The following is a 57,671-nucleotide window of genomic DNA, read 5'->3' on the forward strand; positions in this document are numbered from 1 at the left end:
AGCCACTGATTCTGTAGTAGATTACATGCTCTCCATTGTCTTTGGTACACCAAGCAGGCTTAATCCTACGGTAACGGCCCGCTTTTACCTCTTGCCTATCTTGTGCTTTAAAGCAAAGAATAATCTCGATATGTTGAGATTGAGGGTGGGAGATAGAGTAATCAACGTGAAAATCTTTCAGGTCAAACTCATATAGATTCCCGTCTGTTGGTAGTGCAATGGATAGGGCATCAAGTAATGAAGACTTACCCCATGTATTCTCACCAATGAGCGTGGTGAGTTCATCAAAAGAGAGTGAAAGGCGTTTAATGCCTCTAAACCCGGAGATTTCGATGCGTTCTAGTCTCATCTCAATCCTCCTCGCAATTATTTGAATTATAGAGAATTATCTTGCTGTCTTTAAGCATATAGTAATTCTTAAATGTTGCTATAAGCTCAGTTCACAAATTTACGAGAGCCTGCATAGGAAGTGGATCGATGCGTTTATGAAATGTGAGTTCACCTATGCATGGTCACGGAAAAATGAAATGGAAATTCGCTGTTTCATAAAATTCATGATTCTGTCATGATCCACTCCTTATTATTATAAGGAATGAAAAGAGAGAAGATGAAAATGAATAAAAATCATAAGCCAGTAAGAATAAAACTGGCACACATCAATGACACTCATTCCTACTTTGAGCCAACGTCATTACAGCTAAAATTACAAATCAACAAAGAAGTTACGCTAGAGCCTTACGTGAGTGCAGGTGGTTTTTCTCGCATTGCCACTCGTGTTGAACAACTCCGCGATGATGCGCATCGCCAAGGGCACGGAATGTTATTTTTACATGCCGGTGATTGCTTCCAGGGCACTCTGTACTTTTCTTTATTTAAAGGCAAAGCCAATGCTGACCTGCTAAACGCGCTACAAATCGACGCGATGGCATTAGGCAACCATGAATTAGATATGGGTAATGAACCCGTAGCGCAGTTCTGTCAGCGTACCAATTTTCCATTACTTGCTGGTAACTGGGATCTGTCCAACGAATCAGTTTCTAAAACTCATCGAGTGAGTGATTGTGGCAATGTGCTGAGTTATCAGCATCAAACTCAAAGCGCGCAATATATGGTTAAAGAGTTTGATGGCGTACCAGTGGCCATTTTTGGTCTGTCGATCGATAAAATGAGTGATATTGCGAATCCCGATGTAGATACTCCTTTCGTGGCAGCGATTGATACAGCTAAAGCGACGGTCGAGCAAATTCACGCGGCTGGAATCAAAAACATCATATTGCTTAGCCATCTGGGTTACGAAGGTGACTTAGAACTCGCAGAACAGGTTGACGGCATTGGGATCATTGTTGGTGGCCATAGTCATCGTCTGCAAGGCGATTTCTCATCGATAGGCTTAGGTAAAGACGACCAATACGGGGTGAACGTTAACGGGACGTATGTGGTTCAAGCTGGTTTCCATGCACTGACGATTGGACACTGTGTACTCGAGTTTGATGAAGATGGCAGAGCGACGATGCTAAATGGTCAAAATGAGCTTTTACTTGGCCGTCGTATATTTTGGGATTCTTCACTCAACCAACAACTGGACCAGGGCGTATTTGAAACAGCGTGTGACTTTATTCATGGTCAGCCAAATGTTGTCGTGTGTAAAAAACACCCTGAGACGCAGGCGATTTTAACGGACAAGTACATACCACGCGTACGCGCACTTCAATCGCAGGTTATCGCGAATGTCGAAAATAAAAAACGCCACGTACGTATCCCTGATGAATTTGGCGGTAGCGAACTCGCTTCCGCGGTGGCGCATTCATTCTTGCACAGCTTAAATCAACGTGGACATGAAATTCAGTTCGCCATTCACAACGCTGGTGGCGTAAGAACGTCACTCAACCCGGGTAAACTTACGATTGCCGATGTTGCCGGACGTTTATTGCCATTTGCCGTTCCTATTGGTTTTTATAACGTGCAGGGAAGTGTGATTCGCCGAGCTTTAGAAGGCGCAATTAATAACGCGTTGAACAATGGTGTCAAAGGCACCGGATCTGGTAGTTATCCGTACACATACAACCTGAACTTTGAGTACAAAGCCCATCTTCCTAAAGGGAAACGCATTACCGTATTAGAGATCTTCAACGAGAATCGCTGGATCAACGTACAAGATGAGGTTTGGTATCGTGGTACCTCATCGGCATATACAATGAAAGGCAAAGAAGGTTACGAAGCCCTATTGGATATGGAAGGTGAGGGAAGTGTCAGCAATCTGTCTATGGCGGATTGTTTCATTGAACTGCTCACTGATGACCCTAACTGTTTGAACCAAAATCACAAATTCTATACTCAGCAGCGTAGTTAGTCATTTTAGGTACCCATCTTGCTTATCTTTCCATGATGAATGTGGTGAAGGTAAAACGGATGTGGAATAAAGACTGGAGTGATGTTGCGGTAGTTGTTGCTTGGGTTGCCGCTTGGTCATTACTAGCACATGTAATGCCTGTGATGGGATATTGAACTGAGCAAAAAATTAAAAAAAGGGAGCACTGTCGTGCTCCCTTTATTATGGGCATCAGATTCATTAATGTAATGCTTTGAATGTCATAAAGTATCTCTGTCTTATCGATAGCTATTCTTTGTTGGAAAATTAAAATGACAGGCGTATGATGGCCCCGTTTGGGGAGTAGTTAGCGCAAGTTTACTTATCGTCATCTCGTTAAGCGTATGCTTATCCGGTAAGTAAAGGTGTCATTGATTCATTTAATTTGGCACTTCAACGAGACCAACGCATTCAACAATTGGCAGACACAAAATTAATGTGGCTGTTGGTTTATATTGTATGCGGAAGGTCACCAAACCAGTGGTTCTTCCGCGTAGGAGGAATCATGTCTCTTATTGAAAATACCACCCAAGTTAGTCAATCGGTTCTGCTTCAAGAATCTCTCAATATGTATGCCGTTTTCGGGCTATTTACACTCGTTTTAGTCGCGCTTGATATTTACCAAACGCGCGGTGGCGTTGTGTCGATGAAAAAAGCCATTACTTGGAGCATCTTTTGGTTTTTGTTGGCCTTTGTGTTTGCGGGTTCTATCTATCTGTTCTGGGATTTTTATGCGCCTCATAGCCACTATACCAATACAAAAGCGGCAGTTTCGTTCCTTACCGGGTATCTGCTGGAGAAATCACTCAGTGTTGATAACCTGTTTGTTTTCGCAATCATTTTTGCTCAGTACAACGTGCCTGAATATTTACGACCGAGAGCATTGCTTTGGGGTGTGATTGGTGCTCTGTTACTTCGTGCCGTCATGATTGCTGTCGGGGCGCAGCTATTGGCTCAATATCACTGGGTATTGTACTTATTCGCGGCATTTCTGATTTGGACCGGTATTAAACTCGCGCAAGGGAGTGATGAAAACGAAGAGGTTAACCCGTATCCGGAGAAGTTTATCCGTAAACTCATTCCAGTAACTGATGGTTACCACAATAACCACATGATAGTGAAGCAGGCGGGTAAGTGGTTGGCGACACCGATGTTCATCGTCGTAGCGGTGATCGCTGTAATGGATGTGATGTTCGCATTGGACTCAATTCCCGCGATTTTTGCCGTCACACGTGAGCCCTTCTTGGTGCTTGCAGCGAACGTATTTGCGTTACTTGGGCTTCGCTCATTGTATTTTGTATTACAAGCAATGTTAGATAAGTTCGTTTACTTGAAGCCAGCTTTGTCTGTGATCATGATGTTTATTGGTGTGAAAATGCTTTTGGTTGGTACGGACTATGAAATACCGACGATTTGGTCTCTCACATTCCTAATCCTGGTGATGACCTCGGCCGTAGTCGCTTCGGTTTATAAGAACAAAGAAGATGCAGTTTCCAGAGTTAATATTACTAATCAAAAATATTGACGTGTTTGGTGTGTTAATTTGATATTGAATATTATTTGGTTAATAAAATGTTGCTAAATCGGGTTGAGATATGAGGTAACTTAAAGTTATTCAAGCATTATTGGGCTAATTTGAATAAATATTCGTCTGGCGAGTATTAGTATATTCAGTGTTTGTTATGGGTTTGTTTTATTAGAAAAAGTAATTCGAAAGGGTAGTTTTTGTCACTTTTTAAACTGAAACGATGTGACTATTATACACCCAACAAAACCTATTACTGCTTTAAAGAGAGGCAATCATGGCACAAGCAATGCAAATGACAAATGTAGCTTTACCAACCTCTATGGATAAGAAGACCTACTCGGTCAACTTCAAAGGATTGATTGCACACTTACTAGACATTCTTTTTGTAGATAACTCAACACCACGTGGTTACTACGCAGAAGATTTGTCAGCTCATATTCAGAAAGACATCGGTATGTATCGTTAATCTGAAGACAGTAATGAACAAAGCCAGCTTAATCGCTGGCTTTTTTGTATCTATTTCAGGGTCACCACGAGGCGGTATGACTAGCCACTCCATATAGTGAGCTGAAACAAAAACAGGGCTCCGACTGGAACCCTGTTTTTAGATAAAAGTAACGTCTATTACTTCTTACGACAGAACTCTGCGATCACATACATAGACTGACCACCGTTTGCCTTACCAGAAACCAATTTTGGATCGTCGCCAAGACTGATACCACGGATAACCGTACCTTGTTTGATTACCTGGTTTGTGCCTTTAACTGGTAGATCTTTAATAACTGTTACATCGTCACCTTTTTTAAGTTCAGTGCCGTTACAGTCAACCGTTTTATCATCAGTAGACATACCCTTCATGGCCCAGTTCATTTGCTCTTCTTCCATGTACATCATGTCAAGAGCATCTTGAGCCCAGCTTTCAGTGTTTAGGCGAGTCAGTTGGCGCCATGCAGTAACTTGTACTGCTGGCACTTGGCTCCACATGCTGTCATTTAGACAACGCCAGTGGTTAATGTCTTTAGGTTCTTCGATCTCGCTTAGACATTTGTCACAAACCATAATAGCGGTATCAACTGTTACGTTACCGTGTGGTGGAACAGCGTAAGCAGTTAATGGAGATTCAGAAGAACATAGTTCACATTTTGACTCGCAACGTGCAAGCAAAGTAGATTCGATAGACATAAGGACTCACCTTAGTAATGTTATTTTGTGGCGGTATTATCCACTTTATCCTGATAAATAAAAGGGTGTTAGGGAATTTAGGTTTGCTTTTTACAATATTGCAACTTGATTAATGTAAATATGTAAAACATTTGGTAATAAAATTGATGTCGGAATATAAAAGCTCATTGTAACTATAAACAGGCATGAATCTTTTTGCGCTCCTGCCATGCAAATGCCCCCAATAATTGAAGATCAACTATTGAGGGCATAACAATAAGACTTAGGGTTTCAGTCTTAGATTTTATATCTGATGTTTATTTCAGAACTGACGTGTTAGAAACACCAGTTAACACATTATCCATTAGGAAATCGGTGTTCTCGGTTTGCATTTCGATGTAGTGATCGAGGTCAGCCAAAGTACCACTTGGTGATGCAAACGTACTGTGTGTCGCTGTCGAGTTGAACTGAACGAAGCTCGCCGTTGCTGACACTGATGGGTCTGAACTATTAACCTTCTTTAAGCCTAGTTTCTTGGCCAGTGGTTCTGTACCTGCGAATAGTGCGTTGTTAACGCTATTCGGAACTACTGAATCACCCTCAGTTTGTGTCATAAAAAATGGTGTTGATAGCGTACCTGAAGACATCAAATCACTAGCGTTAGTGAATGGGTCAACAGTATCGAGCGTTGTCTGAGCAGCGTAGATGAACTGAGAGAAGTCAGAGCCTAGTTCGGTTAGCTGAGCTGCAGTGGCCAGACCTTCAAAGGTCTCATAACAGGCTTTTGCATCTAATTCGGTACATTGTGCATCAGCAAATGACATGTAGCCCGTTGAAGCAGCGTAAGCCAAATTATGCTTTATCTGAGGCCCGAAGTTTGCCGAGCCCAGTAGCAAGTTACCAATTTGACCACCTGAGTTCTGGATAGAAGCCGCGCTAAACGAATAGAGCGCATCTGCCGTTGGGCTACCTAGAGAATTATTGGCTGCTGCAACCGCAGATGTACCAACGATACCGCCTAGAGAATGACCCAACATCTTAACTTGCGAGCCAGCCATTGGGTTGAACCCCTGAAGAGGCCCAGTTGCTAAAAGACCACCTTGTGCCGATACGACCAAGCTTGCACGAAGGCCCAGAACGTCCAGTACACTTTGACGTAAATTGTCACGAGCTACCGCTAAGTTCGATAGGTTCAAATAAGCTAGAACGTTCGCATTCGCCGAGCGTTGTTCATCAAGGCTACGTGTGCCATGCATAGGCAAGTCGATAGCAATAACGGCTACGCCTGCTTTAACCATGTTGTAGGCAAACGCATAGGCTGTTTCTTTTGATGACGTGATACCGTGTTGATAGACAACAACGTCTGTTGCGACACCTGACTGCGGTGTGAATAGAAGAAACTCTACATCTTCAACAGACTTAACTGCAGGAACAGGAGAATAACGCGTAATAATACGTTCACTGTCTAATTGGCTACCGTCGCTCAGATACAGGGTAGAACCAACCAGCTTAAGCTGTTCCGTCGGATCACTTGCCAGCTTCGTTACATCCACAGGGTTCTCTGCGAAAACACCGGTAGAAAGCTGCTGAACCATATTCGCTTGTTCGTTTGGATCGGCGAGAGCAGCGCTAAGTTTTGCAAGGCTTGGCATTGCAGAAACCATTGGCTGCATGTTCCAATCGGCACCTTTCTCAAGGTAGTAAGGGAGTTTTACCGAGCCTTGAGTCACATTCACGCTAGCGCCAGAAGCGTTGTAGAGGCCTTTTATCGCTGTCTTAGCTGCGTCTAGGTCACTAACGTATTGATTGAAATCCTGGTCATTATCAAGAGCCGTTACAAAATCCTCGGTCGTATCAAACGTCATGGTATAAGCGGCCGCGAGATCAACGGAATTATCATTTGAATCTGCTTTATACACGTTATTCAGCGTGTTTGCGCCAGTAGCGAAGCCTGTTGCCGTAACGCCTTTCACTGCGGCCAGAGTATCACCCACAGATTGCGTGCTAAACCAAGATGAGTAGACAATATCATCAGGGCTAACACTTGCTAAGCCGAAAATACCTTCAACTGCCGTTGTCACTGCTTGAACAGAAGCTAAGTCACCGGTTTCGTACACGACTTCCTTGCTTTTGGCGATAGCGTAGTTCGAAGACGTACCGATCGGGTCGCCATTAACATCAGTTATGTCTTGCGTTACAGCAAAAATGTACTCGCTCGATTCGTCCAGCGCATCCATAAACTGGATATAGAGTGAATTACCATTGGTTTGGACAACATAATCTGTGCCGAGTGTCAGAACTTCTTCGATCGGATTGCTGGTGCCATCCCAATCAGTCAGGCGCGTATTGATTTTGATGACTTTTACACCCGACGTCACCATACCTGTAGCAAATCCATCACCGTCGAAGTTTAATACGATAGGCATTGATGTAGACCAACCATCCATAGTGTTCATCGAGGCTCTTGGATTGGTTAATGCATCATCGCCTTCGGTCGGCAGCCCTAAAGTGCCATCGGTCGAATCCATCAGTAGATAGGATGGGGCAGGAACCACTGCATTCGCACCTTGAAGGGTAAATTGAATTGATGTTTGGCGATCAAGTAATGCCTGAACAGCAGGTTCAAATCCTATTTGTTCCGAGGTGCCTCGACTGGCAGACTCGTCACCACAACCAGCAAGTAGGATGGCAGAACAAAGCAGAGATAATTTAAAAGTGTGTTTCATTGGTTTACTCCGTTAAACCTACTAGTTGAAGGTGTAATTCATTTGTACTGAACTGATGTAAGCCATACCGTCAGAATCGAATGTCAGCTCTTGGCCAGATGCGTTAGTTTCTTTGAAAGAACTGTCTTCACTCTGCACTAAAGTGAAACCAGCATCAAAAGACAGGTTGTCGTTCCACGCGTAAGTTAAACCCGCGCTATACCAGTAGCGATCCGTATCTGGGATGCTCAATGTTGGCTTACCAGCCTGCTCGTCGTATGCAACACCCGCACGGAATGTCCAGCTAGGATTCAGCGTGTAAGTAGCACCAACGGAATAACGGTTGTTATCATCGTATTTTTCTTGTTTGGAGAAACACACGCCGTTGTTACATTGGTCACTGGTCGCTCGTAGTTCAGTAAATTGACTCCAGTTGGTTAGCATCCAGCTGTAGTGAAACGCCCATTGGTCATTGACTTGATGAAAGCCCGATAGCTCAAAGATAGAAGGAAGCGTGATCTTTATACGTCCGTCGACTTTGGCTGCGGTTGCGATACCAGAGTCGTAACTACGGAATTCACCTTCTTCGAAATCAAGGTCAACTTGTGAACGGTAGCCGATACCAAAACGGTTGTTCTTATCCACTTCATACAGGGCTCCAAGGTTCCAACCCCAGGCAAACGTCTCATCTTCCATGCTGATCAATTTGTCAGACTTTTGGCTTCCTGGTCCAAACAATGGTGCTAGTGAACCTTTATGTCGTGTTAACTCAGCTTCGGCATAAACCAGACTCACGCCGCCAGCAACACTAAATGCATCATTGATACGATATGCAAGGTTTGGATTTATGCTGACCGACATTAGCGATGTATTACCTGCCAGATCGCCCGCAGAAATATCCGTTGGATACTCCGTTGCAACACCGTACGTTGTAAACATGCCGATGCCCCAAGCAAACTTATCGTTGATAGGACTGACATAGTAAGCAGCAGGAACTGCGGCCAAAGGTGCTATGTCATCAGAGTGTTCATCATAAAAAGTATCATAAATGTTTATTTCAGGATCAATCACGCTTATAGCGCCTGAAAACTGAGCTTGTTCGAAAAGTGTCATGGCTGCCGGGTTTCGTGCCAGAACACTGGCATTGTCTGCGACAGCGGCTTCGCCTGAAAATGCTCGACCAAGACCAGATGCTGAATGTTCAACAACCTGAAAACCCGCTGATTGGGCATTGCACGCAAACAATATCGAAATTGTAAGCAGAGAGCAGCGCTTCTTATTCATCCTTGACCCTCCTGGGGTGTCTTTAAGCTAGACCGTAGTCCTTTTAATTGTTGTGTAGTGATGAGGCCATTGTTTGTTATTAATTATGTTCACAATGTAAATACAATGTTAAACGTATGTTTAATTAATTGTCAAAGATTGAGATGAATTTGTTTTTTAAATTTGATGCATAGGTCAAACGTTGGTAGGTAAGCTTATGTATTGTCTTTGTATTTTTTATACAAATGGTTAGACCAGAATTATTTCGTAACACTAATGGATAAAAAGCGTTCAAAAGGCTGGCAATTAGGCTTTATGAAAGCCATATAACCTCTGATAAACTTGGTATTTTGAATTTTTAGGTCATTAGGCTAGAGCACGTTGGAATTACTACATATTGAATTTTTAGGCCGATCACTCAGATTGGAAGGATCAATGGCGGGCTGGCAGCAGTTGTATTGGGACAACACACTAGTCTCTCAGATTGATGCCAGTGAGAACGAGTCTGAGCGAAGCTCACATCAGTTTAAACTTATGGCTGGTGAAGAGGTATTGCAGTGTGAGCTAGATTGTGCAGTTCAGTGGCAGCCTTTCAGTTTGTCATATCACGTCAAAATGAATGACACTCTAGTGACTAGTGGTTCTCGAAATGAGAAAGATATTGAACGTCAGACACCACAAGTCGCCCCTCCAAGTGAAAAGCGCTTAAGCCTAATTGGTATCGTATCGTTAGGTATGAAAGCTTTAAAAAGTGCCAAAGTCATTAAAGTGGCATTAGCTTCCGCTAGTTTGGCCGCATACTCTTGGTTGTTCTCAATCGAGTTTGCCCTCGCACTGATTGCCTGCCTTGTGTTTCACGAATGGGGGCACATTAAAGCGATGAAGTACTTTGGTATGAAAACCAAAGGTATTTATCTGATTCCATTTCTGGGTGGGCTTGCGTTAAGTGATGAAAAAATCAACACTCGCTGGCAAGATGTGGTTATCTCCATCATGGGACCGTTTTTTGGTTTGGTATTGAGTATTGTTTTTACTCTTCTGTATTGGGTAACTGGTGAGATAACGTTTGCTGGTCTCGCCGTATTTAACGCATTGCTAAACCTATTCAATTTATTACCAATTTTGCCTTTAGACGGCGGGCATGTGCTGAAGAGCATAACCTTCTCCATGAATACCTGGGTTGGGTTAGCGGGCAGCGTAATCACCGCGATACTTGGTATCGTACTGAGTTACTCACTTGGTTTAACGCTACTTGGCTTTTTATTGATCATGGGGATGCTGGAAGTGGTCATGGAATGGCGAACCCGTCACCATAGTCATTTATTGCCACTAACACGTTATGGGCAATTGTTCTCTTTTGCCTGGTATGTCGTATCCGTTGGTGGTTTCGTGGCTATTATTTGGTATTTTGCGAGCCTGGGAGATAGCTTACTCAGTTTACCGATGCAGATTTTAGGCACTTAAACCCCTAACTCCGAATGTTAAAAAAGCTCCAAAATGGAGCTTTTTAAATTTCTTCACGCGTCGTTTTCTAAATGGGACTTAACCACACTTCGGCGCTTTAACGTTGTAATTAGGTAGCTTTCTTATTGTCGCTTGTAGCTCTTTAATACGCGTGCTGTGTGAAGGGTGAGTGGAGAAAAATTCAGGCGGCTGAGCACCACCAGATGCTGCACTCATATTTTTCCATAGATCGATGCTCTGGTTTGGATCGAAACCCGCTTTTGCCATGTAATCGAGGCCAACAATGTCGGCTTCGGATTCCTGAGTTCTTCCGTATGGTAAAATCACACCGTATTGGACTCCAGCACCTAATGCCGCCATCGTCATTTCTTGATATTGCTTATATTCTGAAGCGCCAATAACAACGTTAGCAAGCGACAGCCCCGTATTTGCTAACTGGCTTTGAGATAGGCGTTCATTACTGTGGTCTGCAAGAACGTGCGCGACTTCGTGACCAATGACCGTTGCCAGCTGATCCTGGTTTTTGGCAACTCCAAGCAAACCCGTATACACCCCAATTTTTCCGCCAGGCAGAGCAAAGGCGTTGACCTGTTTACTGTCAAATACGACAACTTCCCAGTTTTGGAACCCTGGTTGCGAGGGAATGACATCCGTTACGTGTTTAGCAACACATTGAACGTAAGCGTTAATCTTTTTATCTTTGCTGATTGGGATGTCTTTCTTCATTTGGTCGAAAGATTTCGCCCCGAGAGAGGACATCTCTTGATCAGAAAACATCAGAAGCTGATTACGACCAGTAGGAGATGCACTACAAGCTGTTAAACCTGCGACGGCCAAAAGAGCAGAAGCTTTAATCCATACCTTCATATTTGGTTCCACATATTTATTTCTATTTCGATCAACAGTATATACGTAATTATCGAGTATAAAAGAGCATCTTGCCGTTGTAGTTATGCCTTGAAGTAGAGACGTAATAGAGACTATGCTAGGCAATTCCTAATCCATAGTTACCAACACTTTAAAAATAAGAGCATAAAATGAGCATTTGGAAAAAGCCAATCAGTGTAGAGATACTTAATGCAACGTCAAAAAACACTATGATGGAGCATTTACAAATTGAATATACCGAATTCACCGACGACTCCATTAGTGCAACCATGCCAGTGTGTAGTATTACGCATCAACCGTTAGGGCTGCTGCATGGAGGCGCTTCTGTTGTACTAGCGGAAACGCTGGGTTCGGTTGCAGCCAACTTCTGTGTGGGTGAAGGAAGCTATTGTGTTGGCTTAGACATCAATGCCAACCATGTCAGAGCGATGCGCAGTGGATACGTTATCGGTACAGCAAAGCCATTGCATTTGGGCGTCTCAACTCAGGTTTGGCAGATCAATATTACCGATGAGCGTGATCGCTTAGTCTGTACCAGTCGTTTGACTATCGCTGTGAAACAGCAAAAATCGAAGTGAGTGTAGACTAAGATGGTCATTGAATTCTCACTGGGTAAAATCATCGCGACACAACGTGAAATCGTTATTAAGTTATCCGGCGCTTCCATGGTGACACTACAGGCTCAGACGGATGCCATTCAACTTCTCGGAAGAGGTGCAAACGTGGTGTTGTGCCATGGTGCGGAGTGTAAGTGGTCGTTCAAACTCGATAGCGAGGAGCAACTCATTCTGATTTCAAAAGAAATTGGTATAGATATTCAATAAATCACCCATCAAAATTTGCACTTTTTCATAAAAATGAGGAAACTTGGTTTATTGACATCTAAACAAGATTTTCCTCTTTATGAGTAGTCCGCGCCTACGTGTTCAGTTTGAAACACTATTTGAAAAATTCTCTGGAAACGATACAGAAGTTCAGCTTGAAGATATTACTGAAGCGCTCTTTTGTACGCGTCGTAATGCTCGCATTGTTCTCAATAAACTAGAAGAAGAGGGTTGGATTGAGTGGCACCCAGCCGCGGGTCGAGGAAAGCTCTCTAAGCTGGTATTCAAACGCAGTCGTAGCGATGTAAGTGAAAATCTGGCAAGACGCTATCTGGATGAAGGAAAAATTGGTCAGGCCTTGGAGGCGTTAGACAACGACGCAACCAGACTGACTCAGGTCATTCAAGGTTATTTAGGGCTTCAGCACCGCCAAGGTGAGCAGGTTATCCGTTTACCTTACTACCGTCCGCTAGCCATGCTTAATCCACAAAAACCAATGCGGCGCTCAGAACAACATATCGCAAGACAAGTTTTTAGTGGTCTGACTCGGCTGGATGAAAATGAACAGCTTAAACCCGACTTAGCTCATACTTGGGAGTCGTTAAGTGATACACACTGGCGTTTTTATTTACGCCGAGGAGTGCGATTCCACAACGGTGAACTTCTCACAACGGATTGTGTGTTAGAAAGCGTTCGTGCACTAAGTGGCTTAAACCTGTTTGCGCATATCTCGAAAGTCTCATCACCTTTGCCTTGGACGGTTGATATAGAGCTTGTACGTCCAGACCGTTACCTGCCTCTTGCATTAAGTGAATCTCACGCAAAAATTCTGTTACCTCAGGCACAACGTTCAGAAGGGTTTGATAGAAAACCGATAGGAACAGGTCCTTTTCAGGTCAAAGTGAACGATGATAAACGCCTTATTTTAACGGCGTTCGATGGATATTTCGGCTTAAGACCTTTATTGGATCAGGTCGAGGTGTGGGTAATTGACGAAGCTTATTCATCAATGGTTTACCCAAGCTTATCCAAGCCTCAGATGGACAAGCATGCTTCAACCGATGAGGTCGAGCTGGATCCTGGCTGTACATTTCTCTTAATCAACAAGAATACTGGCATAGCCAAAGACCCAAGATGGGCCGAGTTCTTCAGTCAGGTGTTAAACAGCCATCAAATATACGCTCATGTACCACAAGATAAAGTCATAGAGCTTGGTGTGTTACAAGCTTTTGGGATTAAGCCGGGCTGGATCGATTTAAGGCCAACACAAGCTGGTGCTATACCTCAGCAAGGTAAAGTTATTTCAGTTGCATACCAAAAGAAACACCCGATGTTTCCGGTGATTGCCAAAGCGATTAAGAGCCTCTTGAAACCGCATGGTGTCGAGGTTGAGTTCATTCGATATGATAGCCAGCCGCCAGAGCCAAACGCAGTAGACATTTGGATTAAAGCGATGGGTATCGCTACGAATCGAGATGATGCGCTCGCTGGTTGGCTGCTGGACTACAGTGACATTGAGACGTTTAGCTCCAGTTACGACTTTGCCGATTGGGTGGCGCTCGTAGATCAATGGCGTGCAGGTGTATATCCAGAGTTTCCTGCTCGTGAACTTGGTAGACAGTTAGTCAAAAGTCATCAGGTGGTTCCGATGTTCCATTGCTGGCTGGGTGTGAATAAGGACCACAGCGGCGCATTACAAAATGCGAAATGTAACGCTTTGGGCTGGTTTGATTTTAGTAACGTATGGGTAAAACCGCACATACCCAATAATTTATAATTAACGATGGCAAAACCTAATAAAAAACAACCGACGAAAACCGTCGATATTTATTGCGCAAAATGCAAATCTCAGCTGTTTAAATACCGTAAAGGTGGAAAAGGCGCTTTAGTAAAATGTTTTAAAGAGCGTATCGTAGAGGATTTTACACAAACACCATGTATTTGCCCGGGCTGCCAACAAGAGTTTGCCAGAGATACATTGGTAAGAGGCACGCCGGCATATAAAATGATTGGTGGTAAAGTGACAATGAAGTAGGGAGTTCAGAATGACCACAGAGCATGATTACTGCATAGTGCTAAGTACTACAGCGAATGAACAGAACCGGGATCAAATAATTAAAGGTCTGTTAGAAGCGAAGCTCGCTGCGTGTATTCAAACGATGCCTATCGAGAGTCATTATGTCTGGAAAGGCGAAATTTGTAACGATACGGAATGGCTGTTAGTGATTAAAACTCGGCGTGAGTTGTACGAGCTGGTCGAAGAAAAAATTGAGAACTTGCACGAGTATGAAGTGGCTCAAATCGTACAAGTTCCCATTGTTGATGGTTTTAATCCGTACTTAGAGTGGCTTCGTGAGTCGACGCTGAGCCGACATTAGAATTAACGCGACGATAGCGCCGACCGTGTCACATAGAATGTCTTTCTGGGCATCCCATATATCACCTTGTGAACCCAGAAAGGCAATACCCTCATCGCCACCAGCAATAGCGGCGTACCACCACTCAATGATTTCATAGCCTGCCGCTAAAGACATAATGGCAAACAAGGCAAACCAACAAGAAAACTTAACATTGAGCTTCTTTTTATATATCAAATATTCTGCGATCGGGTAGGCGTACAAACCGATCGAGAAGTGCGCGACCCGATCAAAATTGTTTCTTTCTGATCCAATCAAATTGTTAAACCAGTCAAATGGAACTTCAGCAAACGTATATTTTGCTCCGACAGTATGCAGACACAGCCAGATAAACATCAATACATAGGCAGTGTTACTAAATTGATATCGATTTGAAATAATCCAAATCGCAATCAGGATACCAATTGCCGGAAAAATTTCGGCAAACCAAACCGCCCGTGAGTTGGGCTCCAATGCTGAAAACAGAAACACGACGGCATAAATAATCGTTAGTCCCAACAGTGTAGAAGTGCTTTTCATAAGTTATTCGATCCTTCACTTGGTTTTTTACGACAAGTTAAACGAAATGAGTACTGCTCAACTTATCGATGTCATAATTACATTTAATTGAACGCTGTGCAATTGTTTGTTTTCAGTGATATTGATAACGATAACTGTTGGATAATGTACAGACCGCGCAACATTGAAGCGTTTGCGCGTGCACATTTCATTAAAGTTTGATTTACAACATGTCCGTACATAGAATCCGTGACTCAACCAAATAAAAAAGAAGTAAAGTCATGAAACTGGAAACTGTCGATTACCTTGCTGATGATGCTGCTCAACAGTTCGTTGCATCTCTACGCGAAACTGGGTTTGGCGTGTTAAAGAACCATCCTATTCCTCAAGAGTTAGTGGAATCAATTTACAATAACTGGCAGGCTTTTTTTAGCTCTGAACAAAAAAATGATTTTCACTTTAACGTTGATACACAAGATGGTTACTTCCCGCCTTCTGTTTCTGAAGTAGCGAAAGGGCACTCAGTAAAAGATATTAAAGAATATTTTCATGTTTACCCTTGGGGTCAGATCCCAGAGCAGTTGAAAGCCGAGATTCTGGAGTATTACCAGCGTGCGGATGCTTTTGCTCAAGAACTTTTGGGTTGGGTTGAGCAGTATGCACCTGCAGAAGTTCAGGAAAGGTTTTCAATCGCGCTGTCAGAAATGATCAACAACAGCCAAAAAACATTGCTTCGAGTTCTACATTACCCACCGATGACTGGTGAAGAAGAGCCGGGCGCGATCCGTGCTGCTGCGCATGAAGACATCAACCTACTTACGGTATTGCCGGCTGCAAACGAGCCGGGTCTACAGGTTAAGAGCAAAGAAGGTGAGTGGATTGATGTACCATGTGACTTCGGTAACTTGATCATCAATATCGGTGACATGCTTCAAGAAGCATCAGGTGGATACTTCCCATCAACAACACACCGCGTTATCAACCCAACGGGTGGACGCCAGGATAAATCGCGTATTTCATTACCGCTGTTCTTACACCCGAAACCAGATGTGGTACTTTCAGAGCGTTACACTGCGCATAGCTACCTGATGGAACGCTTACGCGAACTTGGTGTAATTTAAACCTAATCGTTGACTACTAAGGCTGGTGGCTTGATGCTATCGGCCTTTTTTGTTTCTACTTTTAAGGAAGGAAAATTGGCATTACAAAGCGAGTTAACTCAACACAGTGAGATAGATAATCCGTTGCTGTGGCCCATATTGGAGATCCTTGGAAAACACCCTTCAGGTTGGAAAGTACACACTTTAGCCAGTCAGCTACGTGAACTAGGGTACATTCACCAGTTTGACCCATCTCCAGATAAGGACTTGTTTAAAAGAAACTTCCTTATCATGAACGCGTTATATCTGCTTCAAGAGCATTTATATCCGGAACAATGGCTTTGCGTCGATGCAATGGATATTACCCTTGAAGGGGCGGCAGACTCGTCACTTAACGCGATTGATCATCTCGATCCTTTGCGCGAGTATTACCTTAATTGGACTCATTTTGAAGCAAGTGAGAGCGAAGTTCGCGGTCTACTCAAAGAATTTTGGCAAACTTATCAACGCTACATTGGTGGGCACACTACCAGTGATATGGATAAGTCCAAGGCGCTGGCACTGTTTGAGTTAGAAAGCACGGCAACGCAGGAAGAGGTCCGAAAACGTTGGCGTAAACTGGCTTTTCGTTGGCATCCTGACTGTGAAGGTGGTGACGCTGACCGTTTTAGAATGTTATGTAAGGCGTGGAACGTCCTTCGAGACAAGTAATAAAGGCAGCACAAATCGGCTGCCTTTATAATATTTGCGATGTCGTCGGTTAGTGAGACGGCTTGAATTGAGATTTACGCATACGGTTTAATGCTGCCATCACATCCAGTGTGCGAGGCTTAGCTAAGTCACCTTGTTTTGGTAACGATGCATGCCATTCTGCAGATAACATCTCTTCGATTTCTTTCGCTGGATTGTCACACCAGCCTGGAAGTTGTGCCAACTGGAACCACAGCCAACCAATCGTGTTCACTTCGTCAGCGGATTCCAACTGTTCCAGAGCACTTAAATCGGTAAATTCCTTACCGAAGCGAAGTGAATCTTTGCCCTTGGCATTCACACGGAACTTACCATCGGTCAGGATATTCATTAACGCCACACGGTTTAACGCTCGTGGACGGAACGTTTTCAATGCTTCTTCCGATTCGTTATGACGCTGAGTTGGGTGCTGAGCAATGACCTGTTTCGCTTTCTCAGTCACATCGACCGCTTGGTAGTCGTGCATCTGAATAACGGTATCCGCCACATCCAGATAATCACCAGAGCCACCCATTACGATGATCGTGGAAATATCGAGCTCATCTCTGAGTTGTCCAATGCGATCAACCAGTGGTGTAATTGGCTCATCGCCTTTCGCCACTAATGCCTGCATGCGCTCATCACGAATCATAAAGTTTGTTGCCGAGGTATCTTCATCGATAAGCAGAGAGGTTGCTCCCGCTTCGATGGACTCTTGCAGCCATGCGGCTTGAGATGTTGAGCCTGAAGCATCTTGGGTCGCAAAATCAGCGGTATCTTTACCCATTGGCAGATGATTAATGTAGTTCGACAGATTTAAGTGATGAACACAGCGTCCATCTTCAGCTCGAATCTTCATTGATTTATTGTCAGTTACAACATACTCACGACCATCTTCTGGAATGTGATCGTAAATAGAACGTTCAATAGCATTCAGTAAGGTCGATTTACCATGAAAACCGCCACCAACAATGAGCGAGATGCCTTTTGGGATACCTAAACCGGTAATATAACCTTTGTTTGGAGCATGCAGAGTCACCTGTAGCGATTCTGGAGCCTTAAATTCGACTGCATCTTTCATCGGTAAGTCACAGTTACCAGCCACGCGAGGAAGAACACTACCATTTGCAACGAATGCAACTAAATTATTTGCTTCCAATTGTTCTCTAAGCGCATCTTGATCTTCCACAACCTGACAATGCTTTATCAGCGCATCTTTATCTAGCTCACGTTCGAGCGTTGCACGTCGAATAAATTTAGGTAAGTGGAAAGTCAGAATGTTATTGGCCTTCTTACCAAGTACTGAGCGGCCTTCAGCTGGAAGATTCACTCGAAAACGCAGTTCAATACCTTCTTCAGTAAACAAAACGGCGGTATTGTCGAGTACCGTTTGGCCGTTCAAAGCAATGGAAACGGAGTTTTCTTGCTTGGCAAAAAGGTCAAAACTGCGAGCGATAAAATCTCGTGCAGCTCGCTGAAACGCCGCGGATTCATTTCTTAACCACTCAAGACCAGTTAGAGACCATTCGCGAGTTGCACGCAAGCGAGAAGCAGAAGCATAAGGGTCACCTTGAATGTGGTCGATAAACAAAGTGAAATCAGTAAAGTCATATTGACCTTTGATTTGCTGGTAAGCACGGTAGTTCTGCTTTTCAATTTTCTTAAGCGTGGCAGTTAACTGATCCATGAAAATATTGGCCTTTTTATTAGAAGCGGGCGGCGATTATAGGAATCACCGACTATAGAGTAAAGCAGTATACGGCAATATACCGGTAAGACTGACCGCTAAACTGGAAAATCCATAGCGAAATTATTTAGGCGCAAACTCGGACGAATAGGTGGGCCGCTCATCTAATGGACGCTGACTGAGTAGGCCTTGCTCAAATTCATTACAGGGCATGGGTTTGCCGTAGAGAAATCCTTGTACTACGTCGCAGCCTTCATCAATTAAAAACTGCTCCTGGCTTGTAGACTCAACACCTTCCACGACGACGTGAAGCTCAAGTTTTTTGACGATGTGGATAATGGAGCGAATAATTGCTCGGTCGTTTTCTGATTTATCCATTTGCTGTACAAAGCTCTTATCAACTTTTATGGCATCAAATGGGTACTTCTTCAGATAACTAAATGAGGCAAATCCGGTGCCAAAGTCATCAAGTGACAATGTCACGCCAAGCTGATGAAGTTTATTGAGTGTTGTCACCGCAAGCGTTTCATCGGCGATTAAGGCACTTTCAGTGACTTCCAATTCGATAAACTGGGGTGGGAGATGAAACGCTTCGAGAAGGTGCTCAACCTGATCGGCAAAATTAACGTTTTGTAATTGGATAGGAGAGACATTAACCGCAATTTTAAAGTTATCCGTCATCTCTGACCATTGCTTAGCTTTTGCTATCGCGGTACGAAGAACAAATAATCCGACTTCAAATATTAAGCCATTCTGCTCGGCCATTCGGATCAATGCTTCGTTGGAGACGTCGCCTAATACCGGATGCCGCCAACGCAATAAGGCTTCAGCGCCAACCCATTCGTGCGTGGTGGGGTTAACCTTTGGCTGAAAGTAGAGCATGAGATCATCATTACGTACGGCTTGTAATAAATAGCCTTCTAGCTGGCTATGGTTGTTAAGGTCGTTTGAATGACTTTCACTAAAGTATCGGTATGCTTCCCCAGATTCTTTACACAACAGCATGGCATAACAGGCGTTTTGCAGCAGTTGCTTGGCGTTGCTATTTCTTTGGGCCCTGACCACACCGATGTAGGAGTGTAAGTGAACTTCAGTCCTATTATTGTAAAAGTTGCCCACGCTTACGCTGGAAATCTCTTCAAGTAATTGATTGAGCTTGCTCTCTACATCATCCCCGGAGACTAACAGCACCAAGTCATTAGAACTCGGTCTTCCTGTAACAAAACTGGAAACACGTTCGGAAAGGCGCGAATGAAATTCTTTGAGTATTTCGTCAAAGGCTTCGAATCCATATCGTGTTTGTATACTTCTCGCGTTACTAAAGCCGATATTGATGATGACGAGAGATTGCATATCATCTTTAAGCGCTTGAAGAGATTTTTCAACTACCTGCTCTAAAGCGGACCGATTTAAGAATCCCGTGCCTTGATCGTGAGTTTTCTGATAGCTTACTTGTTTCTCTGCAGCTTTGCGCCGATCGATTTCTTTGGTTAATGAATAACTTAGTTGCGCAAGGTCTGTGGTTCTGTTTTCTACACGGTTCTGTAGTTCATGGTTCAGGCGCAATAGTTTGTGTTGCTGAAACACCACCGCAAGCTGAGCTTCAATGGAGTCTTTGAACGTGCTCATTAACTGAAGATACGTTTCACTGAACTTGTTAGCTTTAGAATCAAGCATACAAATAGTCCCGAACACCTCACCATTGGGCCAAAGTAACGGAAGGCCAGAATAGGATACCATTCCAAGTTTTATATCGGGGTTGCTGCACCACACTTCGTCTTCTGGGGCGTAAGGAACGATCAGCTCCTGCTGGTTATTAATTACATACTCGCAATATAAACCGCTGCCGTGTGATTCCTTGTCTCCGGACTTGTAAGGGTTTCCTGGCGTGTTGCTTGAGGTATTTACTTCAAGATAGTCCTGGTGGGCACGCATGATAAGTGTGGTCGGCACTTCACCTATTTGAGCAAGCAGGTTGACTATCTCTTGCCAACTTTTTTGCATGGAGTCAGGGATTTTATAATCTAATGTCTGAATTCTCCCCATATTGTCGTCCTTTACTGTAGTTTCACATCCTGTGAATTGAACCCTATTGTGGCATTCATTATTTATATCACTGCTTATACTCATTAAGTATAGAGGTGGGTCAGCGCGAGATATAAAAAAGTCCCGAAAATGATTCAGGACTCTTAATAGTTGCAAGTTGTCTCAGATTTGAAACGCGCGAAATGGCACTTAAGGTTTAAGTAACGCTAAGTCTTCGATTGAAACGTCTTGAGAGTAGTCGACATCAGCAAAGTTGAAGCCATTGAGCTTCATGAATTCATCTTTGAAACCCTGATAGTCGCCAACCTGCTTGAAGTTATCGCCGTTCATTTGCTCAACAAGCTGTTTTACCTCTTGCTGTACTTGTGGGTCTAATTCAAGGTCATCGATTCTGATCAGCCTTTCGCCATCCACGGGAACAGTTGTGTGACTGTACAGCTTGGTGGTGAACAAGCGTTGCATCTGCTCAATGCATCGCTCATGCGTGCCTCTTTCTTTCATAACACGGTAAAGTGCCAGTAAATAAGGCGATAAGGCGGGGATGAACACACTCGCTTTGGTAACGAGCGCTTTACAAACGGTCGCATAAGCGCCACCACCAAAGTTAGCCAGCTTGAGGTTTAATGCATGGCTGGTCTGGTGAAGATCGATTTTTGCACGGCCTAAAGTACCGTCCAAGTAAATAGGGTGAGTGAGTTCTGGCCCCATGTATGAGAATGCGATGGTTTGGCAACCTTCAGCAAGTGACTCTGCATTGATTAACGCATCAATCCAGCTTTCCCAGTCTTCGCCGCCCATCACTTTGATGGTAGCTTCTGCTTCCTCTTCGGTTGCAGGCTGCAGAGTGCTCTCTACCCACTGATCATTTTCCAGCATGATAGAAGCGCCAGTGACCGGGTCACCAATCGGCTTGATAACACTGCGCCAGAACTCATCACTGTTTGGTTTTGGACGAATACCTGTCGCCAGACTGTAAATCACTAAGTCTACTTCACCTTCAAAATAGGTCTCGATAGCCTCAATGACTTCAGTTCGTACAGTGTCTGAGAACGCGTCGCCGACAATATTGATTGCAGTACGACCAGCATTATTCGCTTCTTGTTTGAAAAAGATATTGTTGTACCAGCCAGCACTACCAACGCCTTTCTCCGATGGACCATGTTCAAACGAGACGCCAATGGTATCGGCTTCTGCACCACCGAAAGTAAGCGCAATGCGAGCGGCAAGCCCAAAACCAGAAGAGGCACCAATAATCAAAACCCGTTTCGGTCCGTTTTTGATTTGCGGTGCTTGTTTTACGTAATCTATTTGCTCTTTTACTGATGCATGACATCCGTATGGATGTGCAGAACGAGCAACAACACCTTGAATTAAAGGTTCTATTCGCATGTTGTTATCTAACCTCGATGAATGAAATCGTGTTCAGAATAACCTAAAGTTAGATAACACTTATTGAGCTAGACCATTAAAACTACAAATGTTTAATCAATTCTTGAGCAACGAAATCAGCGATCCATGGCTGCGCTTCCGGCTTAGGGTGAAGGCCGTCATTCATCATCCAATCTGGCTTCGTAACCAGATGCTCCAGAAAGAAAGGCATTAATTGCACTTGCTGATGTTCTGCTAATTTTGGATAGATATCGTAAAACATGTCACTGTAACGTTTGCCGTAATTTGGCGGCACACGAATTTGCATCATGATGACTTCCGCACCAAAATCTTTGATCATAGTAATCATTTTGGAGAGATTTGACGTAATAAGCTTAGGCGGGAAACCTCGAAGGCCATCATTTGCACCCAGTTCAATGAGAACAATGGATGGTGAATGTTGTTCAAGAAGTTGAGGAAGGCGGGCCAGACCATTGCCAGTGGTATCACCTGAGATGCTGCCATTAATAACTGTTACAGTTTGACCATGTTCTAAAAGAACGTCAGGGAGTAAGCTAGGCCAACTCTTCTCAATCGGCATATTGTAGCCAGCACTTAGGCTGTCACCTAAAACAAGCAGTTTTTCGTTAGCGAACGCCGTAACAGAAAAACAAAAAAAGAGAACTAAGGAAAGTAATCGAATCATGCAAACACCTGTACTCAAAGCACCTATTGTTCAAGCGAATTTAGTTTCTAAACAAGTCTCTACTAATAACGAACGTTTAACAATCCTTAAAGATGTAAATATTGACATCAGAAAAGGAGAAAAAATTGCAATAGTTGGCACTTCGGGGGCGGGTAAGTCGACGTTGATGACGCTTCTTGCTGGCCTTGACACGCCGACATCTGGAGAAATTACTTTACTCGGTAACGAACTATCCAAGCTCGACGATGAAGAGCGTGCGAAGATTCGGGCAGATTCATTGGGCTTTGTTTTTCAGAGTTTCTTATTAATACCGAGTCTTACGGCATTGCGTAACGTGACTCTGCCATGCTTACTGCGTGGGGACGTCGAAGATGAATTAAGAGCTTCAGAATTACTTAAAGCCGTTGGGCTAGAGAAACGGCTTGACCACCTTCCTAGCCAGCTTTCTGGTGGAGAACAGCAGCGAGTCGCCCTTGCACGTGCATTTATGACGCAACCGGAACTCCTATTTGCGGATGAGCCAACAGGCAATTTAGATCACCAAACCGCTGATAAAGTGATTGAGTTATTATTTGATCTCAATGAACAGCATGGCACCACGCTCATTTTGGTCACTCACGATAGTCATTTAGCTGATCGATGTGACCGTATTTATCGCATGGAGGCGGGTGAGCTTAAGGAGGCGATATAATGTCTGCATTATCTTCAAGTAACCAGAGCTCAGCAGAGCAGAGTGCCGCCCAGAAACACTCTTCAACCAAAAGCTTAATTCGTTGGAGTCTAGGGGAAATCAAACAAGGCAGCCTTTGGCCGATAAGTGTGGCGCTTGTACTCGTTATCGCCAGTATTTTTGCACTCTCTGCGTTGGCATCACGGATGGAGCAGGTGATCGTAAAACAAGGCAAAGATGCCTTGACCGCTGATGCGGTATTTGTCTCTGCCAACCCATTAACTGAATCCATTCTGAGTGCGACTGAATCGCTCGAAACCTCCCAAATGACTCGGTTTCCAACCATGGCTTTTAGTGATAACGGCATGCAGTTGATATCCGTGCGAGCGGTCGATGAACAATATCCACTCATGGGCGACTTAGTTCTGACTAACAATCCTTCCGGGCGTGTTAAAGCAGGAGAGTTATGGCTAGACGAACGAATTTTGGCACAGTTGGATGTTAAAAAGGGTGACACTGTCATTATTGGCGATGCGGATTTTATCGTTTCAGGCGCTGTTCTGATGGAGCCAGGCTTAAGCTTTAATCCTTTTCAACAAATGCCTTCGGCGTATATACATCAAAGTGATGTTGCTAAAACAGGCGCGATACAAGTCGGCAGCCGAGTGCAATATCGTTTGTTTATCAAAGCAGACAACAACACACTTAAAAAACTACAAGATACCACTGAATTATCACCGAGTGATCGATGGCGAACTCAGGACAGTTCTAGCCGCAGTAACGAAATCTTCGAACGGACAACACAGTATTTATCACTCACGGTTGCGATTGTGATCATCATGGCTTCGACGACGTTGGTTCTGACCTGCCAGAATTATGTAAACAGCCGAACTCAGACTATCGCCATGTTAAAGAGTCTGGGAGCAAGCCGACGTTGGATTGAAAAATGGCTATTTATCCAAGTGTCTATTTTGCTCATCAGTGCGAGTTTGGTTGGGTTGATATTGGGAAGTGGCCTCGAGTACCTGTTACGAATTCCATTGAAAGATTTATTACCTGATCCGCTACCTAGTTACGGTGTCACTCCATTTCTCGTCTCTTTCATCTCAGCGGTATTGATCACCATTCCTGCACTGGGCATTCCATTGTTAGGGCTGATAAAAACACCTGCATTAGAAGTGCTTCAGCAAGGCAAAGCGCAACGCTCATGGAAGCGAATGTTGCTTGTTTTAGTGCCAGTCATCCCTTTGTTAATCTTATATGCAAACAATACATTAGTATGGATTGTGCTGATTGGTATCGCAGCACTATTTGTTGTTCTGGCTTTAGTGAGCGTCTCGCTAACTAAGTTATTTGCAAGCGTCTCGACACAACCAGCCATGAAACTGGCGCTTAGCCGGATCAACCGAACACCAGTCACCAGTGGATTGCAATTCGGTGCTTTGGCTCTATCACTTATGTTGTTATCCATTATCTGGTTAGTACGCAGCGATATACTCGCCGATTGGGAAAGGACGCTACCAGCTGATGCGCCCAATGTTTTTGCTTTAAATATCGCCGAGTATGAACTCGCGAACTATCTGGAAACACTGGATAAAAATGACGTTACCCGGTCACAGGCTTTTCCTATCATTCGAGGGCGTTTGACCGAAATTAACGGCCAAAATGTGAAAGACATCGAGTACGAAGGCGAAGAGTCTGATGCAATCCGTCGCGAGCTTAATCTAACCTGGGGAGATAGCTTACCAGAATACAATGAAGTGCTTGCAGGAGCCTGGACGAATCAAGCGAGCGTTTCTGTCGAATCTGAAGTAGCAAACGAACTCGGCCTAAAGTTAGGTGACAAGTTACGTTTTGTTATCAACAGCCAAAACTTTGATGTGACAGTCGATACGATTCGACACGTTGAATGGAGAGAGATGAAGCCAAACTTCTACTTTATCTTCTCTAAAGACGTTATGGAGAGTTTGCCAGGTTCATATCTCATAAGTTATCGAATCACAGAGGATAACCAAGCATTGTTGACATCGATGTCGCGAGCGCATCCGACGGTATCTGTTTTAGATATCCGTACTATGGGTGAAAAAATTCAAGCATTGATTCAACAAATTGTATCTGCAATTACGATTCTTGCCTTGTTGGGAGTGGTTGCAGGGTTGCTACTTATCTTCACGTTATTACGTTTGAGCCTATCACAGCGTCAGCAGGAAATTCGCTTGTATCGGACGTTGGGATCCAGCAAAAAACGTATCAGCACCACATTGTGGGCAGAGTATGGAATCATGGCGTTAATTGCTAGCTGTGTGGCTGTATTTGCAGCGGAACTTTGTGTTGCTGCCGTGATGACGTATGGACTTGAACTTAATGCCCAGATACACCCAGAACTGTGGATAGCTTTACCGCTTGCAACCTTTGTAACGTTGGCATTGGTTGTCATGAGTTTACTAAAAAGATTGTTAACACCAATAAACACTTAATTAGTAAAGCTCTCAAACAGTGATAACTCATCCATGACACTTTTATTGTAGTTATCCACAAAAACAGTGGATAACTTTTGGGATAACTGAAGAGTGCAAAAAGTAGGGTATTTCGACAGGCTTTATGCCGTGGGTGTTGTGGTAAATATCTTATTCACACCAGGCTAAAATTTGCTTTTACATAGAACGCAGTCAAGCACTTTTTCGCACTTTTTTTTGTTTTTAAAAACACGTTTTGAGGTCTATGCAAACCCATGAACTTTTTGTGATTTTAATCATGCTCAAAGACGAGTAGAATTAACCACAAGTAAAGAATTTCCCTTATAAAATATTCAGTGAAGCAATGAAGTCTGAGTTTCCAAGTTATAAAGAAAAACACATCGTTGTCGTTGGTGGCGGAGTAGCCGGATCTACAGCAGCCATTCATTTTGCAGAGCTAGGCTTTAAAGTATCCGTTATTGAAAAGGGTGTGTCCTTAGTGAATGGGCCCCCAATCTGTCATCTGCACGCTGGCGGTAACTTATATCGAGAGATCTCTGAGCAACAATGTTTAGACTTGCTCTCTCAATCGATTGATACCATTAGGCTGTACCCACTGTCACTGAATATCCGCCCAACTATTATTGCAGTTCCGCATTCTGATGGTGGTGATCCTTCCACTCTTATCCCGCGTCTTGAGGTGATTAAAAGCGCGTACCAAACGTTGGTGGATAAGGATGAACGTAACCGAGTACTTGGCGAACCTAGTGAATATTACAAACTGTACTCGAAAGAAGACTTAATCGAACTTTCGAAACGCACTCAACCCGCCGAGCCGATCAGTTTTGATGACTGGACCATACCGTTTGCTCAACACGCTGATTTAGACTCGTTGAAATACCCCGTGGTATCCGTCCAAGAGTATGGTTGGAGCGTGTTCAGACTGGCTGCAATTGCATCTCTTACCTTAAAGCAGTTACCTAATGCAGATGTACTCACGCAAGCTGAACTTAAACGAGCGGAATGGGCGGGCGATCACTGGCAGTTGAACTATCAGCACAATGGGTCGGACTGTGAGTTAAATTGTGACTATCTGGTGAACGCCTGTGGTTTCGAAACTGGCTCTGTTGATAATGCTGTTGGCGCCAAACGTGACCGATTGGTTGAGTTTAAAGCCGCCTACATCACTCAATGGCAAGCGTGTGATCAGCAATGGCCAGAGGTCATTTTTCATGGCCCTCGCGGTACTGATAAAGGAATGGCACAGCTAACGCCATATGGAGATGGTATTTTCCAACTGCACGGTATGACAAAAGGCATCACGCTGTTTGATGATGGGTTGGTTGCAAGCACAAGCACCTCAGCTCAACCAGAACTACCTAATCTTCTGCTGTCAAAAATCCGTCTGGGCTGGAAAGAAGAAGCGCTAGAGGCGAGAACAAACAATGCCATCCAGCACATGGCTCAGTTTATCCCTGCATATCACACCGCAGTTAAAGGTGGTAAAGCACTATTCGGTGCCCAGCAGATCCCGGGAAGTGATCCTGTATTAAGAGCTGCGGATGTTACTTTTGAACAAAACAACTATGCGCGAGTGGAAATTGTAAAAGCGTCTTCTACCTTGTTGGCCGCACAAAAGATACTGCATCATTGGTTTGATATCGAACCGCAACAAGATGTCGAGTTACAACACCCAGTTGCCATTCATTGGAGTGAGCAAGATGTCGAGCAATATGCAATACAATTGACTCAAGAACGCGATTATCCAAAGTCGCTCGCTGAACGTTACGGCATGTAATCCTGTTCTTTGCAGTAATTGGGCTCAGTAGCCAAAAAACTGAGCCCATTGACACCACAAGTCTTGCAACCTCAATCTATCACCTTTTACAAACGTTACCTTTTGACCGGGCTTTGCTTGCGCCAGTCTTGGTAAATCTATTCTTGCTACACATCCAAGCTTCGGGTAACCACCTATGGTTTGATGGTCGTTGAACAGTACAATCGGATTGCCATCATTGGGCACCTGTATTGCGCCAAGAGCGATACCTTCAGACAGTATTCCATCGTACGGCGGTGTAATTGTGTCGCCCTGTAGCCGGTATCCCATGCGATTGGAATCCGGTGTGATGGTAAACTCACTTGAGTAAAGAGCATCTAACGCTTCCACATCAAAGTCATCATACTGGTAGCTTTCTATCACTCTTAACTTAACGGGTAGGTTGTAGTCGGGCTTAAAGCGAAAGGTCATTTGTCTCGGTTTATGCTGGGGTAATCGGTGAGGGGTAAACGGCAATACATCACCAGTTTGCAGCGCACTACCTTTAGCGTCCAGACCACCAAGTAACTCTCTACAAACCGTTGATGAGCTTCCAAGATGTTCTGCAATATCGAATCCGCCTTTCACCGCCAAATAAGCGCGCAATCCATTTTTAGGCATGCCAAAGTGAAGTTTCTGGCCTGTTTTTAGTATGAAGTCAGACCAATTCGCAATTGGTACTCCGTCAACTTTTGCGTTCAAATCACCACCACAGATAGCGAGATGACAATTATGTAACGCAACAAACGTCGCGTTTCCTAATGTAATTTCGACGGTAGAACAATTTACTGGGTTGCCGAGCAGGTAGTTTGCCCAACTATACGCGTAATCATCGACAGGGCCACCTTGGGTAATACCAATATGCGCTAAACCAAAACGACCAAAGTCTTGAATCAATGAAAGTGGTCCTGGTTTTTCTACTCGCAATCCAGCGTCACTCATAAAACTCCTCCTAAGTCGATAAATTCCTGTTTAGTAATTGCAGAAAACGTCACCCTGTCACCTACATCAAATGGAATGAAGGGAGGAATATCAGAAAATAAAGCAAGCGGACTTCGGCCAATAATATTCCACCCGCCCGGACTATCCGATGGATAGACCGCCGTTTTACTGTCAGCAATGCCTACGCTACCGGCAGGCACACGGGTTCTAGGGGTGGTGAGTCTTGGCATAACCAGCTTGTCACAAACATCGGATAGAAAGGCAAAACCTGGCGCAAACCCTATAGCAGAGACGCTATAGACCGTTTGAGTATGCAGGTCTATTACGTCTTGCAAGGATAAACCACAATTGTTAAATCGTTCTAAATCTAATGCGGTTTCTTCTGAGTAATAAACAGGAATCGAAATATTGTTAGGCTGTCGGCGGTCATACAACTCAGGATCGAACTGGCGGAGAATATGGTTTACTTTATCAATCAGACTGCTTTCATCGATTCTAAAGGGCAGGTAGTCAATTAAGACGGTTCTATAAGAAGGAATAACATTCATGATAACACTTGCCAGATGTTCCCTTATTTGGCGAGATACTTCTCCGATGTGCTCCTCATGAATGCACTCCTCAAATCTTACAAGGATACTGGATTCCGAGACAGCTGAAATATTAAACGTTTCCTGTTGCATTAATTCCCTCCAGAATACAGGCTCTGACGAATATTTTTAATCAAAGCAATGGACTCTTCGTTATCTCCGTGAACACAAATTGTATCGGCTTCGAGAAGAATATAATTACCCGATGCGGTTTTTACACGGCCTGATTCCGCTAACATGCGTACTTGTTCGAGAATGGCATGTTCTGTTTTTAAGACTGCATTTGGCTGCGTTCTTGGCGTAAGCATGCCATTGTCTTGGTAAAGTCTGTCTGCAAATGCTTCGAACAGCAATGGCACATCAAAGTCATCTGCAATTTCTAAGTATTTTTCGTTCTCTTGCGATGCAAGAATCATCAACGGCACTTTGAATAAAGCAGCAGCCTTAACAACAGCTCGAAAAACAGCATCGTTTTTCATCATGTCGTTATACAGCGCACCGTGGGGCTTGATATAGCCAATATCAGTATACTGAGCGCGGCAAAGCGCTTGTAACGCACCAACCTGATAAACAACCATGTTCGTGATCTCATCACCCGTCATACTCAATGAACGACGCCCAAAACCGTGTATATCGGGATAGCCCGGATGAGCACCAATTTCGACATCATTCATATTGGCAAGAGTGATGGTTTCATGCATCACGTTTGGATCGGATGCGTGAAATCCACAGGCGATATTGGCCATATCAACATGAGGCATTACGTCTTCATCGGCGCCCATTTTCCAAGAGCCGTAGCTTTCGCCCATATCGCAATTTAGTGTGAGTTGTTGTTTATTCAGTGTCATACGTTCAATTTTACTCAAGCAATCAACTGACGATGCAGGAAGATACGCCTGGCTTCAGTGATTAAGTTCATTATTTAAACAGTTAAACGAGGTAAGTCTCGTTACAGTATTAACTTTAGATTATTTGAATTGATTCGAATATTTAGGTAATTCATTCTATTTCAATTCATTTTTTATGCCGTTGTCGATGATTTTATTCACCACCGTGTTACGCTTTGCGCCCTAAATAAGGAATGGGTTGCATATTCATCTTCGGTTGTTTGATTGTTATCTGACTACGGGGCATTAAATGTCATTACGAATAAAACTTATTTGGCCAACTTTAGTTTCTATCGCTGCCATCTTCGTCATCAGTAAAGTTTACATCTATCATGCCGTGCATCTGTCGTCAAAGGTCAAACTTGCTGAAGACACGCGGCTTTTAATTAACATCGCCTCACATTCAATTAAAGATGCGCTTAGTGTAAACGACAAGCAAAAGGTTGAATCAATGCTTTCTGAGCTACTGAAGCAATCCGCCATTGCAGCCGTTCAATTAAAAGACAGCGACAAGCGGACAATCACTTTTTTAAGTAAAAATGGCGTAACCCTTACAGAACTGAATGAAATGAAAAGCTCAGGAAGCAATGCGGAATCCGAATACGAGTATATAGAAGTTGCCATTACCAATTACGGCTCTATTGTGGCATTGATAGAAGTAAAGTTTACTAACCCGAGCGTTCTGATGTTGGTAACAGATGGCATAATTGGGATCCTCATCTTGCTGCTGGTTGGCGTGCTTTTACGAGCCCTTACAGATCGTTCAGCTTTTAAACCATTACTGGATCTTAAACTTGCGGTAGACGATTTCGGCTCTGGCCATCAGTTTAAGGTAGAAAGAGGGCATGATTTACGCGATGAAATAGACGAGTTACTTTGCTCATTTGAAAGTATGGTAACGAAACATCGACAACGTGATAAACAGCGCCAACATAACCTAGAATCCCTGAAACAAGAGAACTGCTTTCTTCAAGATGTTATTGAATCATTACAGTACGCCCTGATTACGGTAGACCGTAAAGGAATGATCATTCACTGTAATTCAGCGACTTATCAAATTTTTAATCGCAATAACCATCACTTATTGCAAACGCATGTTCGCGATCTCATTAAAACAAAAACAGGCCGTGAGCTCGCCCAATTTCTAGAAAAATCCTCGCAATGCAATGAGATGACACTAACGGATGTGGATAGTAGCCGTCAATTTAATGTATCAAGCCGATACCTTTCAGACCAAAGTTGTATGTTGTTCGAGGTTCGGGACGTTACAGAGTTAGAGGCTTCACTGAGTCGGGAACACATTGCTGGGCGAGTGTTTGAAAGTAGTCAGGATGGCCTAATCGTTCTCGATCATAAAGGGGTGATCACAATGATTAACCCTGCGGCTTCAAAGTTGATGGGGGTAGCGAACGACCAGTTAGTTGGAAAGCCGTTAATTAATAATATTCGCCATTTAAAACTGAGGAGAATGGTTCCACATATTGTCCAGTCCCTTACAAATTATGGTATTTGGCAGGGGGAAATCTTAGAGGAGAATCGCCTAGGCAAGCTTATTCCGATGTTTGCGAAAGTAAACTGTATTGTAAAATGCGAAAGAAACAGCCTTTACGATTCAGTAATTGTACTTACCGACCTTTCTGATGCAAAAGAGATGGAACGCTTAGAATACCTGGCGCATCATGACCCGCTGACCGGATTAGCGAATCGCGCTAAATTCAACGCAGAGTTAGAAGAACTGGTACAAAGATCAGCCTACGTCCGAGACGAATTTGCGGTACTTTATTTAGACTTGGATGGATTCAAAGCAATCAATGACACCTACGGGCATGACGCTGGCGATGAAGTGCTGAGAATCGTGAGCAAACGACTTGTATCCGCAACAAGACACGGTGATTTGATCGCCAGGCTGTCTGGTGATGAATTTGCAATGCTGGTCAACCCAGCTAATCAGACTATCGTCACACGCATTGCGGAACAGTTACTCACCGCAATATGTAATCCGATTCAATATGGTCAAAATGATCTACAAGTAGGCGTAAGCATTGGAGTGAAGCTGGTGAGTATCAATGAGCGAGATGCCGCCCGCGTTTTGAAAAGTGCGGATACAGCGATGTACCAAGCTAAAAAATCAGGAAAAGGGCGAGCAATATTAATGGGATATGAGTTGTAAGAGACAGTTTTAATTAAAGCGTTAAAGCTTTAGACTATCCTTATTCGCGTCAGAAGGAACATAAAATGAAAGTACTTGTTACAGGCGGTATGGGCTATATCGGAAGCCACACTTGTATTCAAATGATTGAAGCTGGTATGACACCAGTGATTTTAGACAACTTATATAATAGTAATCCTGCCGTATTACACCGCATTGAAAAAGTTTGCGGAGTAAGTCCGAAGTTCATTAAGGCTGATATTCGCGATAAAGCAGCGCTAGTTGATGCGCTGCAAAGCAATGATATTGAAGCGGTTATTCATTTCGCTGGTTTAAAAGCCGTTGGTGAATCCGTAGCGAAACCACTAGAGTATTATGATAATAACGTAAACGGTACTTTGGTATTGGTTGATGCAATGCGTGAAGCTGGTGTTAAGTCATTAGTATTTAGTTCTTCAGCAACGGTTTATGGTGATCCAGCTTCTGTGCCAATTACAGAGGATTTTCCAACAAGTGCTACCAATCCATATGGTCGCAGTAAATTGATGGTCGAAGAGTGTCTTACAGACTTTCAAAAAGCGAACCCAGATTGGAGTATCACTCTGTTACGTTATTTCAACCCAGTTGGCTCTCATCCAACAGGTGAGCTTGGTGAAGACCCTCAGGGGATTCCAAACAACCTGATGCCATTTATCTCACAAGTTGCCGTTGGTCGTCGTGAGTTCCTGTCGGTATTTGGAAACGACTACCCAACTCCAGATGGTACAGGAGTTCGTGACTATATCCATGTTATGGATCTTTCTGACGGTCACGTAGCAGCATTAGAGAAAGTAGGTAACAAATCAGGACTGCATATTTATAACTTAGGTACAGGCAAAGGTTATAGCGTCCTTGAAATGGTTGAGGCTTTCCAAGCAGCGAGTGGCAAAGAAGTGCCTTACAAGCTGGTTGAGCGTCGCCCAGGCGATATCGCGGAATGTTGGGCGGATCCGTGTAAAGCGGCTACTGAATTAGGCTGGAAAGCAACCCGTACGCTTGAAGAAATGACGAGTGATACTTGGAGATGGCAATCTCAAAATCCGCAAGGTTATCCTGAGCTGAACTAATGCATTTAACAAGTTTATAACCTAAAAGGCGCAGTTTTGCGCCTTTTTTGATCTAAATCGTAAAAATCGTAAATTTGAGGTTAAAAGCTAGCAACGAATCCTAGACGTGCTAAACTATGCCCGACTTCAAGTTTTGGTCTTTTCTTTCTCATAATCACTGGGGTAGTTCATGGAACTCGGTCTAATCATCGCTTTCATCGTAGCAGCAGCTGTAATGGTGAAAAAAGAGATGGCACAGCAGTAAATTTTCATTTTCCATACTTTTCTTTACCTTTTAGAAATGAAAATTTGATAAAAAGCCAGCATTTAGCTGGCTTTGTTGTATCTAAGGATTAAGTCATCATTTTTAATTAAGTTTCCTTCTGATTCTACTCATCTAACCGTATCTTTAATTCCAAACCGCCTAGATTCGACCCAACTCAGACATGGCTAACCAGCAACTGACGATCGTATAATCAGGAAAACGTTGCAAAATAGGCATTTCTCGTCATTACTAATCAATGTGTTATATTGTTGTTTCTTGATTTATTAACTGTCTGATAAGGCATCACTCGTGTGGTATACATCAGGTAAAGGAAGTTAATGTGCACAGCCCGATCACTTTAGAAGCGCTCCATATTTTGGATGCCATAGACCGAAGAGGCAGTTTTGCTGCAGCCGCCAATGAATTAGACAGAGCTCCTTCGTCTCTTAGCTACCAAATTCAAAAACTTGAGCAAGACTTAGATATCATTATTTTCGATCGCTCAGGGCATAAAGCTCATTTTACCGAAGCTGGTAAACTCATCCTTGAACGCGGGCGAGATATATTGAAAGCCAGCGAAAAGCTGGTAAACGACGCTACGGTATTGGCAAATGGGTGGGAATTAGATATCACCGTTGCATTCGATGGCATTATTCCTGTTTGTAACTTTTTTCCTATGGTGGATGCGCTATCTGAAGTCAGTTCTACCCGAGTCAGATTGCAAGAAGAGATTTTGGCAGGTGGTTGGGAATCGCTCAACACAGGCCGTTCTGATCTATTGATTTGTCCATCCCTGGACACGCTTCCTCAAGAAGTGAAGTCAGAAAAAATAGGTAAGATGACCATGCTTTGGGTCGCCGCTGCAAACCACTATGTGCATAAACGCAGCGGTGATTTTGATGAAGCGGCAAGAGAAAAGTATCGTATTATTGCGATCGCAGACACGGCTCGAGAACAACCAGCGCTTTCAATGAATATTATTCAAAAGCAACCAAGGTTAACGGTCACCAATTTTACAGCGAAGGTTGATGCACTCAGAGCAGGGCTAGGTATCGGAACACTGCCAAGCCAAATAGCTCAGCCGCTGATTGAAAGTGGAGAGCTCAAGTTGATCGAAGGTACGGAGCCAATACCTATGGACGTCATTCTCGCGTGGCGTCGAAATACAATGGGAGAGGCTAAATCCTGGTGTATTCAATATTTGAAAAAAAATTGGGCGTTAAAGTGACCTTGTCACAAAAGTATTGGGTTTTTCAGCACTAAGTTTTGTTTCCAGACAAGACAAAGCCCAGCTTGAACGATTCTATCCATGTAGAAAACGTCGAAAGCTGGGCCTTCATTCTAGTTTAACGCTAAGACCATATCTGCAATACCATCCTCAAACTGAACATCAATATCAAACCCGAGGCTTTGTGCTAACATCAGCATTCCACGGTTAGTCGGCATTGTCATTCCTGATATTTGCTTAGTGCCTTTAACTTGGCAATAGCTAATGATTTTTTTCATCAATACCTTGCCGAGGCCTTTTCCTTTTAGATCAGAGCGAATGAGAATAGCAAACTCAGCGTCGCTATTATCGGGCGTGATGAGAGCGCGAGCTACGCCAATAATTGATGGGCCGCTTTTATCAAAAGCAACGGCAACAAATGCCATTTCTCTGTCGTAATCGATTTGAGTAAAATTAGCCAAAGCCTCGTGGTTGAATTCACCAACTTCGGAGAAAAATCGCTTGTAAAGATCTTCTCTGGATACGTTATTGATGAATTGAGCATGTAGAGGCTCATCTTCAGGCAAGATAGGGCGAAGTAAGACAGGTTGACCGTCGCGCAGAGTGACCGTTTCAACAAACTCTGCCGGGAAAGGGCGGATAGCAAGACGCGTTTGAGCATCGCCTTCATATTTTGTTAACGTCAAATCCGCATCTATGATCGTCAAATCGTTCCCAGACACGAGTACTGGATGGATATCCAGTCTGTGTATTTCTGGTAACTCAACCGCCATCTGCGAAATACGAACCAAGAATTTCGACAGTTCGGTAATATCGAAAGCATCTTTATGCTTTTGCAAGCGGATCTTACCTGATTTCAAAGCAACCACGACTAAATAGCGCGCCAGAGTCATGTTTAATGGCGGTAACGCGGCCACGGCATCTTGAGCAATATTCCATTCAGAACCACCTTGACCAAGCAATATCACCGGCCCAAATACTTTGTCTACAGCAATACTGATTCGTATTTCTTCAGCACTGCCAAGTTTAGCCATACCTTGTACTAAAAGGCCGTGGACGTTAGCAGATGGATAGCTAAGTTTTACAGCATCTAAAATTGAATTTGATGCACTCGAGACTTCATTGCTGTTTCTCAGGTTGAGGGCAACACCATGAACGTCTGACTTGTGTGGAATATCAGGAGAGCGCAGCTTTACCGCTACCGGATAGCCGATATTTTCCGCCATATGTACCGCTTCTATTGCATCGGACGCGATCCACGTTGGCAGCACATTGAAACCAAACAGTTTAAAAAGTGGGCTAGTTTGGTGTGTATCTAGTGATACTGTATTTTTATCCAGTAGTCGTTCATTTACCCATTCCATAGCAGAATTGATGCTTCCCGAGTGCAACGGTTCTGCCGTTGTTGGTGTTTCCATCAGTTGCTTTTGGTTTCTGCGGTATTCCACAAGGTGCATGTAGGCGACAACAGCACTTTCTGGTGTTCGATAAGTCGGTATTCCCGCTTGAGTGAAAGCAAGACGAGCCTCACGAGACGTTTGTTCTCCCGACCAGTTAGTAAGGATGTTAAAGTGCTTATGCCTCGGATGGGACTTAATCGCTTCAATCACATCGTACGCCGTATCTAGTGGATCAGAAACAGCAGAAGGGCTGTGCATAATCAAAATTGCATCCGCACAATCATTGTTCATTAAAGCGTTAATAGTGTCGACGTAGCGCTTTTTGGTCGCATCACCAGAGAGGTCGATGGGGTTCACTTCTCGCCAGTTTGGCGGCAGAACGGCTCTCAATTGCTCGGTCGAAGCTTCATCAAGCGTCGCTAAATTACCGCCACGTTCGAAAAGCGTATCCACGGCCATCACTGCAGGCCCACCGCCATTGGTAATGACCGCTAATCGTTCACCACGCAGGGGCACTGAGTGAGTTAGGGTTTCTACTGCTGCAAATAACTCATGCGTATTGCTTACCCTCAACATACCCGTTCTGCGGATCGCAGAATCATAAATAATGTCTAAAGTATCGCCATCTTGCTGCTCAAGCGTATTCATCTCTTTCGACCGTCCTGCTTTCAAAACAAGAATACGTCGATTTCGGGACGCCGCTCTGGCCGCTGATAAAAAGCGGCGAGCATCACGGATCGAGTCAACGTAGAGCAAGATTGCCTCGGTATGTCCGTCCATACTCAAATGATCAAGTAAATCGGCAAAATCGATATCCTGACCTCGTCCAATCGAAATAAATGACGAAAAGCCGATATTTTTGTCGTTCGCCCAATCCAGAACAGTTGTACAAACGGCGGCTGATTGAGAAATAAAAGCAATTTTCCCTGGTTTGGCAGCAACCGGAGAAAACGTACAATTGAAGTTGTGCCAAGGGAGAATAATGCCAAGGCTGTTGGAACCCAAGACCCGAATATTAAGCGAAGACACATCGACGATTTGAGTATCATCAGAGATTACGATAGCGAACTGAGTTCCACGCTCGTCTAATTCCTTGAGAAGCTTTTCATTACGTGAAGCGTTAGTACAAAGAATCGCGATATCTGGAGTCAAGGGCAGGGAAGCGATGTCAGGATAAGCGATAACGCCTAATACACTTTTGTGTTTTGGCGTTACTGGCATAATCGCGCCACCAAAACCACTTTGAAGAAGATTGCGCATGACCACGTGACCCGCGCGTAACTCTCTCGGTGATGCGCCAACTACCGCAACTGAATCAGGTTTAAAAAGCTTATGTAGTTTATTCATGCAGATTCCTTGCCTTTAACACGATATTGTTGAGAGCTTTACTGGATGGATATCAATAATCATAAACGAATACTTCTTAGAGAAAACATGCCAGAGATAAACAACGGAGAAAAACTGTACGAAGCTTGTAGAGTTTGTGTCACTCATCACATCAAAAAGGCAGTTTATTGTATTTGATGCTTGATAATCGAGCCTCCTATCGGCATGATTTATCGTAATATTTGTTCAGAGCGTTTGTTATTCATGAAAAAGACCGCAATCATCGGCTTAACCCTTCTTCTTTCCGCTTGTGCATCTGAAACCTACACTACGGATGTTACCTCAGAGAGTTTTCGCGAGGACTATTCTTCAGATGTCATATCAAAACCAATTATGGCGTCTGAAAATGCCGTCGTTGAGAAAGATGTAGCACCAACAGTGGTGAAAATGACACCTAAACCTGAAGAAAAGAAGGTCATAAAACTGACTCCTAACGATCAGGTAAAACCGGTTAAGATCATGCCACCAAGCAACGATCAATCAGCAGTTCAACGTTTCGGATACACCATTCAAGTTGTCGCTGTTGGTAGTGAAGATAAAGTGACTCAGTTCACCAACAAACTACCGCAAAGTGAGCAGCCGATTTGGGCTAACTACAAAGTAGTCAATGGCACCAAATGGTACTCCATTTTATACGGAGATTATGCGACAAGTGCGGAAGCACAAAAGGCGATCGCAACGCTTCCAGCTCAATTGCGTCAGTTAAAGCCTTTTGTCAAAAGCATTGATGCGATTAAAAACTCGGCATATCCGACGCTTAATAAACTAAACTGATCAAACTAAGTAGGGGGCATATCGCTCCCTTTTTAATTTGTTCAAATCGTACCCGAACGATACGCCTCACAGTAAAATAACTGTACGTCACTTCTCAAAGGGTTATCATAACAATAAGTATCTTTTGTAGGTCACGGAAAGATTGATTCATGATTAAAAATATTCTTCTATTATGCGGTGGTGGCTCTTCAGAGCACGAGATATCATTGCTGTCTGCTAACTTTGTCGAACAACAACTGAATCTCATTGAGAACATCAAGGTAACGCGTGTAGAGATCAAAAACGAAGGTTGGATGACCGATCAAGGCGAATTGGTTTACTTGGACCTCAATACCAAATGCTTATGTTCTAACGACTCAAATCAGACAATTGACTTCATCGTACCTTGTATTCATGGTTTCCCTGGTGAAACGGGCGATATTCAATCTCTATTTGAAATCGCTGGCATTCCTTATCTGGGTTGCGGACCAGAAGCAAGCAGCAACAGTTTCAACAAAATCACATCGAAACTTTGGTACGACGCTCTAGGTATACCAAACACACCATACTTGTTCCTGACTAAAAATAATGAGCAAGCTCATATTCAAGCTCAGCAAGCGTTTGATAAATGGGGCAAAGTATTCGTTAAAGCGGCGAGACAAGGATCTTCAGTTGGCTGTTACAGCGTAACGGAAAGAGAGATGCTTTCTGACGCGGTTAATGCTGCTTTTGGTTACTCTGATCAAGTTTTAGTAGAAAAGTCAGTTAAGCCTCGAGAATTAGAAGTTGCCGCGTATGAAATGAATGGCGAACTCTATGTGACGAAACCTGGTGAAGTTATTGCGCCTGATGGTACATTTTATTCGTACGATGAAAAATACAGCAGTGCCAGCCACTCATTGACGGAAGTTGAAGCAAAAAACCTTACACCAGAACAGATAGAGACGATCAAGCAAGAGTCAGAGACCGTATTTAAACAGATGAACCTGCGTCATTTGTCTCGTATTGATTTCTTCCTTACTGAAGATGGCGAGATTTACCTGAATGAAGTGAATACGTTCCCGGGTATGACACCAATCTCGATGTTCCCGAAAATGCTTCAAAACAATGGCCACAAATTCCACGAGTTTCTTCAAGACTGCATCAATAGTGCAAAGTAAATAACGTTACTTAACAATAGATTGTGTTAGAAGTGCTTGTGCTGAGCATCTCACTGTATGGATGCTCATTAAATTCTCTTAGACGACTGAAATTGATACAAAAATGGGGCATTTATGGCAGTTGCGACATATAGAGGCTTTAATTTAAAATCCAGTTTGGATGGCAGTCTTTGGAAGGTAAAGATCAAAAGCCACGTCTTGCAAGGTAATCTGACCTCAGTTAAAAAAAGTATTGACTGGTGGTGCGATACTGCTTCAATCATCGATCCAAAAGAATTTGCTTCTCTTGCACAGACCAGGCAAAGCACCGCAGGAACACAATCAGTTGCTTTTAACGGCTATACTTTAAAAAATGATTCGGGTGAGCCGAATGAATGGTATTGCATGTTTAATGGTAAACTAATCAAAGGCGGTAAGTTGGCCATTCAACGTCATATCGAAGCTTATTTAGCTGCTAAGAAAAAAGCATTGCAGACCCAACAACACAAGAAATAAGAGTATGTCCTTAGTATATTCAACGGAAACCGGCCGAATCAAACCGGAAGAAGAGAAAATTGCTCGCCCTAAAGGCGATGGTATCGTGCGTATTCAACGCCAAACAAAAGGCCGTAAAGGTAAAGGTGTTTGTATCGTTACAGGCTTAGATCTTGATGACGCACCACTAAAATTACTCGCAGCAGAACTCAAGAAAGTCTGTGGCTGTGGTGGTTCAGTTAAAGACGGCAACATAGAAATTCAAGGTGATGCGCGAGACAAAATCAAAGCACACCTGGAAAAGAAAGGCATGACCGTTAAAGTAGCTGGCGGTTAAGAATCCAGATTGAATTAGAGCGTCTCTAGAGACGCTTTTTTTACATCGGTTTTTCGACGTATAGTCATCTGCATTCTTGTTAACAGCTAATTGAAGATTGAGCAATCGCAGATTGATATATCGATATTAGCTATTTTATGGTAAATAGCCTTTATGTTTAATCAGAGCTCTAAAACCTTACAAGTACCTGTGACCACAAATTTAAAATCTGAGAGGGATAGGAGACTTTAAAGGATAAGATTTCAAGTAGCAATGATTGTGAATTTAACATAACACATATAATGCGCACTGAATAGTGTAAGAGATATTTAGAGTTGTCCGGTATGAGCTATTTTAAAATGACCTCTTATACTTATGGAAATCCATTCGTTTGAGGACATCAACCGATGCTGATTGCTATGAGTGAACGTGATATTCAGTGATTTAAAGTGCTTAATGATCTACGTGACCATCGAATAAGCCAAATGGATGCCGCTGACATCCTACATCTTTCAACAAGACAAGTTCGTAGGCTTTTGTCTCTGTTAAATGAACAAGGTGCCTCTGCATTTTTAATCAATCGCTTATCTACATATTTATAGCAGTCTGTTTTGGATTTAAATCATAACTGATTTGTAAGAGTTTCAGTTATTTGGAACTGTCATCAATTAACCTTAATTGACCTTATCACCCTAAAGTACTACTTTTATTTGATTCCCCTATAAATAACAAGGATTAGTGCTATGGATAAGCTACTCGAGTCTGCATTACAAATAAAACAGAGAACAATGGTCACAGGTTTATTCGCGAGAAATGGATTTAAAATCGCAATGACCGATTTTGATGATGTGACATTCGAACGAGAAGGCGTTCAAGTTAACGTACATTTTGATATGGATTCGAATGCTGAGTCGGCTGATATTTTGACCCGAAGCGCCCACATGTTACCAAGTAATTCTCGTTAGATTAACCTACTCGCTTATCAGGCCGAGCAACACTAGCTCGGCTTTTTGCTGTTTGATCCCCCAGGAAGATAGACAACCCGACAGTCTCTACTCATTTGTCGTTTTCCTGTTCATTTATAGTGTCTTGGTATGAGTGATAATTTGTAACAATAAGTATCTATGCTAATCGGCAGCATTAGCACTTTTCTATGCCGTTATCACATAAAACGTCATGAGTTATTAACAGCCACATTAATTAAGCGTTGTTTCATGTTGTTTGGAGATGTTGGAAGAGTATGCTCGCGAAGACGCTCAAACAACACAATGTTTATTAAATTGATTTCATATACTGTAGGGGGTATGGTTGTTATATATCCCCACAACTCAAAAGGAGAATTACCATGGACAAACTATTGGCGTCTGCATTACAAATAAAACAGCGGACCATGGTTACTGGCCTTTTTGCTAGAAACGGTTTTAAGATCGCGATGACTGATTTTGATGATGTAACGTTTGAGAGAGAAGGTATTCAAGTTAATGTGCATTTTGATCTAAACTCGAATGCTGAATCGGCTAATATCTTGACTAAAAAGACTAGAATCATCCCTCGCATTTCTCGTTAACGCCTCCACAGCGTAAATAAATTAAAAGACCGTGACCTGATAGCCGAGCTAATTAAGCTCGGCTTTTTGAGTTGGACTATTCATCATGAAGGTAAACGACCAACAAGTCAGCCTCTACTGAGTTAGCGAGTTTAGGCACTGAGGAGAAAAAACGACTTAACAGATTATGGTGATGGCCACACACAACCAAATCTATACCTTGTTGTTTGACGAGCCCTTGCAATTTGATATGAAGATCACCTATTACGACCATGGTGTCAGAAACCGGATACTTACACTCTGATGCAAGTGCTTGTAACTTTCTGTTGTATTCCTCTTCTTCTTTAGGTTCTAAGACTACTCTATCTACATCTACATACACGAAGGAAAGTTTACAGTTTGGGTCCGTTGCCTGACTAATCGCTTTATCAATAACTGTCTTGCTGGAATCAGACAAATCAACCGCGACTAATATATGCGTGTAGCTCATTACTTTTCTCCCGATTAGTTTTCATAGACTTACATTAAGTCTAGTTCAATCAAGGCAATTCAACGCAGTCGTTGCACCAAAACATAAGAATCTTCATAAATCTATCTAACCTGAACCTGTCACCAAGAAACATCGCGCCCGGGTAAAAATTCAAAAACAACTCCTAACCTTCTGATTTATTGAGTATAAATCACTTCCACCTGATTGCAGTGATTGAACCTTTCGCCCACGCCTAAACTAATGATTTTGACACGTTGTATTTGGATCATACGAGAATACTGCAGAGTGACACCGTAACTCATCTTGTAGTTTTAACATCCTGTGAAAAGCACCGTCTACGAGTAAAAAACCGTTAAACGAGCGAATTTTAGTTAGTGCAATACGTACGGGCACCACAACACGTTCTCAAAATATGCAAGCACTTACTGTTCCTACACCCTATGTACTTACTTGGTTTTAATCTGGCGATATTAACGTGACAACGTAGCTAAGATTAATTTTTAGCATAAATGACTGGCTACATCCGCACCCATGAAACTACCTGTAATATAATTACAACCTGAAGTGGTAGTTACCATCCATCCAGACCAATGCTCTACTTTATGTTATTGATATATTGAGAATATTTCCTAAACTCTTAATTTTACCTTAACTTTTAAAGGCTCTAGTCCGAGCTAATAAAGTTTAGTTGGTAAAATTTTACCTAGCATTTATCATGGCGATTCTAACCTTGTGTTGCGTTTAGTGACCCACATGACGTGACAATGTCACACAATTACGCTTTTAATAATTAGTATGTGGCCTGTCGAGCAGGCACAAAAAAAGCAGAGCGTTTTACTGCCCTGCTTCTTTGCTTATCGTTTTGTTTATTCTTCGTCTTGTTGCTGTTTAGCTGCGTACTCAGCTCGAATATTTTCAGCAACAATTTTTATTGCTTCAGCCGTACTTGTGCCTTGAGACATTAGCTCTTGAATCTTTACCACGGCTTGCTGTTGTTCTTCGTGAGATAGAGGGGGTAGATCGTCAAACATAAAAAAGCTCCTCATTTAGAGGAGCCGACTATAACGATTCGTTTAATAGGTCGCAAGGAAATTAATTGACGCACCCATCGCGTTTTCATTTGTATAACGAGCTGCTATATCCAGCTCAAGCAAGTTAAGTGGCGAGAGCCCTATTCCCGCGGTGATCGTCCCATCATCATGACTTCGAGCTAAGTTTTTCATATAACCAGCTCTCAGTGCCATTTGGCGCAGAATATCAAATTCAACACCGGCGCGAATCATTTGCGTATTATCATCAAAGGATGAAAAGCGTTTTTCTTCATTTAAGTCGTAGTCGACACTCATGGTAAAGTAATCTGCAACGAAACCTGCGCCTATCGTATAAAGTGGTCTCATGCTGTATTGATAGGACTCGATGGTTTTACTGTTGTACTGAAACGACTTAGTTTCTACATCTCTTCCGATTAAGTTCTTTGCCGCAATACCTAAACGGTAGGGCCCAAAAAACCAAAGTGCACCTGCGTCCAAATTAAACATCGTTTCAGCGGTTTCATTTTCACGTAAGTCAGCGGCATCAAAGTTATCGAAGCTTGTTGCGTATGAATAAGTGTAAATGCGTTGAAGTTTTGGTGTGATACCAACAGAGAGGTGCTGCCCCATGTAGTTGGTGTATTTTGCCAATGAGATGCCCGCTTCCGCAACACCAATACTCACGCCTTGAACATAAGTATTGTCCATTGGGTTAGCGCCAGAGGTATCAATAGATGGCTGTACAAAAGATTCTGTGTATAATTTTCCGTAAACCGTTGCTGATAAAAATTTGTTTGGGATACCAACAGCAACGACACCCCCAAGGTCAAAGTTTAATTTTTGATTACCTTGAGCAAGTGCATTCAATGAACTCTCTATTTCGGCATCGTCATTAAGCTTGCTGATACGATCAATTTCATCAATCAAATCGTATTGATCATCAAAGCTAATACCAAAACTTGGGGCAATGATACCCGCGTCATCGTTGCGGCGATAGATTGCACTTAAAGCAGGGTTAAAAAATGGTGCGGTAAGGTAACTGGCGGAGACTGTGCCAACACCGCCCATCGCATCACTGCGGGCTTCAATTGAGTAGTTAGCAGCTGAAGCCACATTGGAAAACAGTGCTGCGGTGATGACGGTTGATAATATTTTGAATTGAGTTTTCATACTACACTTGTGATTTAGTTCTTCCTGAACTTATATCGGCACAAATGTAATTTCTTTAGTTAATCTTCTTGCGAAAGATCATAAGTACGGCTTATTGTTTGAGCTTGCTCAACAATGATGTCACCCTGCCAACGGCGACTATTAATGCTTACCGCAAGAACGTAGCGATCATTCGGTACGCCAGCAAGTTCTAGTGACTCAGGATAATTCGACTCATACGTTTTTTTCCACATTTGTTCATACTGGCCTTCGATGTAGTCATAAAGCCCCACTTCAAGCTGTGGTAATGGACAATGAGGATTTCTCAGCGCACTCTTTTCAACTTTCCAGTTTTCTTTAGACGTCCAGCGAACGTACTGACTGGAGTTAGAGTCGCCCAAAATGACCCACGTTCGATACTCAGGTTTATCTTTTGCAACAACGGTTAAATGATACAAACCTGATTCAAGTTGACCAGTTAGGTTGTAACGCTTGAGAAAACTGCGCTCGTTCGCGATTTCAGCCCCATTTGGCGTTTCTTCTACAGCAAATGAGCTATCAGCTGAAATTGAGCTATCAACCCAACGTTTGAATGTGATTTGTTCCACTTCAGTCGTTGCTCTTACTTTAACGACTAAACGGAACGTATCGCGACCTGGGCTTTGAATGGTTTGGCGTATGACGTTAACGCCACTTACCCACTCTGGTAAAGTGACGGCCGTCAGTGATTTTCCACAATCCTTAGTCAAAGACTGACCAAGCAGATCGTTTAAGTGTGAGGTTAAATCGCGGCTGGGTTCTGTCTGCCATAGTTCAACTAAAGTATTGAACATTCCTGAAAGATCATCTTCAAGCAGATGTTGATGAGCCTGAGTTAGAGGCGTATTAGTTCGAAACCAGTCCATAGCTTGGACTGGCTTCACTAACACTAATGACAAAACTACAGGGAGTAGTATTTTCATTATTCTTTAAGCTTTCATTTTGTATCCGACACCACGAAGTGTCTCAATTTCTAAACCAGGTAGTTTCTGACGTAGCTGCAGTACATGCGTATCAACAGTTCGTGTTGTTGGGAAGTGGTTGTAACCCCAAACATGGTCAAGCAACTCGTCGCGAGTAAATACGCGGCCCAGATTAGACGCTAAGAACAATAGTAAGTCGAATTCTGTACGTGTCAGAGTGATTAACTCGTCTTTAAACAGAACTTCACGAGTAGAGCGATCGATTTCCAAATCCTTTGTGATCACTTTATCTGAACTTGCACCGTCTTGCTCTCCCGAATCTGGAGCACGCAATTGTGCACGAATACGTGCGAATAACTCAGCCTCTGCAAAAGGTTTAGTTAAGTAGTCGTTTGCACCTGAATCAAGTCCTGCCACTTTGTCTTTTACTGTCACAAGAGCAGTCAGCAGAATAACTGGTACATCCTTGAGATTTTTCCATTCAGGAAGATGTTGTACAGAGTCACCATCAGGCAACTGGCGATCGAGAATCACTAAATCGGCTTTCTTCCATTGCGATTCAACGTCCGCAATACGCTCCACATGTAAACACTCATATCCTGCTTGTTCCAGGCTTACTAACAGGCCATCAGCCAAGTTTTTATCGTCCTCAACGAGAAGCAGTGTCTGTTTCACAAGGTATCTCCAATATAAAGGTTGTAGGTGGTCCTATAAGGGACATTTTTCCGCCCATGCGGCCTACCATAGATTCAACGATTGTTAGTCCAAGTCCTAACCCGCTCTTACTTACGAACGGTTTTTTCAAATTAGTCCAGTCTTTAGCGGTCAAGTCACCAGCATCACGGACTTGGAAAACGATTTTATCTTCACTCGTTTGAACATGAAGTTCAACCGGTGGAACGCCATACTTAAGTGCATTACGTAACAAGTTATCAATACAGGTACCAAGCCAGTACACGTTAACTTTAGCCGCTACGTCTTCATTTACGTTGAGAAGTACAGCATTATCAAATTCTTCTTCAATCTTAAATTCTAACCATTCGACAACAGATGGAACCCAGTCCGTTGCAAGCATTTGGTTATCAGATTGCAAATAATCCTTACTCGCCTCCGCTAATTGGCGTAATCGACGTGTATCTTCGCACAGCCTGCGGAATTCGTCATATACACTTTCTGGTAAGTGCTCAAATTCTCGACGAAACCCTTCAACGGTCATAGACAGAGACGCAATTGGCGTTCTCAATTCATGAGTTAAAATTTGCAATACCAACATACGGCTGCGCAATTCTTCTCGCTTACTGTTCCAGCGGTATACCGCCCATCCGATCACGAGAAGTATGTTCGCGATGACCAAAACAATCATACTGATACGAAGAATCTGTGAATGATCTTCAACGTCCCAGCAAATATTGCCTCGTTTTACGAAACAGCTTTTGTTTTCTGACGCAAGTGAATAGGACAAACCTGCATTCGCGACGTTTTCCTGCCATAACTCTCTTTCGAACACAAAATAGCGATCGCCTCGACGTAACCACAGCTCATCACCTTCAATGAACATGCTTGCTCCGGCGATCAATGCATTTATGGCGTCATCGTTCATGTTTTGCAAGCTTTCGAGTAACTCATCACCCTCTTCGTTACCGCGCTCCTTAATATGCATGTATTGAGCGAGCTTTGGTCTAAGATCGGGATGCTTATCGACATAGCGAGCAGCGTAAGTGCCCCCACCTGGATGAATGAGTCCACTACGAGAAAACCAGCGTGGAGTAAGCTCTGTGCCTTTACAGATAGCTCGAGTAAACACTAGAGGTTCAGTAATCAATGGGCTGAGCGGCAGTTTACCACGACAAGTCTTATCTAAACTATAAAGCTGCTGTATGTCCTTCAGCGGATAGTCTGACGTTTGCGGAAGTAATGAATCAGGCGCAAGTAACTTAGTAGGATAATTTGATTGCAGAATACGAATATCATACGACTTAAGAGCTACTTCGTAGTTAAATAGCTCTGTAAACGTATCTATTCTCTCTGGTAATGAATCGGCTGCTGCAGTTGCCGAAAAAACCGGCACGATAGATGCTAAACCGAGCAAAATCTTGTTAATCAAACTGTTACCGTTACTTATTAGATTACGCCAAACTATACAGCAATCTAGAATCAATTGACATCAGGTAACTACAGGATTTGCATTACTATAACATTGAACCAGAACAAAAAAGGGCCAGCGATTGCTGGCCCTGAGTAATTTTAAAGCAGTTTAGGATTATAACGCTTTAAAAATATTTTCTACGCTTTCTTTAGCATCGCCAAATAGCATTGACGTATTTTCTTTAAAGAACAACGGGTTTTGTACGCCGGCGTAACCAGTATTCATTGAACGCTTGAATACCACTACGTTTTTCGCATTCCAAACTTCCAGAACAGGCATGCCTGCAATTGGGCTGTTTGGATCTTCCAGCGCTGCTGGGTTCACTGTATCGTTAGCACCAATAACAAGTACGGTATCGGTCTCTGGGAAGTCATCATTGATTTCGTCCATTTCAAGAACGATATCATAAGGAACTTTCGCTTCTGCCAGCAATACGTTCATGTGACCTGGAAGACGACCCGCTACAGGGTGAATACCAAAACGAACTTCAACACCTTGTGAGCGAAGTGCATCCGTGATTTCATGCACAGGGTATTGAGCTTGCGCTACTGCCATACCGTATCCCGGAGTGATGATGACTGATTTTGAGTTCTTCAGCATTTCAGCCACTTCTTCGGCGTTAGTTTCGCGGTGTTCGCCCTGCTCTTCATCACTAGAAATGATGATCTCTTGACCAAAGCCACCAGCGATAACGCTAATGAAAGAGCGGTTCATCGCTTTACACATGATGTATGACAGAATCGCACCTGAAGAACCAACCAAAGCACCTGTTACGATCAATAGGTCGTTTGCAAGCATGAAACCTGCTGCTGCCGCTGCCCAACCAGAGTAAGAGTTCAGCATTGAAACGACTACTGGCATATCCGCACCACCGATTGATGCTACCAAATGATAACCAAACGCGAATGCAATCAGTGTCATTACGATAAGAGCGAACATGCTGCCGTCTACTTTTACGAAGTAAATCATAAGTAGCGTAGACACAACAATCGCAGCCAGATTCATTTTATGCTTATGAGGAAGGTTAAGCGGTGAAGAAGAAATCACGCCACGTAACTTACCAAATGCAACAATAGAACCAGTAAAGGTTACTGCACCGATAAACACACCAAGGAATACTTCAACAAGGTGGATAACGTGTTCCGCGTGCGTTGCCGCTTCAGGAGCATCCAGGTAGCTATTGTAACCAACCAGAACCGCAGCCAAACCTACGAAGCTGTGAAGAATCGCAACCAGTTCTGGCATCTCGGTCATCTCTACTTTCTTAGCGTAGAAAATACCGATTGCACCACCGATCGCCATCGCGATAATGATCCAGCCAAAACCTTGAGCATCCGGGCTAAAGATCGTCGCGATCAGCGCGATCGTCATACCTGCGATGCCGTAGTAGTTACCATTTCGCGCAGACTCTTGCTTAGAAAGCCCCGCCAAACTCATGATGAAAAATAATGCAGCAACAATGTAAGCTGCTTGTACTAATCCTGCAGACATTGTGACTCCTTATTTATCTTTGCGGAACATTTCAAGCATACGCTTGGTGACGGTGAAACCACCGAATATGTTGATACTTGCAATCAACACGGCGATGAACGAAAGGAAGGATACGACCCCATTACCTTGTCCAATTTGCAGTAACGCACCCACAACAATAATGCCCGAGATAGCGTTAGTTACCGACATAAGCGGGGTATGCAGTGCATGAGTCACGTTCCAAACAACGTAGTAACCTACAACACACGCTAATACGAATACCGTAAAGTGTGAAAGGAACGCCGCAGGCGCAACCGAAGCAACCCATGCAAAAGCACCAACAGCTGCCACTAAACCAATAAGTTTTTTCGTAGGCGAAGTTGGCTCTTCAACTTTTGGCTCTTTCTTAACCACTGGTTCTTGCTTAGCCTGAGGTTGAGCAGAAACTTGAATAGGTGGCGCTGGCCAAGTGATTTCGCCTTCTTTCACGACAGTCACGCCACGAAGTACAACGTCTTCGAAGTCGATATTGATGTTGCCGTCTTTCTCTTTACAAAGAAGTTTTAGAAGGTTCACAAGGTTTGTTGCGTAAAGCTGAGAAGATTGCGTTGGCAAACGGCCTACCATGTCGGTGTAACCAACAACTTTAACGCCGTTGTCAGTCATGATAACTTGATCTTTCACTGTGTATTCACAGTTACCGCCGTTTGCAGCTGCCAAGTCTACAATCACGCTACCCGCTTTCATGCTGTCGACCATTTCTTTAGTGATCAGCTTCGGTGCAGGTTTGCCAGGAATCAGAGCCGTCGTGATGATGATATCAACGTCTTTCGCTTGCTCAGCGTATAGCTCAGCCGCTTTCTTGTTGAAGTCATCAGACATTTCTTTCGCGTAGCCATCACCAGAGCCTGAGTCCTCTTGGAAGTCCACAGTCAGGAATTCGGCGCCCATCGATTCAACTTGCTCTTTTACTTCAGGACGTACGTCAAATGAACGTACAATCGCCCCGAGGCTACCTGCAGCACCGATCGCAGCCAAACCCGCAACACCAGCACCAGCCACAAGAACTTTAGCTGGTGGCACTTTACCTGCTGCCGTAATTTGACCGGTAAAGAAACGGCCAAACTCGTGAGCGGCCTCAACGACTGCACGGTAACCAGCGATGTTCGCCATTGAAGACAGTGCGTCTAATGCTTGAGCACGAGAAATACGAGGAACCGAATCCATCGCCAGAACATTAATGTTCTTACTTGAAAGCTGCTCCATTAGCTCTGCATTTTGTGCAGGCCAAATAAAGCTAATCAGAGTTGCACCATCTTGTAGTAATGCAATTTCGTCGATGCCTTTTTCTTCATCTACGAGTGGCGCATTTACTTTAAGAATCAGACCTGATGTCCAAACTTCGTCACTAGAAACGATTTTCGCACCTGCAGCTTCATAAGCGGCATCATCGAAACTCGCTAGCACCCCCGCCTGAGATTCGATCGCGACATCGAACCCCAACTTAATTAACTGCTCAACCGACTTTGGTGATGCAGCTACTCGCGATTCACCCGCGAGTATCTCTCTAGGTACACCGATTTGCAAAACGCATACTCCTTGTATACATATCAATTAATTAGTCCCAAAAAAAAGAGCCGTGCTCTACTCTAATTCTTTTTTATTTCTTTCTGTTTAACTACACAAGATAAATACAAATAAAACACCGATGTTTGGGCCCACCTATTTGCATCGTCATATCTTGTTCAACAGCCCTGTTATATTCTTTTTGTATCTAAGGCGTGCTGTGACTGCAAGTGTTTTGTTATATAAACACTAAATTTCATTACATATAACCTTAAGTAATCAAATTTTCTCTATTTGAACTCAATAAATACGAAAAATATCGCCCCTAGACAGGAGGTCCAACCAGAGCATCACTAACTCCTTAATTAACAGGTATTTAAGCCTTAAAAAAAGAAAGAGCCATCAGCATATATACTAATGGCTCTTATTAAGATGATTCGCATCAAATTACAGTGATTTGTTAATCGAAGATCTTGTCACCCATTTGATCGATGAACATGTGTGATTTCTTCAACATCAGCTCGTTGGCATCTTGTTCCGAACCCAACAAGTCTGAACGAATGAAACGATGAGTCTTTATCTCCCCATCAATCTCTTTTTCTATTCGGCCAGCAATACGAAATTGACCGCCTTCAGCAACGCTTTCCTGGTATATCTGAAAGCCTTTGTATTCCACTGGCTCTACGGTTTTTACTTCGACAGATTTCTCACTACCGCCAAACAAACGAGAAAAGAATCCCACAATTCCTCCTTGGGCCAACACAACTTCTATACTTACATAGCATAGATACGGTGTTGAGCATTCATAACCTATGTTTACTTAAGAATTGGTTTTTCATACCAATCCAGCTCTTTGTGCTCATCATAACGGGTATGTGAAAAAATAACAGGCAGATCATTGTTACGATTTTTTCGTCTATCGTTTTGGAGCATAACGACTGCGTTCTCAACCGCTATCTCAGCGCTTTGTTTAAGCTGGTTAAGCTTGCGTTCAGGTAGCGAAGAGAGAAAGTCGATGTCGTGTCGAATGTAGAGGGGTTTAAGTTGTATCAAAGCTAAGCAAGCGATATCAGCCAACTGATTACTGTCAAACTGCCCGTTGTATCTGTTTGTACAGAGGATTTGACCGACGAAGGTTTCCATATAGTTATGTACTTCGGAACTGATGTGCATAGTGACTCTCCTTTGTCTGATATAAAACAAGTATAGTCATAGTCAGCGGTAGTAATGCGTTGATTTGGCGGCTTTTATAAATGTTGCTCTATCTCCCATAACTGGTACTTAACCACTTTATTGTGTACTTATTATGGAAAATTGCTAAGATACTGAAAGCATATAATCTACAATGATAATATCAACTAGATGCGTATTGTGACCTTTTTATGTATTTAACTAATTTTGTAGGCAATTTTTTCAAATGTCCTCATCTTTAATGACATCATCAGGCTTTAAATTCGTTTTCCCAATAATACTGTTGGGACTCGCGATATCCGGCATGAATAGTATTATTCAGATGACTAAGTCAAACTGGGGAATAGCCGCGAATTTACCTTACATACTGTTGGGTTGTGCCCTGCTGCTTTGCTATTCCTTTAAGCAAGGGCGGGAGTCTATGGTCTGCCTCTCAATGCTAGTGGCTTACTTTATTATCCAACAGCGGCTTCAGGTGCCCCTCACTAGTGGAACGGCGCTGATTGAGTTAACGATGCTAGCAACATTGCTGCCGATTTCTTTTCTGGCCGTGTTTCTATTCAGTAAAGACGGTGCAAACTCAAAAGCCATGTTTGTCTATGTGTTGATGTTGGCGATCTTTTTGTTGTGGTCTTACATTACACTGAGATTCCACATTAAAGGCCGGTTTGAGGATTGGACAAACGGTATTTTGTTCATCATACCTAGTATTTCCAAGCTCCCGTTTATTCTCGTCTTATACTGTCTTGGCATCGTCGGCTTTCTGGGAATTTTGGTATTAAGAACCAACAAAATCATCCACGCCATGACCTACTCTGCGATGGCTTTAGCTTCGACGACCTTTATCTTTTTCGATGTTCAATACATATCAAGCACTATGTTTACTCTGGCAGGCTTGCTTATGATTGTGTATTCAACTAGTGCAAGCCATCATCTTGCCTTTACTGACAGCTTGACTCTTATCCCCAGCCGCCGGGCACTCGATCTTGATTTTAAAGATATGGATGGTAAGTACACCATCGCAATGTTAGATGTTGATCACTTTAAGAATTTTAATGATACATACGGACATGATACTGGCGACAATGTACTTAAACTTGTCGCAACGTTGCTAATGAAAACACGCGGTGGAGCTAAGGCGTATCGTTTTGGTGGTGAAGAGTTCACTATCCTATTTAAAGGTAAGTACTCTGAAGACTGTTTAAAAGAATTAGCGGAAGTCCATAAATCAATAGCGAATTATAAAATGGTCTTGCGCGATTCAGCATCTCGTCCAGACGACAATAAGCAAGGCCAATTAAATCGTGGACACGGAGCTAAAAGACGGTCGGTATCAATTACGGTGAGTATTGGCGTTGCTGATAGCCGAGACGCTTCAGATCCAGAAGAGGTTCTCTCACTCGCAGATGAAGCCTTGTATCAAGCAAAAGACTCTGGCAGAAATTGTATAAAATGTTTCAGGAATGAGTTCAGGTCACGTGCTTCGTGATTATCTATCACTCAACTTGTACCTCACCTTAAAGCGCTATTACCAATCGATTGTTTAAAGGGGTTATTTTGTGACAACGTCACTCAAGTCAGGGGGATGCAGGATCAGAGTCAATTTTGATTGACTAAAGTATGTGTATCGCGACCTCTAGATTTTGATGTGTAGAGTGCTCGATCGACGATTTCATACAAATCTGCTTTTTTTTCTTTGCCCGTAGCCTGAAAAGCAAACACACCTTGTGACACTGTCACTCTACTTGAAATGCTTGAATACTGATGAGGATAGTCAAGAAAAGTAATCACTTCCTGGATACGCTCGGCTTCTCTTTCTGCCATTTGTCCATCAGTAGTGCTTAGCAGTACCACAAACTCCTCTCCGCCATAACGGCCAACATACTCTCCAGAACGGCAAAAGGTCGCTTTAAGTTGACTTGCGATCGCCTGCAAGCATCGATCCCCTTCTATGTGGCCATAGTTATCGTTAAACGCTTTAAAAAAGTCGACATCTAACAAAATCATCGCCATTGGCATATGGCGGCGGCCGTGCCACGCAACCAAAGATTCAAGCTTTTGGTCAATGTATCTGCGATTATAAAGTTTCGTTAACCCGTCCTCGTTCGCCTGCTGGGTTAGAAGTTGATTCACTTTTTCTAGCTGCGCTGTCGCTTGTTTTAACTCACGTCTCATGTGAGCAATACGCTGCATGGCGATGAGCTTGGAGTTTAGAACGAGTTTATCAACGGGCTTAATAAGATAATCATCACCGCCTGCTTCTATCGCTTTAGCAATAATTTCAGGTTCTTCATGGCTACTAAGGAAGATGATGGGAATCCAGTCAGGAAAAGCTTCTCTGATTGATAATGAAAGCTCGAAACCGTTCATTTCTGGCATAGAGATATCGAGCAAGACCAATTCGGGGTCGAAACTCTCATAAATATTTAATGCTTCAGCACCACTGCCTACTGTCTTAACGATATGCCCCAGTTGTTTCAAACGAATAGCCAATTGCATTCTGTCTAATTGAACATCGTCAACCAGTAGAATGCGCATTGATGTCCCTTTAGGCTGCATAAGGTATTCCACTATCTTACTTTCTCTTTCTTAACCATATATCATATTCAACGCTTCGTTGCATCGTGCCAGCTCTTAAGTGCTATATTTTTGTTTAATTGTCGCGTAATCAAAAGACTATAATGGTAGATATTTGAAACATTTGATATTACTATTCCCGCCTTTTTGTAATGAGAGACACAGCATGTCAGAAGCAACTAACACCGAAAGCAAAAAAATCGATCTAGAAACCATTTCTCCTGAACTACGTAAAGTTATTGAATTCGACGAAGTTCCAGAGCAAATGTTCGAAATGGTTACCTCTATCCATGAAGTGTCAGAAGAAGCCGTTCGCGCGTCTTGGGACGAAATGCCAGCAAGTGCTCAAAACATTCTGGATAACTTTGAACAGTTCCATGCTCTAGTTTCAGTAGGCCAAGCATTCGCTGGCATTAACGTAATGGAAGAGTTCCCAACTCTAAATCTGCCAGAAAACATGACAGATGAAGATAAAGAAGAGTACCGAGCGCAGCTACTAGACAATGTTCTTCACAACTGCGTGAAAGACATGGTTAAACAAATGAAAAAAGCGCGTCGTGACCCTCTACTAAAACGTGAATTCAAAGAAGTATTTGCGAAGTAAAGCTGACTTACGAAGTGAATAAAGGGCTGCATTGTGCAGCCCTTTTTAGTTATGTCACCTTTGCATCAGTCTTTTTAAGCGTGTGGTGCAAAGGCAATATCGCGTTGAGTCACACTCACCCCTTTGACTTGCGCATAGACTGCGTCACCAGGCTTTAAGTTGAGGTCATCAAGAGCCCAAGGGGTAATTTTTGCCCACAAGCAGCAATTCTCATCCAGTTGCAAAGAGACGGTAATGCTTTGCTTATCTTCTCCGACATTCACCTGTTCGATTGATTGGACAGTCGCAGGCAAAACATTTCGAATCGACGTGGCTACCGGACGCTCCAAAGCAATAGAGACATCGCTAGCGCGCACTTGAAGTCGAATTGGCGTACCTGGCTCGCCCTCAATCTTTTGTACCCAGAGCGAAGCGTTTTGGCCAAGTTCCACAGACGTCAGCGCATAGTGCTCATGATGAGCGGCGATTTTTCCTTCAAACAAGCTACTGTGTTCTGAGAATGACTGCCACGGTCTCATTGCGTGAGAAGCCCAGACCTCTTCCAGCTTGCCTGATGTCACGATACTGCCGTTCTCAATGATTGCTAAATTTTGAGCCAATCTAATGATTTCTTGCAAGCTGTGAGTCACATACACAATTGGTATGTTCACTTTTTCAGATAGGTCCTCCAGAAACGGCATGACTTCTCGTTTTCTGGGCATATCCAGTGATGCTAATGGTTCGTCCATCAACAACAAATCAGGCTTAGACAACAATGCACGCGCTATCGCCACTCGTTGCTTTTCGCCGCCAGAGAGCGACACTGGGAAACGCTTCAGAAGTGGCTTAATAGAGAGAAGCTCAGTCACTTCATCAAAGTACTTAGTATCCTTCTCTTTGACGCCATACATTAAATTCCCTTGTACTGAATAGTGTGGGAATAGGCGTGAGTCCTGAAAAACATAACCAATCTTTCGCTTGTGCGTCGGTAAGTTTATTGCCTTATCACTATCAAATAAGACGTGTTCGCCAATACTGACTTTACCTTGTGTCGGCGTGACCAATCCACTGATTACATTAATGAGCGTTGTCTTACCTGCACCAGAACGCCCAAATAATGCACTAATTCCGTGACACGGTAACTCAAGATCGACATCAAAATCACTTTCACCAAGCAATTGTTTAAATTGAACTTTAATGCTCATTGCTTCGCTCCTAATCGACGAGCCGCTTTCCGGTTCATCCACTCAGAGGCCATTAACGTCGATAACGCAAGCGCGATAGAAATGATACAAAGACGCGCCGCTTGCATCTCTGCCCCGGGCGTTTCTATAAAGTTGTACATTGCGAGTGGTATGGTTTGCGTTTCGCCAGGGATATTGGACACAAAACTGATGGTTGCGCCAAACTCACCTAAGCTGCGTGCGAACGACAACATCGTTCCGGTGATTATTCCGGGGATTGTGAGCGGCAACGTAATCGTCATAAATACTTTAAATGGAGAGGCACCAAGCGTCGAAGCGGCATGTTCTAGTTTGGGGTCGACACTTTCCAGGCTTAAACGAACAGAGCGAACCATAAGAGGCAACGCGACTACAATACAAGCGACAACCGCTCCTTTCCAATCAAAGCTAAATACCAAGCCAAAATGTTCATACAACCAACTGCCAATGAAGCCCTGCCGTCCAAGGGATAGCAGTAGCAAATAACCAATAACAACTGGTGGCAAGACCAAAGGCAAATGAATCAGGCTATCGAGGACAGACTTGCCAAAAAAGGTTTTACGAGAAAGTAACCACGCCAGTAAAACCCCTAAAGGGATAAGCCAAAGTACCGCGAACGCGCCTACTTTGAGACTTAAGATTAAGGCTTGGTATTCCAGTTCAGTCACGCTTATTCCTTATTACTGAAACCGTATTTGACAAAGACCGCTTTGGCTTCATCTGTACTCAGGTATTGGAAAAACTGCTTCGATTCCGTTGAGTCACTGATCATTGCCGCCGGATAGACAATGACAGAGTGCGTGTCGCTCGAGAACTCGTCTACTATTGTTACTTTGTCTGTCAGCAACGCGTCGGTTTTGTACACAATGCCCAATGGCGCTTCTCCACGCTCTACAAGAGCTAACGCGAGTCGAACATTCTTGGCAGGAGCAACTTTAGATTCAATATTTTTCCATACGTCCAGTGTAGTCAGTGATTCTTTAGCGTACATCCCCACAGGTACAGATGTCGGATTGCCCAGTGCAAGACGTCCATCATTCAACGCAGCTAGCCACGCGTTACTATCTGAAAAATTAAAACTCTTCGTGTTAGACGGCATGGGAGCAATCAAGACCAGACTATTCCCCACCAAATTGGTGACATTGTCACGTAAGATGACCTTTTCATCCACAAGATAGTCCATCCACTTGGTATTTGCTGAAATGAAAACATCGGCGGGAGCTCCGTTCATTATCTGACGAGCAATAGACGAGGAACCACCGTAAACTGGTGTGACGGTTACATCGAACTTGCCTGAGAAATTTTCGCTAATTTCGTTGATCGCATTGGTCATAGAGGACGCAGCGTACACTTTGAGATCGGCTGCGGCATGGGCAGAAAAAACAACGCTTAACAATGCCGTTAAGCAAAC

General features: G+C 43.3%; 53 protein-coding genes and 1 pseudogene (2 of these 54 only partly in view). 26 read left to right on the plus strand and 28 right to left on the minus strand.

The genetic code is table 11. The annotated features are described in order from the left end of the window. Window positions 1–349, minus strand: the beginning of a protein-coding gene (locus tag DBX26_RS16460) for an ATP-dependent endonuclease (RefSeq protein ID WP_014234263.1). It extends 1,286 nt beyond the left edge of the window; 349 of the gene's 1,635 nt are visible here — the first part of the coding sequence; the start codon lies at window positions 347–349; its stop codon lies beyond the left edge, outside the window. Window positions 350–607: 258 nt separating this feature from the next. Between DBX26_RS16460 and DBX26_RS16465 the strand changes: the two genes are divergently transcribed. The 3 genes from DBX26_RS16465 to DBX26_RS16475 all read left to right on the plus strand — a co-directional run bounded on the left by DBX26_RS16465 (window position 608) and on the right by DBX26_RS16475 (window position 4,362). Then, window positions 608–2,350 (plus strand): bifunctional UDP-sugar hydrolase/5'-nucleotidase, encoded by a 1,743-nt coding sequence (locus DBX26_RS16465; protein WP_118120024.1) that lies wholly within the window; start codon window positions 608–610, stop codon window positions 2,348–2,350. Window positions 2,351–2,873: 523 nt separating this feature from the next. Continuing rightward, window positions 2,874–3,893, plus strand: a complete 1,020-nt coding sequence (locus tag DBX26_RS16470) for a TerC family protein (protein ID WP_065298566.1) — start codon at window positions 2,874–2,876, stop codon at window positions 3,891–3,893. A 277-nt stretch (window positions 3,894–4,170) separates the two neighbouring features. Further along, window positions 4,171–4,362: a hypothetical protein gene (locus tag DBX26_RS16475; RefSeq protein ID WP_014234260.1), complete on the plus strand. Its 192-nt coding sequence runs from the start codon at window positions 4,171–4,173 to the stop codon at window positions 4,360–4,362. 158 nt (window positions 4,363–4,520) lie between these two features. Here DBX26_RS16475 and DBX26_RS16480 read toward each other — a convergent pair whose 3' ends face one another. The 3 genes from DBX26_RS16480 to DBX26_RS16490 form a co-directional block, all read right to left on the minus strand. Next, window positions 4,521–5,078 carry a PhnA domain-containing protein gene (locus DBX26_RS16480; protein ID WP_118120026.1) on the minus strand — a complete coding sequence of 186 codons (558 nt, stop codon included), beginning with the start codon at window positions 5,076–5,078 and terminating at the stop codon, window positions 4,521–4,523. Between the two features lie 296 nt (window positions 5,079–5,374). After that, the gene (locus DBX26_RS16485; RefSeq protein WP_118120028.1) at window positions 5,375–7,783 is read right to left on the minus strand and encodes a VolA/Pla-1 family phospholipase; all 2,409 of its coding nucleotides are present in this window, start codon (window positions 7,781–7,783) and stop codon (window positions 5,375–5,377) included. Between the two features lie 21 nt (window positions 7,784–7,804). Further along, complete coding sequence (locus DBX26_RS16490) at window positions 7,805–9,046, minus strand: porin (protein WP_118120030.1); 1,242 nt, start codon at window positions 9,044–9,046, stop codon at window positions 7,805–7,807. Between the two features lie 414 nt (window positions 9,047–9,460). On the opposite strand from DBX26_RS16490, the gene DBX26_RS16495 reads away from it, so the two are divergent. After that, window positions 9,461–10,489 (plus strand): site-2 protease family protein, encoded by a 1,029-nt coding sequence (locus DBX26_RS16495; RefSeq protein ID WP_020334904.1) that lies wholly within the window; start codon window positions 9,461–9,463, stop codon window positions 10,487–10,489. A 78-nt stretch (window positions 10,490–10,567) separates the two neighbouring features. Here DBX26_RS16495 and DBX26_RS16500 read toward each other — a convergent pair whose 3' ends face one another. Further along, on the minus strand, window positions 10,568–11,356 hold the full coding sequence (locus DBX26_RS16500) for a M48 family metallopeptidase (protein ID WP_118120032.1): 789 nt from the start codon (window positions 11,354–11,356) through the stop codon (window positions 10,568–10,570). Window positions 11,357–11,526: 170 nt separating this feature from the next. Between DBX26_RS16500 and DBX26_RS16505 the strand changes: the two genes are divergently transcribed. The 5 genes from DBX26_RS16505 to cutA all read left to right on the plus strand — a co-directional run bounded on the left by DBX26_RS16505 (window position 11,527) and on the right by cutA (window position 14,579). After that, the gene (locus DBX26_RS16505; protein ID WP_020334902.1) at window positions 11,527–11,955 is read left to right on the plus strand and encodes a hotdog fold thioesterase; all 429 of its coding nucleotides are present in this window, start codon (window positions 11,527–11,529) and stop codon (window positions 11,953–11,955) included. A gap of 12 nt (window positions 11,956–11,967) precedes the next feature. After that, a complete protein-coding gene (locus tag DBX26_RS16510; RefSeq protein WP_118120034.1) occupies window positions 11,968–12,201 on the plus strand; it encodes a DUF3389 domain-containing protein in 234 nt (77 codons plus the stop codon). Between the two features lie 79 nt (window positions 12,202–12,280). Continuing rightward, window positions 12,281–13,978 carry an SgrR family transcriptional regulator gene (locus tag DBX26_RS16515; protein ID WP_118120036.1) on the plus strand — a complete coding sequence of 566 codons (1,698 nt, stop codon included), beginning with the start codon at window positions 12,281–12,283 and terminating at the stop codon, window positions 13,976–13,978. 6 nt (window positions 13,979–13,984) lie between these two features. Continuing rightward, window positions 13,985–14,236: a hypothetical protein gene (locus DBX26_RS16520; RefSeq protein ID WP_118120038.1), complete on the plus strand. Its 252-nt coding sequence runs from the start codon at window positions 13,985–13,987 to the stop codon at window positions 14,234–14,236. Window positions 14,237–14,246: 10 nt separating this feature from the next. Further along, window positions 14,247–14,579, plus strand: coding sequence for a divalent-cation tolerance protein CutA (cutA, locus tag DBX26_RS16525; protein WP_014234250.1), 333 nt, complete (start codon window positions 14,247–14,249; stop codon window positions 14,577–14,579). Here the strand turns inward: cutA and DBX26_RS16530 are convergent. Continuing rightward, window positions 14,541–15,137: a DUF2238 domain-containing protein gene (locus DBX26_RS16530; RefSeq protein ID WP_014234249.1), complete on the minus strand. Its 597-nt coding sequence runs from the start codon at window positions 15,135–15,137 to the stop codon at window positions 14,541–14,543. The two genes, cutA and DBX26_RS16530, sit on opposite strands and share 39 nt — an antisense overlap. 260 nt (window positions 15,138–15,397) lie before the next feature. Between DBX26_RS16530 and DBX26_RS16535 the strand changes: the two genes are divergently transcribed. Together DBX26_RS16535 and DBX26_RS16540 are read left to right on the plus strand one after the other, a co-directional pair. Next, window positions 15,398–16,237, plus strand: coding sequence for an isopenicillin N synthase family oxygenase (locus tag DBX26_RS16535; RefSeq protein WP_118120040.1), 840 nt, complete (start codon window positions 15,398–15,400; stop codon window positions 16,235–16,237). A 33-nt stretch (window positions 16,238–16,270) separates the two neighbouring features. Further along, a complete protein-coding gene (locus DBX26_RS16540) occupies window positions 16,271–16,927 on the plus strand; it encodes a DNA-J related domain-containing protein (RefSeq protein ID WP_118120042.1) in 657 nt (218 codons plus the stop codon). Between the two features lie 49 nt (window positions 16,928–16,976). On the opposite strand, the gene DBX26_RS16545 is transcribed toward DBX26_RS16540, so the two are convergent. The 4 genes from DBX26_RS16545 to DBX26_RS16560 all read right to left on the minus strand — a co-directional run bounded on the left by DBX26_RS16545 (window position 16,977) and on the right by DBX26_RS16560 (window position 22,752). Then, window positions 16,977–18,632, minus strand: coding sequence for an ABC-ATPase domain-containing protein (locus DBX26_RS16545; RefSeq protein WP_014234246.1), 1,656 nt, complete (start codon window positions 18,630–18,632; stop codon window positions 16,977–16,979). Window positions 18,633–18,755: 123 nt separating this feature from the next. Beyond that, window positions 18,756–20,678 (minus strand): EAL domain-containing protein, encoded by a 1,923-nt coding sequence (locus tag DBX26_RS16550; protein WP_118120044.1) that lies wholly within the window; start codon window positions 20,676–20,678, stop codon window positions 18,756–18,758. Between the two features lie 189 nt (window positions 20,679–20,867). Then, entirely contained in the window at window positions 20,868–22,067 is a 1,200-nt protein-coding gene (fabV, locus tag DBX26_RS16555; protein WP_118120046.1) for an enoyl-ACP reductase FabV, read from the minus strand. A gap of 82 nt (window positions 22,068–22,149) precedes the next feature. Continuing rightward, window positions 22,150–22,752, minus strand: a complete 603-nt coding sequence (locus tag DBX26_RS16560) for an arylesterase (protein WP_014234243.1) — start codon at window positions 22,750–22,752, stop codon at window positions 22,150–22,152. Here DBX26_RS16560 and DBX26_RS16565 point away from each other — a divergent pair. The 3 genes from DBX26_RS16565 (at window position 22,751) to DBX26_RS16575 (ending at window position 27,676) form a co-directional block, all read left to right on the plus strand. Further along, entirely contained in the window at window positions 22,751–23,443 is a 693-nt protein-coding gene (locus DBX26_RS16565; protein ID WP_020334894.1) for an ABC transporter ATP-binding protein, read from the plus strand. The genes DBX26_RS16560 and DBX26_RS16565 overlap by 2 nt on opposite strands. Further along, a complete protein-coding gene (locus tag DBX26_RS16570) occupies window positions 23,443–25,899 on the plus strand; it encodes an ABC transporter permease (RefSeq protein ID WP_162889736.1) in 2,457 nt (818 codons plus the stop codon). The genes DBX26_RS16565 and DBX26_RS16570 overlap by 1 nt, the downstream gene beginning before the upstream one ends. Window positions 25,900–26,242: 343 nt before the next feature. After that, window positions 26,243–27,676: an FAD-dependent oxidoreductase gene (locus DBX26_RS16575; RefSeq protein WP_118120048.1), complete on the plus strand. Its 1,434-nt coding sequence runs from the start codon at window positions 26,243–26,245 to the stop codon at window positions 27,674–27,676. A 24-nt stretch (window positions 27,677–27,700) separates the two neighbouring features. Here the strand turns inward: DBX26_RS16575 and DBX26_RS16580 are convergent, their stop codons facing one another. From DBX26_RS16580 to DBX26_RS16590, 3 genes are read right to left on the minus strand one after another with little or no spacing between them, the layout of a single operon-like run. Then, the gene (locus tag DBX26_RS16580; protein WP_118120050.1) at window positions 27,701–28,636 is read right to left on the minus strand and encodes a biotin-dependent carboxyltransferase family protein; all 936 of its coding nucleotides are present in this window, start codon (window positions 28,634–28,636) and stop codon (window positions 27,701–27,703) included. Further along, window positions 28,633–29,316, minus strand: a complete 684-nt coding sequence (locus DBX26_RS16585; RefSeq protein WP_118120052.1) for an allophanate hydrolase subunit 1 — start codon at window positions 29,314–29,316, stop codon at window positions 28,633–28,635. The genes DBX26_RS16580 and DBX26_RS16585 overlap by 4 nt, the downstream gene beginning before the upstream one ends. Beyond that, a complete protein-coding gene (locus tag DBX26_RS16590) occupies window positions 29,316–30,071 on the minus strand; it encodes a 5-oxoprolinase subunit PxpA (protein ID WP_118120054.1) in 756 nt (251 codons plus the stop codon). The genes DBX26_RS16585 and DBX26_RS16590 overlap by 1 nt, the downstream gene beginning before the upstream one ends. A 289-nt stretch (window positions 30,072–30,360) precedes the next feature. Here DBX26_RS16590 and DBX26_RS16595 point away from each other — a divergent pair, with 289 nt between their 5' ends. From DBX26_RS16595 to DBX26_RS16610, 3 genes are all read left to right on the plus strand, one after another. Next, window positions 30,361–32,280: a diguanylate cyclase gene (locus DBX26_RS16595; protein WP_118120056.1), complete on the plus strand. Its 1,920-nt coding sequence runs from the start codon at window positions 30,361–30,363 to the stop codon at window positions 32,278–32,280. A 65-nt stretch (window positions 32,281–32,345) separates the two neighbouring features. After that, on the plus strand, window positions 32,346–33,365 hold the full coding sequence (gene galE, locus DBX26_RS16600; protein WP_118120058.1) for a UDP-glucose 4-epimerase GalE: 1,020 nt from the start codon (window positions 32,346–32,348) through the stop codon (window positions 33,363–33,365). Between the two features lie 584 nt (window positions 33,366–33,949). Then, entirely contained in the window at window positions 33,950–34,837 is an 888-nt protein-coding gene (locus DBX26_RS16610; protein ID WP_020334885.1) for a LysR family transcriptional regulator, read from the plus strand. A 113-nt stretch (window positions 34,838–34,950) separates the two neighbouring features. On the opposite strand, the gene DBX26_RS16615 is transcribed toward DBX26_RS16610, so the two are convergent. Further along, window positions 34,951–37,584 (minus strand): bifunctional acetate--CoA ligase family protein/GNAT family N-acetyltransferase, encoded by a 2,634-nt coding sequence (locus DBX26_RS16615; protein WP_118120060.1) that lies wholly within the window; start codon window positions 37,582–37,584, stop codon window positions 34,951–34,953. 243 nt (window positions 37,585–37,827) lie between these two features. Here DBX26_RS16615 and DBX26_RS16620 point away from each other — a divergent pair, with 243 nt between their 5' ends. From DBX26_RS16620 to DBX26_RS16650, 7 genes and pseudogenes are all read left to right on the plus strand, one after another. Beyond that, window positions 37,828–38,397 (plus strand): SPOR domain-containing protein, encoded by a 570-nt coding sequence (locus tag DBX26_RS16620; RefSeq protein ID WP_014234233.1) that lies wholly within the window; start codon window positions 37,828–37,830, stop codon window positions 38,395–38,397. Window positions 38,398–38,546: 149 nt separating this feature from the next. Then, window positions 38,547–39,536 carry a D-alanine--D-alanine ligase gene (locus DBX26_RS16625; RefSeq protein ID WP_065298587.1) on the plus strand — a complete coding sequence of 330 codons (990 nt, stop codon included), beginning with the start codon at window positions 38,547–38,549 and terminating at the stop codon, window positions 39,534–39,536. 114 nt (window positions 39,537–39,650) lie between these two features. Beyond that, entirely contained in the window at window positions 39,651–40,031 is a 381-nt protein-coding gene (locus DBX26_RS16630) for a DUF3319 domain-containing protein (RefSeq protein WP_020334882.1), read from the plus strand. Window positions 40,032–40,035: 4 nt separating this feature from the next. Continuing rightward, on the plus strand, window positions 40,036–40,347 hold the full coding sequence (gene yciH, locus DBX26_RS16635) for a stress response translation initiation inhibitor YciH (protein ID WP_118120062.1): 312 nt from the start codon (window positions 40,036–40,038) through the stop codon (window positions 40,345–40,347). Window positions 40,348–40,775: 428 nt separating this feature from the next. After that, window positions 40,776–40,892 (plus strand): annotated as a pseudogene (locus tag DBX26_RS16640) (helix-turn-helix domain-containing protein); the annotation flags it as partial. A gap of 177 nt (window positions 40,893–41,069) precedes the next feature. Continuing rightward, window positions 41,070–41,291, plus strand: coding sequence for a hypothetical protein (locus tag DBX26_RS16645; protein WP_020334880.1), 222 nt, complete (start codon window positions 41,070–41,072; stop codon window positions 41,289–41,291). 380 nt (window positions 41,292–41,671) lie between these two features. Continuing rightward, window positions 41,672–41,893 carry a hypothetical protein gene (locus DBX26_RS16650; protein ID WP_020334879.1) on the plus strand — a complete coding sequence of 74 codons (222 nt, stop codon included), beginning with the start codon at window positions 41,672–41,674 and terminating at the stop codon, window positions 41,891–41,893. A gap of 76 nt (window positions 41,894–41,969) precedes the next feature. Here DBX26_RS16650 and DBX26_RS16655 read toward each other — a convergent pair whose 3' ends face one another. The 10 genes from DBX26_RS16655 to DBX26_RS16700 form a co-directional block, all read right to left on the minus strand. Then, window positions 41,970–42,362, minus strand: a complete 393-nt coding sequence (locus tag DBX26_RS16655; RefSeq protein WP_014234225.1) for a universal stress protein — start codon at window positions 42,360–42,362, stop codon at window positions 41,970–41,972. A gap of 866 nt (window positions 42,363–43,228) precedes the next feature. Continuing rightward, the gene (locus DBX26_RS16660; RefSeq protein WP_020334875.1) at window positions 43,229–43,393 is read right to left on the minus strand and encodes a YoaH family protein; all 165 of its coding nucleotides are present in this window, start codon (window positions 43,391–43,393) and stop codon (window positions 43,229–43,231) included. A 42-nt stretch (window positions 43,394–43,435) separates the two neighbouring features. Continuing rightward, entirely contained in the window at window positions 43,436–44,563 is a 1,128-nt protein-coding gene (locus DBX26_RS16665) for a conjugal transfer protein TraF (protein WP_118120066.1), read from the minus strand. Window positions 44,564–44,622: 59 nt separating this feature from the next. Beyond that, the gene (locus tag DBX26_RS16670; protein WP_014234222.1) at window positions 44,623–45,504 is read right to left on the minus strand and encodes a DUF2861 family protein; all 882 of its coding nucleotides are present in this window, start codon (window positions 45,502–45,504) and stop codon (window positions 44,623–44,625) included. 6 nt (window positions 45,505–45,510) lie between these two features. Continuing rightward, window positions 45,511–46,179 (minus strand): response regulator transcription factor VxrB, encoded by a 669-nt coding sequence (gene vxrB, locus DBX26_RS16675; RefSeq protein WP_014234221.1) that lies wholly within the window; start codon window positions 46,177–46,179, stop codon window positions 45,511–45,513. Then, window positions 46,154–47,608: a sensor histidine kinase VxrA gene (vxrA, locus tag DBX26_RS16680; protein ID WP_118120068.1), complete on the minus strand. Its 1,455-nt coding sequence runs from the start codon at window positions 47,606–47,608 to the stop codon at window positions 46,154–46,156. The genes vxrB and vxrA overlap by 26 nt, the downstream gene beginning before the upstream one ends. A gap of 156 nt (window positions 47,609–47,764) precedes the next feature. Continuing rightward, window positions 47,765–49,141 (minus strand): Re/Si-specific NAD(P)(+) transhydrogenase subunit beta, encoded by a 1,377-nt coding sequence (pntB, locus tag DBX26_RS16685; protein WP_118120070.1) that lies wholly within the window; start codon window positions 49,139–49,141, stop codon window positions 47,765–47,767. 9 nt (window positions 49,142–49,150) lie between these two features. Beyond that, window positions 49,151–50,707, minus strand: a complete 1,557-nt coding sequence (locus tag DBX26_RS16690; protein WP_020334871.1) for a Re/Si-specific NAD(P)(+) transhydrogenase subunit alpha — start codon at window positions 50,705–50,707, stop codon at window positions 49,151–49,153. A 439-nt stretch (window positions 50,708–51,146) separates the two neighbouring features. Beyond that, window positions 51,147–51,428 carry an HlyU family transcriptional regulator gene (locus tag DBX26_RS16695; RefSeq protein WP_014234217.1) on the minus strand — a complete coding sequence of 94 codons (282 nt, stop codon included), beginning with the start codon at window positions 51,426–51,428 and terminating at the stop codon, window positions 51,147–51,149. Window positions 51,429–51,502: 74 nt separating this feature from the next. Next, window positions 51,503–51,859 (minus strand): late competence development ComFB family protein, encoded by a 357-nt coding sequence (locus tag DBX26_RS16700; RefSeq protein ID WP_118120072.1) that lies wholly within the window; start codon window positions 51,857–51,859, stop codon window positions 51,503–51,505. Between the two features lie 244 nt (window positions 51,860–52,103). Here DBX26_RS16700 and DBX26_RS16705 point away from each other — a divergent pair, with 244 nt between their 5' ends. Continuing rightward, complete coding sequence (locus tag DBX26_RS16705; protein WP_118120074.1) at window positions 52,104–53,366, plus strand: GGDEF domain-containing protein; 1,263 nt, start codon at window positions 52,104–52,106, stop codon at window positions 53,364–53,366. A gap of 110 nt (window positions 53,367–53,476) precedes the next feature. On the opposite strand, the gene DBX26_RS16710 is transcribed toward DBX26_RS16705, so the two are convergent. Continuing rightward, entirely contained in the window at window positions 53,477–54,436 is a 960-nt protein-coding gene (locus tag DBX26_RS16710) for a diguanylate cyclase (protein WP_162889737.1), read from the minus strand. A gap of 184 nt (window positions 54,437–54,620) precedes the next feature. On the opposite strand from DBX26_RS16710, the gene DBX26_RS16715 reads away from it, so the two are divergent. Then, window positions 54,621–55,058: a DUF3069 domain-containing protein gene (locus DBX26_RS16715; protein WP_014234213.1), complete on the plus strand. Its 438-nt coding sequence runs from the start codon at window positions 54,621–54,623 to the stop codon at window positions 55,056–55,058. A gap of 74 nt (window positions 55,059–55,132) precedes the next feature. On the opposite strand, the gene modC is transcribed toward DBX26_RS16715, so the two are convergent. The 3 genes in view from modC to modA are tightly spaced (at most 2 nt apart) and all read right to left on the minus strand, a layout consistent with a single transcriptional unit that may run on beyond the window. Beyond that, window positions 55,133–56,242, minus strand: coding sequence for a molybdenum ABC transporter ATP-binding protein ModC (gene modC / locus DBX26_RS16720; RefSeq protein WP_118120078.1), 1,110 nt, complete (start codon window positions 56,240–56,242; stop codon window positions 55,133–55,135). Next, window positions 56,239–56,928, minus strand: coding sequence for a molybdate ABC transporter permease subunit (gene modB, locus DBX26_RS16725; RefSeq protein ID WP_065303587.1), 690 nt, complete (start codon window positions 56,926–56,928; stop codon window positions 56,239–56,241). The genes modC and modB overlap by 4 nt, the downstream gene beginning before the upstream one ends. 2 nt (window positions 56,929–56,930) lie before the next feature. Continuing rightward, window positions 56,931–57,671: the 3' portion of a molybdate ABC transporter substrate-binding protein gene (modA, locus tag DBX26_RS16730; RefSeq protein ID WP_118120079.1), read on the minus strand. The gene runs 21 nt beyond the window's last position; 741 of the gene's 762 nt are visible here — the last part of the coding sequence; its start codon lies off the right edge, out of view — the gene reads right to left on this strand; it ends in the stop codon at window positions 56,931–56,933.

Source organism: Vibrio sp. dhg (genome assembly GCF_003443775.1).
GTDB lineage: Bacteria > Pseudomonadota > Gammaproteobacteria > Enterobacterales > Vibrionaceae > Vibrio > Vibrio natriegens.

Coding starts and splice junctions, on each gene's coding strand:
- fabV (WP_118120046.1), bottom strand. CDS start 22,067: ATGCGAATAGAACCTTTAATTCAAGGTGTTGTTGCTCGTTCTGCACAT.
- DBX26_RS16550 (WP_118120044.1), bottom strand. CDS start 20,678: ATGGGGAGAATTCAGACATTAGATTATAAAATCCCTGACTCCATGCAA.
- DBX26_RS16660 (WP_020334875.1), bottom strand. CDS start 43,393: ATGTTTGACGATCTACCCCCTCTATCTCACGAAGAACAACAGCAAGCC.
- DBX26_RS16645 (WP_020334880.1), top strand. CDS start 41,070: ATGGATAAGCTACTCGAGTCTGCATTACAAATAAAACAGAGAACAATG.
- DBX26_RS16575 (WP_118120048.1), top strand. CDS start 26,243: ATGAAGTCTGAGTTTCCAAGTTATAAAGAAAAACACATCGTTGTCGTT.
- DBX26_RS16465 (WP_118120024.1), top strand. CDS start 608: ATGAAAATGAATAAAAATCATAAGCCAGTAAGAATAAAACTGGCACAC.
- DBX26_RS16475 (WP_014234260.1), top strand. CDS start 4,171: ATGGCACAAGCAATGCAAATGACAAATGTAGCTTTACCAACCTCTATG.
- DBX26_RS16630 (WP_020334882.1), top strand. CDS start 39,651: ATGGCAGTTGCGACATATAGAGGCTTTAATTTAAAATCCAGTTTGGAT.
- DBX26_RS16700 (WP_118120072.1), bottom strand. CDS start 51,859: ATGCACATCAGTTCCGAAGTACATAACTATATGGAAACCTTCGTCGGT.
- DBX26_RS16620 (WP_014234233.1), top strand. CDS start 37,828: ATGAAAAAGACCGCAATCATCGGCTTAACCCTTCTTCTTTCCGCTTGT.
- DBX26_RS16470 (WP_065298566.1), top strand. CDS start 2,874: ATGTCTCTTATTGAAAATACCACCCAAGTTAGTCAATCGGTTCTGCTT.
- DBX26_RS16490 (WP_118120030.1), bottom strand. CDS start 9,046: ATGAATAAGAAGCGCTGCTCTCTGCTTACAATTTCGATATTGTTTGCG.
- DBX26_RS16565 (WP_020334894.1), top strand. CDS start 22,751: ATGCAAACACCTGTACTCAAAGCACCTATTGTTCAAGCGAATTTAGTT.
- DBX26_RS16650 (WP_020334879.1), top strand. CDS start 41,672: ATGGACAAACTATTGGCGTCTGCATTACAAATAAAACAGCGGACCATG.
- DBX26_RS16665 (WP_118120066.1), bottom strand. CDS start 44,563: ATGAAAACTCAATTCAAAATATTATCAACCGTCATCACCGCAGCACTG.
- DBX26_RS16500 (WP_118120032.1), bottom strand. CDS start 11,356: ATGAAGGTATGGATTAAAGCTTCTGCTCTTTTGGCCGTCGCAGGTTTA.
- DBX26_RS16535 (WP_118120040.1), top strand. CDS start 15,398: ATGAAACTGGAAACTGTCGATTACCTTGCTGATGATGCTGCTCAACAG.
- DBX26_RS16670 (WP_014234222.1), bottom strand. CDS start 45,504: ATGAAAATACTACTCCCTGTAGTTTTGTCATTAGTGTTAGTGAAGCCA.
- modC (WP_118120078.1), bottom strand. CDS start 56,242: ATGAGCATTAAAGTTCAATTTAAACAATTGCTTGGTGAAAGTGATTTT.
- DBX26_RS16520 (WP_118120038.1), top strand. CDS start 13,985: ATGGCAAAACCTAATAAAAAACAACCGACGAAAACCGTCGATATTTAT.
- cutA (WP_014234250.1), top strand. CDS start 14,247: ATGACCACAGAGCATGATTACTGCATAGTGCTAAGTACTACAGCGAAT.
- DBX26_RS16655 (WP_014234225.1), bottom strand. CDS start 42,362: ATGAGCTACACGCATATATTAGTCGCGGTTGATTTGTCTGATTCCAGC.
- DBX26_RS16590 (WP_118120054.1), bottom strand. CDS start 30,071: ATGACACTGAATAAACAACAACTCACACTAAATTGCGATATGGGCGAA.
- DBX26_RS16545 (WP_014234246.1), bottom strand. CDS start 18,632: ATGGATCAGTTAACTGCCACGCTTAAGAAAATTGAAAAGCAGAACTAC.
- DBX26_RS16585 (WP_118120052.1), bottom strand. CDS start 29,316: ATGCAACAGGAAACGTTTAATATTTCAGCTGTCTCGGAATCCAGTATC.
- DBX26_RS16480 (WP_118120026.1), bottom strand. CDS start 5,078: ATGTCTATCGAATCTACTTTGCTTGCACGTTGCGAGTCAAAATGTGAA.
- DBX26_RS16505 (WP_020334902.1), top strand. CDS start 11,527: ATGAGCATTTGGAAAAAGCCAATCAGTGTAGAGATACTTAATGCAACG.
- DBX26_RS16485 (WP_118120028.1), bottom strand. CDS start 7,783: ATGAAACACACTTTTAAATTATCTCTGCTTTGTTCTGCCATCCTACTT.
- DBX26_RS16715 (WP_014234213.1), top strand. CDS start 54,621: ATGTCAGAAGCAACTAACACCGAAAGCAAAAAAATCGATCTAGAAACC.
- yciH (WP_118120062.1), top strand. CDS start 40,036: ATGTCCTTAGTATATTCAACGGAAACCGGCCGAATCAAACCGGAAGAA.
- DBX26_RS16705 (WP_118120074.1), top strand. CDS start 52,104: ATGTCCTCATCTTTAATGACATCATCAGGCTTTAAATTCGTTTTCCCA.
- DBX26_RS16530 (WP_014234249.1), bottom strand. CDS start 15,137: ATGAAAAGCACTTCTACACTGTTGGGACTAACGATTATTTATGCCGTC.
- DBX26_RS16495 (WP_020334904.1), top strand. CDS start 9,461: ATGGCGGGCTGGCAGCAGTTGTATTGGGACAACACACTAGTCTCTCAG.
- DBX26_RS16560 (WP_014234243.1), bottom strand. CDS start 22,752: ATGATTCGATTACTTTCCTTAGTTCTCTTTTTTTGTTTTTCTGTTACG.
- DBX26_RS16540 (WP_118120042.1), top strand. CDS start 16,271: ATGCTATCGGCCTTTTTTGTTTCTACTTTTAAGGAAGGAAAATTGGCA.
- galE (WP_118120058.1), top strand. CDS start 32,346: ATGAAAGTACTTGTTACAGGCGGTATGGGCTATATCGGAAGCCACACT.
- DBX26_RS16570 (WP_162889736.1), top strand. CDS start 23,443: ATGTCTGCATTATCTTCAAGTAACCAGAGCTCAGCAGAGCAGAGTGCC.
- DBX26_RS16580 (WP_118120050.1), bottom strand. CDS start 28,636: ATGAGTGACGCTGGATTGCGAGTAGAAAAACCAGGACCACTTTCATTG.
- DBX26_RS16510 (WP_118120034.1), top strand. CDS start 11,968: ATGGTCATTGAATTCTCACTGGGTAAAATCATCGCGACACAACGTGAA.
- pntB (WP_118120070.1), bottom strand. CDS start 49,141: ATGTCTGCAGGATTAGTACAAGCAGCTTACATTGTTGCTGCATTATTT.
- DBX26_RS16595 (WP_118120056.1), top strand. CDS start 30,361: ATGTCATTACGAATAAAACTTATTTGGCCAACTTTAGTTTCTATCGCT.
- DBX26_RS16515 (WP_118120036.1), top strand. CDS start 12,281: ATGAGTAGTCCGCGCCTACGTGTTCAGTTTGAAACACTATTTGAAAAA.
- DBX26_RS16625 (WP_065298587.1), top strand. CDS start 38,547: ATGATTAAAAATATTCTTCTATTATGCGGTGGTGGCTCTTCAGAGCAC.
- DBX26_RS16615 (WP_118120060.1), bottom strand. CDS start 37,584: ATGAATAAACTACATAAGCTTTTTAAACCTGATTCAGTTGCGGTAGTT.
- DBX26_RS16710 (WP_162889737.1), bottom strand. CDS start 54,436: ATGCAGCCTAAAGGGACATCAATGCGCATTCTACTGGTTGACGATGTT.